Source organism: uncultured Schumannella sp. (assembly GCF_905479755.1).
Classification (GTDB): domain Bacteria; phylum Actinomycetota; class Actinomycetes; order Actinomycetales; family Microbacteriaceae; genus DCRR01.
The window spans coordinates 1-57,671 of record NZ_CAJQNT010000027.1 but is presented as its reverse complement, the minus strand read 5'-3'; the positions used below and the strand labels follow the sequence as shown (position 1 = coordinate 57,671).

46 protein-coding genes (1 of these 46 running past the window's edge) are annotated in these 57,671 nt (G+C 69.4%); 39 read left to right on the top strand and 7 right to left on the bottom strand.

The annotated features are described in order from the left end of the window. The 10 genes from QZ258_RS07900 to QZ258_RS07855 form a co-directional block, all read left to right on the top strand. A protein-coding gene (locus QZ258_RS07900; RefSeq protein WP_294180300.1) for a gamma-aminobutyraldehyde dehydrogenase crosses the window boundary here: on the top strand, positions 1-1,082 show its 3' portion. Its footprint begins 355 nt before the window's first position; only the last 1,082 of its 1,437 coding nucleotides appear in the window; its start codon lies off the left edge, out of view; it ends in the stop codon at positions 1,080-1,082. Positions 1,083-1,137: 55 nt separating this feature from the next. Next, positions 1,138-1,713, top strand: coding sequence for an FHA domain-containing protein (locus tag QZ258_RS07895; protein WP_294180299.1), 576 nt, complete (start codon positions 1,138-1,140; stop codon positions 1,711-1,713). After that, positions 1,710-2,564: a PP2C family serine/threonine-protein phosphatase gene (locus QZ258_RS07890; RefSeq protein WP_294180298.1), complete on the top strand. Its 855-nt coding sequence runs from the start codon at positions 1,710-1,712 to the stop codon at positions 2,562-2,564. Before QZ258_RS07895 ends, QZ258_RS07890 begins: the two co-directional genes overlap by 4 nt. A 56-nt stretch (positions 2,565-2,620) precedes the next feature. Beyond that, positions 2,621-4,036 (top strand): serine/threonine-protein kinase, encoded by a 1,416-nt coding sequence (locus QZ258_RS07885; RefSeq protein WP_294180296.1) that lies wholly within the window; start codon positions 2,621-2,623, stop codon positions 4,034-4,036. A gap of 5 nt (positions 4,037-4,041) precedes the next feature. Further along, positions 4,042-9,945, top strand: a complete 5,904-nt coding sequence (locus QZ258_RS07880) for an Ig-like domain-containing protein (RefSeq protein ID WP_294180294.1) — start codon at positions 4,042-4,044, stop codon at positions 9,943-9,945. A 33-nt stretch (positions 9,946-9,978) separates the two neighbouring features. Beyond that, entirely contained in the window at positions 9,979-10,950 is a 972-nt protein-coding gene (locus QZ258_RS07875) for a MoxR family ATPase (protein ID WP_294180292.1), read from the top strand. Further along, on the top strand, positions 10,947-12,314 hold the full coding sequence (locus QZ258_RS07870; RefSeq protein WP_294180290.1) for a DUF58 domain-containing protein: 1,368 nt from the start codon (positions 10,947-10,949) through the stop codon (positions 12,312-12,314). The genes QZ258_RS07875 and QZ258_RS07870 overlap by 4 nt, the downstream gene beginning before the upstream one ends. Continuing rightward, positions 12,311-14,626 carry a transglutaminase-like domain-containing protein gene (locus QZ258_RS07865; protein WP_294180287.1) on the top strand — a complete coding sequence of 772 codons (2,316 nt, stop codon included), beginning with the start codon at positions 12,311-12,313 and terminating at the stop codon, positions 14,624-14,626. The genes QZ258_RS07870 and QZ258_RS07865 overlap by 4 nt, the downstream gene beginning before the upstream one ends. After that, the gene (locus tag QZ258_RS07860) at positions 14,596-15,624 is read left to right on the top strand and encodes a zinc ribbon domain-containing protein (protein ID WP_363182233.1); all 1,029 of its coding nucleotides are present in this window, start codon (positions 14,596-14,598) and stop codon (positions 15,622-15,624) included. The genes QZ258_RS07865 and QZ258_RS07860 overlap by 31 nt, the downstream gene beginning before the upstream one ends. 98 nt (positions 15,625-15,722) lie before the next feature. Continuing rightward, complete coding sequence (locus QZ258_RS07855; protein WP_294180265.1) at positions 15,723-18,614, top strand: FtsK/SpoIIIE domain-containing protein; 2,892 nt, start codon at positions 15,723-15,725, stop codon at positions 18,612-18,614. Here the strand turns inward: QZ258_RS07855 and ald are convergent. Continuing rightward, positions 18,600-19,715 carry an alanine dehydrogenase gene (gene ald / locus QZ258_RS07850; protein WP_294180257.1) on the bottom strand — a complete coding sequence of 372 codons (1,116 nt, stop codon included), beginning with the start codon at positions 19,713-19,715 and terminating at the stop codon, positions 18,600-18,602. The two genes, QZ258_RS07855 and ald, sit on opposite strands and share 15 nt — an antisense overlap. 191 nt (positions 19,716-19,906) lie before the next feature. Between ald and QZ258_RS07845 the strand changes: the two genes are divergently transcribed. Genes QZ258_RS07845 through QZ258_RS07825 form a run of 5 tightly spaced genes read left to right on the top strand, consistent with a single transcriptional unit; the run spans position 19,907 to position 25,474 of the window. Beyond that, positions 19,907-21,115 carry a PotD/PotF family extracellular solute-binding protein gene (locus QZ258_RS07845; RefSeq protein WP_294180256.1) on the top strand — a complete coding sequence of 403 codons (1,209 nt, stop codon included), beginning with the start codon at positions 19,907-19,909 and terminating at the stop codon, positions 21,113-21,115. A 25-nt stretch (positions 21,116-21,140) separates the two neighbouring features. Continuing rightward, positions 21,141-22,337, top strand: coding sequence for an ABC transporter ATP-binding protein (locus QZ258_RS07840; RefSeq protein WP_294180254.1), 1,197 nt, complete (start codon positions 21,141-21,143; stop codon positions 22,335-22,337). 2 nt (positions 22,338-22,339) lie between these two features. Further along, a complete protein-coding gene (locus QZ258_RS07835; protein WP_294180252.1) occupies positions 22,340-23,257 on the top strand; it encodes an ABC transporter permease in 918 nt (305 codons plus the stop codon). 56 nt (positions 23,258-23,313) lie between these two features. Further along, entirely contained in the window at positions 23,314-24,102 is a 789-nt protein-coding gene (locus tag QZ258_RS07830; protein WP_294180351.1) for an ABC transporter permease, read from the top strand. A 4-nt stretch (positions 24,103-24,106) separates the two neighbouring features. Further along, a complete protein-coding gene (locus QZ258_RS07825; protein WP_294180250.1) occupies positions 24,107-25,474 on the top strand; it encodes a transaminase in 1,368 nt (455 codons plus the stop codon). 382 nt (positions 25,475-25,856) lie between these two features. Here the strand turns inward: QZ258_RS07825 and gabT are convergent, their stop codons facing one another. Then, positions 25,857-27,203, bottom strand: coding sequence for a 4-aminobutyrate--2-oxoglutarate transaminase (gene gabT, locus QZ258_RS07820; protein ID WP_294180248.1), 1,347 nt, complete (start codon positions 27,201-27,203; stop codon positions 25,857-25,859). Positions 27,204-27,280: 77 nt separating this feature from the next. Between gabT and QZ258_RS07815 the strand changes: the two genes are divergently transcribed. Next, a complete protein-coding gene (locus tag QZ258_RS07815; protein ID WP_294180246.1) occupies positions 27,281-27,751 on the top strand; it encodes an OsmC family protein in 471 nt (156 codons plus the stop codon). On the opposite strand, the gene QZ258_RS07810 is transcribed toward QZ258_RS07815, so the two are convergent. The 3 genes from QZ258_RS07810 to QZ258_RS07800 are packed head-to-tail and all read right to left on the bottom strand — an operon-like array spanning position 27,748 to position 30,388. Further along, positions 27,748-27,984 (bottom strand): response regulator, encoded by a 237-nt coding sequence (locus QZ258_RS07810; protein WP_294180244.1) that lies wholly within the window; start codon positions 27,982-27,984, stop codon positions 27,748-27,750. The two genes, QZ258_RS07815 and QZ258_RS07810, sit on opposite strands and share 4 nt — an antisense overlap. A 47-nt stretch (positions 27,985-28,031) precedes the next feature. Next, positions 28,032-29,051, bottom strand: a complete 1,020-nt coding sequence (locus QZ258_RS07805) for a hypothetical protein (protein WP_294180242.1) — start codon at positions 29,049-29,051, stop codon at positions 28,032-28,034. An 11-nt stretch (positions 29,052-29,062) separates the two neighbouring features. After that, positions 29,063-30,388 (bottom strand): aminotransferase class III-fold pyridoxal phosphate-dependent enzyme, encoded by a 1,326-nt coding sequence (locus tag QZ258_RS07800; protein ID WP_294180241.1) that lies wholly within the window; start codon positions 30,386-30,388, stop codon positions 29,063-29,065. A gap of 91 nt (positions 30,389-30,479) precedes the next feature. On the opposite strand from QZ258_RS07800, the gene QZ258_RS07795 reads away from it, so the two are divergent. After that, positions 30,480-31,457: an FKBP-type peptidyl-prolyl cis-trans isomerase gene (locus QZ258_RS07795; RefSeq protein ID WP_294180239.1), complete on the top strand. Its 978-nt coding sequence runs from the start codon at positions 30,480-30,482 to the stop codon at positions 31,455-31,457. Positions 31,458-31,514: 57 nt separating this feature from the next. Continuing rightward, positions 31,515-32,594, top strand: coding sequence for a 1-deoxy-D-xylulose-5-phosphate reductoisomerase (dxr, locus tag QZ258_RS07790; protein ID WP_294180237.1), 1,080 nt, complete (start codon positions 31,515-31,517; stop codon positions 32,592-32,594). 9 nt (positions 32,595-32,603) lie between these two features. Here the strand turns inward: dxr and QZ258_RS07785 are convergent, their stop codons facing one another. Next, entirely contained in the window at positions 32,604-33,986 is a 1,383-nt protein-coding gene (locus QZ258_RS07785; RefSeq protein WP_294180236.1) for a permease prefix domain 1-containing protein, read from the bottom strand. Next, complete coding sequence (locus QZ258_RS07780) at positions 33,983-34,342, bottom strand: PadR family transcriptional regulator (RefSeq protein ID WP_294180234.1); 360 nt, start codon at positions 34,340-34,342, stop codon at positions 33,983-33,985. Before QZ258_RS07780 ends, QZ258_RS07785 begins: the two co-directional genes overlap by 4 nt. A gap of 96 nt (positions 34,343-34,438) precedes the next feature. On the opposite strand from QZ258_RS07780, the gene QZ258_RS07775 reads away from it, so the two are divergent. The 21 genes from QZ258_RS07775 (at position 34,439) to QZ258_RS07675 (ending at position 56,906) form a co-directional block, all read left to right on the top strand. Continuing rightward, positions 34,439-35,806, top strand: a complete 1,368-nt coding sequence (locus QZ258_RS07775) for an RIP metalloprotease (RefSeq protein WP_294180233.1) — start codon at positions 34,439-34,441, stop codon at positions 35,804-35,806. A 155-nt stretch (positions 35,807-35,961) separates the two neighbouring features. Next, positions 35,962-37,149 carry a substrate-binding domain-containing protein gene (locus QZ258_RS07770; protein WP_294180231.1) on the top strand — a complete coding sequence of 396 codons (1,188 nt, stop codon included), beginning with the start codon at positions 35,962-35,964 and terminating at the stop codon, positions 37,147-37,149. 3 nt (positions 37,150-37,152) lie between these two features. Then, entirely contained in the window at positions 37,153-37,908 is a 756-nt protein-coding gene (locus tag QZ258_RS07765) for an ABC transporter ATP-binding protein (protein WP_294180229.1), read from the top strand. Continuing rightward, positions 37,905-38,618 carry an ABC transporter ATP-binding protein gene (locus tag QZ258_RS07760; RefSeq protein WP_294180227.1) on the top strand — a complete coding sequence of 238 codons (714 nt, stop codon included), beginning with the start codon at positions 37,905-37,907 and terminating at the stop codon, positions 38,616-38,618. The genes QZ258_RS07765 and QZ258_RS07760 overlap by 4 nt, the downstream gene beginning before the upstream one ends. Then, complete coding sequence (locus QZ258_RS07755; RefSeq protein ID WP_294180225.1) at positions 38,615-39,490, top strand: branched-chain amino acid ABC transporter permease; 876 nt, start codon at positions 38,615-38,617, stop codon at positions 39,488-39,490. The genes QZ258_RS07760 and QZ258_RS07755 overlap by 4 nt, the downstream gene beginning before the upstream one ends. Beyond that, a complete protein-coding gene (locus QZ258_RS07750) occupies positions 39,487-40,578 on the top strand; it encodes a branched-chain amino acid ABC transporter permease (protein WP_294180222.1) in 1,092 nt (363 codons plus the stop codon). The genes QZ258_RS07755 and QZ258_RS07750 overlap by 4 nt, the downstream gene beginning before the upstream one ends. Next, the gene (locus QZ258_RS07745) at positions 40,575-42,173 is read left to right on the top strand and encodes an AMP-binding protein (RefSeq protein WP_294180221.1); all 1,599 of its coding nucleotides are present in this window, start codon (positions 40,575-40,577) and stop codon (positions 42,171-42,173) included. Before QZ258_RS07750 ends, QZ258_RS07745 begins: the two co-directional genes overlap by 4 nt. Continuing rightward, positions 42,170-42,829 carry a TetR/AcrR family transcriptional regulator gene (locus tag QZ258_RS07740; RefSeq protein ID WP_294180219.1) on the top strand — a complete coding sequence of 220 codons (660 nt, stop codon included), beginning with the start codon at positions 42,170-42,172 and terminating at the stop codon, positions 42,827-42,829. Before QZ258_RS07745 ends, QZ258_RS07740 begins: the two co-directional genes overlap by 4 nt. After that, a complete protein-coding gene (locus QZ258_RS07735) occupies positions 42,826-43,584 on the top strand; it encodes a 3-hydroxybutyrate dehydrogenase (protein WP_294180218.1) in 759 nt (252 codons plus the stop codon). Before QZ258_RS07740 ends, QZ258_RS07735 begins: the two co-directional genes overlap by 4 nt. Continuing rightward, the gene (locus QZ258_RS07730; RefSeq protein ID WP_294180217.1) at positions 43,581-44,486 is read left to right on the top strand and encodes an alpha/beta hydrolase; all 906 of its coding nucleotides are present in this window, start codon (positions 43,581-43,583) and stop codon (positions 44,484-44,486) included. The genes QZ258_RS07735 and QZ258_RS07730 overlap by 4 nt, the downstream gene beginning before the upstream one ends. Then, positions 44,483-45,262: a CoA transferase subunit A gene (locus tag QZ258_RS07725; protein ID WP_294180214.1), complete on the top strand. Its 780-nt coding sequence runs from the start codon at positions 44,483-44,485 to the stop codon at positions 45,260-45,262. Before QZ258_RS07730 ends, QZ258_RS07725 begins: the two co-directional genes overlap by 4 nt. Before the next feature lies 1 nt (position 45,263). Next, the gene (locus QZ258_RS07720; protein ID WP_294180211.1) at positions 45,264-45,905 is read left to right on the top strand and encodes a CoA transferase subunit B; all 642 of its coding nucleotides are present in this window, start codon (positions 45,264-45,266) and stop codon (positions 45,903-45,905) included. Between the two features lie 37 nt (positions 45,906-45,942). After that, complete coding sequence (locus QZ258_RS07715) at positions 45,943-47,004, top strand: alpha/beta fold hydrolase (protein WP_294180209.1); 1,062 nt, start codon at positions 45,943-45,945, stop codon at positions 47,002-47,004. A 78-nt stretch (positions 47,005-47,082) separates the two neighbouring features. Next, positions 47,083-48,234 carry a flavodoxin-dependent (E)-4-hydroxy-3-methylbut-2-enyl-diphosphate synthase gene (gene ispG / locus QZ258_RS07710; protein WP_294180207.1) on the top strand — a complete coding sequence of 384 codons (1,152 nt, stop codon included), beginning with the start codon at positions 47,083-47,085 and terminating at the stop codon, positions 48,232-48,234. Positions 48,235-48,378: 144 nt separating this feature from the next. Beyond that, a complete protein-coding gene (locus tag QZ258_RS07705; protein WP_294180205.1) occupies positions 48,379-50,142 on the top strand; it encodes a proline--tRNA ligase in 1,764 nt (587 codons plus the stop codon). A 482-nt stretch (positions 50,143-50,624) separates the two neighbouring features. Beyond that, the gene (locus tag QZ258_RS07700; RefSeq protein ID WP_294180203.1) at positions 50,625-51,527 is read left to right on the top strand and encodes an endonuclease domain-containing protein; all 903 of its coding nucleotides are present in this window, start codon (positions 50,625-50,627) and stop codon (positions 51,525-51,527) included. A gap of 228 nt (positions 51,528-51,755) precedes the next feature. Next, a complete protein-coding gene (gene nusA, locus QZ258_RS07695) occupies positions 51,756-52,736 on the top strand; it encodes a transcription termination factor NusA (protein WP_294180201.1) in 981 nt (326 codons plus the stop codon). Between the two features lie 11 nt (positions 52,737-52,747). Further along, positions 52,748-53,026: a YlxR family protein gene (locus QZ258_RS07690; RefSeq protein ID WP_294180199.1), complete on the top strand. Its 279-nt coding sequence runs from the start codon at positions 52,748-52,750 to the stop codon at positions 53,024-53,026. 97 nt (positions 53,027-53,123) lie between these two features. Further along, positions 53,124-55,826: a translation initiation factor IF-2 gene (gene infB / locus QZ258_RS07685; protein ID WP_294180197.1), complete on the top strand. Its 2,703-nt coding sequence runs from the start codon at positions 53,124-53,126 to the stop codon at positions 55,824-55,826. A gap of 152 nt (positions 55,827-55,978) precedes the next feature. Further along, entirely contained in the window at positions 55,979-56,419 is a 441-nt protein-coding gene (rbfA, locus tag QZ258_RS07680) for a 30S ribosome-binding factor RbfA (protein WP_294180195.1), read from the top strand. 4 nt (positions 56,420-56,423) lie between these two features. Further along, positions 56,424-56,906, top strand: coding sequence for a GNAT family N-acetyltransferase (locus QZ258_RS07675; RefSeq protein ID WP_294180192.1), 483 nt, complete (start codon positions 56,424-56,426; stop codon positions 56,904-56,906). The last annotated feature ends 765 nt before the right edge of the window (positions 56,907-57,671 follow it).

Below are 57,671 nucleotides of genomic sequence, written 5' to 3'. Positions count from 1 at the left end.
CGCGCAACCTCGAGGGCCGCGCGAGCGCCGAGTACATGAAGGACCACACCAGCTGGATTCGCCGCGAGCCGATCGGGGTGATCGGCCAGGTCACGCCGTGGAACTACCCGCTCAACATGGCCGTCTGGAAGGTCGCGCCCGCGATCGCCGCCGGCAACACCACCGTGTTGAAGCCCTCCGACACCACCCCGCAGTCGACCCTCCTGTTCGCCGAGGTCGCGGCCGAGTTCCTCCCGGCTGGTGTCTTCAACGTCATCACCGGCGACCGCACGACCGGCGCGCGCATGATCGAGCACCCGACACCGCAGATGGTGTCGATCACCGGCTCCGTGCGAGCGGGCATGGAGGTGGCCAAGGCCGCGTCCTCCGACCTCAAGCGCGTTCACCTGGAACTCGGCGGCAAGGCCCCCGTGATCGTCTTCGACGACGCCGACATCGACAAGGCGGTCGAGGGAATCGCGATCGCCGGCTACTTCAACGCGGGCCAGGACTGCACGGCGGCCACCCGCGTCCTCGTTCACGAGAAGGTGCACGACGCCTTCGTCGCGGCGATGGTCGCCTACGTCAAGGAGAACGTCGCGACCGGGATGCCGTCGGACGCCTCCACCTTCTACGGGCCGGTCAACAATGCGACGCAGTTGGAGCGCGTCATGGGGATGATCTCGGCTCTGCCCTCGCACGCGCAGGTGGAGACCGGCGGAACGCGCCAGGACTCGGCGGGGTACTTCATCGAGCCGACCGTGGTCTCGAACCTCCGCCAGAAGGACGACGTGATCCAGACGGAGATCTTCGGCCCGGTCATCACGGTGCAGAAGTTCACCGACGAGGCGCAGGCGCTCGGCTGGGCCAACGACGTGCAGTACGGGCTCGCCTCGAGCGTGTGGACGCGCGACCACGCGCGCGCGATGCGCTTCGCGAAGCACCTCGACTTCGGTTGCGTGTGGATCAACACCCACATTCCGCTGGTCGCCGAGATGCCGCACGGAGGGTTCAAGCACTCCGGATATGGCAAGGATCTCTCGATGTATGGCTTCGAGGACTACACCCGCATCAAGCACGTGATGTCGTTTATCGGCGAGTAACGCCGACGCGCCGCGCGGCGTCGGCGAGCGGGTCGGAACGCGAGACAATGGGGGAGTGACCTCCGACTCGATCGACGACACCGTTGCCGTGCCGCCGCGCGAGTTGAGTCCCGCTGAACTCACCGAGCGCGAGCGGCTCGACGACACGGTGGCGGTCTCCGGGCCGGTGGCATCGTGGGCGGGCGCGTCGCCGGGAGGGTTGAGCGCCGATCTCGCGCGCGAGGTCAGCCGTGACCGCGAGCCGCATCCCGCGGTGTTGCAGCTGGTGCTTCCCACCGGGGCCGAGGTCGCGCTGGATACGACGGTCATCCTCGGTCGGCGCCCGAGCACGCCGCGAATCTACGTGGGCCCGGTCCCGCGGCTGGTCCCGCTTCATTCGCCGACGCGCGAAGTCTCGTCGACGCACCTGGAGTTCCGTCGGATCGGCAACACGGTCGTGGTGAGTGATCTGCGCTCGACCAACGGCACGACGGTCGTTCCGCCGGGGGCCGCTCCGCAGGTGCTCCTCGGTGGCGACTCGGCGGTCGTGGTGCCGGGCACGATCATCGATGTCGGCGACGGCAACCTGTTGCGCGTCGTGGCGGGGCCGCACGCCGGCACTCCGGCCGCGTCGAACGGAGCGGGCTCATGATCCAGCGCGGATCGGATGCGGTCGAGCGCCGCTTCACCGTTCCCGGTCGGTCGGGATCGCCGTTCGTGCTGTCCTGGGCCGCGCGCACCGACATCGGCCACCGCCGCCAGCTCAACGAGGACTCGGTGCTCGCCGAACCGCCGGTGTTCGCCGTCGCGGACGGAATGGGCGGACACTCGGCCGGGGACCGCGCGAGCGCGGCAGCCGTGTCGCGCCTGGCCGAAGCGACGTCGAACACCTTCCTCGAGGTCAGTGAACTGGATGCCGCGCTTCGGCTCGCCGTCTCCGACATCGATGTGATCGCCGAGGAGTACACCGCGGGCGCGGGCACGACCGTGACGGGCGTCGCGCTCGCGCTGTTCGAGGAGACCCCGGGACTGCTGGTGTTCAACATCGGAGACAGCCGGGTTTACGCCTTCGCGGAGGACCGGATGGAGCGCATCACGGTCGACCACAGCGTCGTGCAAGAGCTCGTCGACGCGGGGATGATCGACGCCGCGTCCGCCGAGAGCCACCCCGAAAGCAACGTCATCACGCGCGCGCTCGGCTTTCACGAAACCCCGCGTCCCGACCTCTGGGGCGTACCGCTGCGAAACGGCTTGCGCATCCTGATCTGCTCCGACGGACTCACCCGCGAGGTCGACGATGAGCGGCTCGCGCAGGTCCTGGCTGAGCGGGCGGCACCCGCCGAAACGGCGGAGACGCTCGTTGCTCTCGCCCTTCAGGCGGGGGGTCGCGACAACGTCACCGTGATCGTGCTCGATGTGGTGAAGAGCCCCGCGCGGGGTCGCCGGCAGGCGCGGAAGCCCAGTACCACTTCGCGCCCCAGTTCGGGGGCTGAACAGGGGTGACGCGCGACGAGCGACCCTAGAATGAACCGACCATTCGACAGCCGAGGGGGGTGACCGTGGCACGACGACTGCCTTCACCGCCTCCGATCCTGCCCGGATTCTCCTACCTTCACGTGCTCGGGTCGGGCGGCTTCGCCGATGTGTTCCTGTATGAGCAGAATATGCCGCGTCGGCAAGTCGCCGTCAAGGTCATGCTGCGCGAAATCGTCAACGACCAGGTCCGACAGATGTTCCAGGCCGAGGCGAACCTGATGGCGCGGCTGAGCGCGCATCCGGCGATCCTGACCGTGTACGAGGCGAGCGTGTCGGCGGATGGGCGACCGTACCTCGTGATGGAGCTGTGTTCGCCGAGTCTGGCGACCCGCTACCGCAGCGAGAGCATCCCGGTCGCCGAGGTGCTTCGCGTCGCGATCAAGATCGGCAGTGCGATCGAGACCGCCCACCGGGCGGGTGTCCTGCATCGCGACATCAAGCCCTCCAACATCCTGACGACCGCGTACGGGCATCCGGTGCTGTCGGACTTCGGGATCGCCTCGACGCTCGCCGGCGCGCGACAGGAGGAGTCCGTCGGTCTGTCGATTCCCTGGTCGGCGCCCGAGGTGCTGCTCGACGAGGTGCCCGGTTCGGTCGCCTCCGAGGTGTGGTCGCTCGGCGCCACCGTGTACTCGCTGCTCGCGGGGCGCTCGCCGTTCGAGGTTGAGGGCGCCGATAACAGCGCGAGCGAACTCATGTCGCGCATCACGCGCGCGAAGCCGCAGCCGATCGGACGCCCGGACGTTCCCGCATCGCTGGAGCGCGTCCTGCGACGATCGATGTCGCGCGACCCCGCCCTCCGGCAGGCGAGCGTACTCGAGTTGGCGCGTGAACTCCAAGTGATCGAGAGCGAACTCGGCGTCGCGCAGACGACGGTCGAGTTGGCTCGCGATGACTGGGCGCTCGGCACCATCTCCGATTTCGAGGAGCGCACCCAGTTGCGGCCCGTCGCGAGCGCGCTTCCGATGACCCGGAGTCAGCGGCGGCGTCGGGGACAGGGCACCGCGGTGAGCGAGGCGCCACCGTCGTCGCGGCCCGCGTCCTCGGGTGCCTCCGATGTGCGAAATGCCGCACCGCCGCAGCCCAAGTCGCTGACCTGGTTGCTCGTCACGAGCGCGGGACTCGCGATCGCGCTCGGCGTCGCGGCGCTCGCGGTGCTGCTCAGCGCGCTCGGCGACAGCGACATCCCCACGGTGCGCGACGTGCAGGCGAGCCAGTCCGCGGGAACGGTGGAGTTCAGCTGGGCCGATCCGGGACTCGAGCCGCAGGACCGCTATCAGATCCAGGTTCGTGACGGGAGCGAGAGCTTCCAGACCTCGACCCAATTCGTTGTCGCCGCATCGCCCGGGGAGACGGTGTGCATCACCGTGCGCGTCTACCGCCAGGGAACGACGGGACCGTCGAGCGCCGAAAAGTGCGTCGACGTCGTGGACGGGTGAGTCGGGTGCTGGGCGAGTGGATCCGGAAGAACCGCGCGGCGTTCGCCGCCGGCATCAGCGGCGTGGTGATCGCGGCCGTCGTGGTGACCGTCGCCATCGTCTCGCCCGGATACGCGACTCAGCGCGTGTCGCTCAATGACGGCACCGTGTGGGTGACGAACCTCGAGTCTCAGGCGATCGGTCGCGCGAACCCCGGCGTTCTGGAATTGAACACCGTCATCGAGACCGACGTGGCCTCGGGCGAGATCATCCAGTCGGGTGAGTCGGTCTTTCTCGTCGACTCGGTCAACGCGACCCTCGACATCGTCGACCCGAGCACGGCGCAGATCGCCGAGCGGGTGGCGCTGCCATCCGAGGACCCGCGGGTGCTCATCGCGGGGGACCGGGTGATCATTCATGCCGTCGGCACCGGTGAGGTCTGGCTCACTCCGCTCAGCGAGATCGGCAGCTTCGATCCCGCGAGCCCCTCGGTCTTGACGCTCGGCGAGCAGTCTCTGGTGACGGTCGACGACGCCGGCGAGGTCTTCGCCGCCTCGCCCGAGCTCGGCGAGGTCTACCGTCTCGATCTGGCTCAAGGCGCCCGGGCGAGCGAGAGCTGGACCTTCGAGTCGGAGGCGACCGCGACGAACTACCAGCTGACCTCGGTCTCCGGGCGCTGGGTGGTGTTCGATCCGACCGGCGCTCGCCTGATCTCGGAGTCCGGCGTCATCGCGCTCGGGGGTGCTCTCGAGCTGGGTTCGGCTCCCGTCGTTCAGACACCGAGCGTCTCCGGGGATGCGGTGTACCTTGCGACGGCGACCGGGCTCGCCCGCATCGTGTTGGCGACGGGGACGATCGAGTCGATCGTCGAGGGCGCCGTCGGCAGCGCCGCGGCTCCGCTCGTCAGCGACGGGTGCGTCTTCGCGGCGTGGGCCGGGGGGCTCGGATGGCGCGACTGCGCCGGCGCGGAGCCGGTCGAGCTGGCGCTCGCCGAGATGCCGAGCGAGGCGGCGCTCGCGTTCGCGCGCAACGCCGATCACGTCGTCCTGAACGACGCTCGCGGCGGCGCGAGCTGGGCGATCGACGACCTCGGGCAACTGATCAACAACTGGGATGTCCTCATCGCGGCCGACCAGCAGCAGGAGCAGGTGGTCAACGACCTGGACACCCCGCCGGAGATCGATCCGCAGCAGCAGCCGCCCGTGGCCCTGGACGACGAGTTCGGGGCGCGGCCGGGTCGCGCCACCGTGATGTCGGTCCTGCTGAACGACTACGACGCGAACGGCGATGTGCTCGTGATCAGCGAGGTCGAGCAGATCGATGAGTCGATCGGGCGCGTCGATCTGGTTTCGCGCAATCAGCAGCTCCAGCTGACGCTCGACTCGAGTGCGCGCGGCAGTTTTGACCTGCGCTACACGATCACCGACGGCCGGGGCGGGACGGCGAGCGCGACCCTGACCGTCGAGGTGCGCAGCGATCAGGAGAACTCGCCACCGCAGCAGGTGCGGTTCTCCACTGCCACCGTCGCCTCCGGCTCGCGAGTCTCGACCTCGATCCTCGGCGACTGGTACGACCCGGACGGGGACCCGTTCTATCTGACGGACGCGAGCACCGCCGAGCCGAACGCGGTGAGCTCGAAGCCGGACGGTGTCGTCGTCTTCACGGACGCCGGCGAATCGACCGGACGCGCCGTCGTCGGGGTCACGATGACCGACGGGCGGGAATCCTCCAGCGGCACGCTCGAGGTCGACGTGCAGGCGCGCGGCGATGTGCCGATCGTGATCGAGTCGTGGGTCGTGGTGGCGACCGCGGGCGAACAGGTGACGGTGCGTCCGCTCAACCACGTCCGCGGCGGAACCGGCACGATCCGTCTGACCGCGGTGGCCGAGAAGGCCGATGTCACGGTCATCCCGAATTTTGAGGCCGGCACGTTCACGGTGGCGACCACTCGCGTGGGGACGCAATATCTGAGCTTCACCGTGACGGACGGCGACGAGACTTCGACCGGGCTGGTCCGCGTCGACGTCTCGGCACCGCCGGACGCGGGCACCAAGCCCATCACCGTTCCGCAGACCGTTTTCGTGCGCACCCTGGCGAGCGCCACGGTCGACCCCACGCTGACCGACATCGACCCGGCCGGCGGCGTGCTCGTCGTCACCGGCGTCACCGACGTCCCCGAGGACGCTGGCGTGGCCGCGGAGATCCTCGACCAGCGCGAGGTGCGCATCACCTTGCGCTCGCCCCTCGACGACGGCCCGATCACGCTGCACTACCGCATCAGCAACGGCGTCGCGGATGCCGAGGGAACGATCACCGTGGTCGAGATTCCCGAGCCCAGCCGCGTTCAGGCGCCGATCGCGAATGATGACGCGGTCACGGTCCGGGTCGGCGATGTCGTCGACATTCCGGTGCTCGACAACGATGAGCAACCAGACGGCCAAGAGTTCGAACTCATGTCGGCGCTCGCGCAGGACCTTCCCGAGGACTCCGGCCTGTTGTTCGCCTCAGGCGACGAACTCCGCTACCTCGCACCGGAGAACGCCGGCAACTACTCGGCCGTCTACGCGATCCGCGGGGAGGACGGGCAGATCGCGCAGGCGACCGTCCGGCTGTCGGTGCGCGAGGTCGACGAGGAGACGAACAGCGCCCCGGTTCCACGCACCGTCACCGCGCGGGTGATCGCCGGCGAGAGCGTTCAGATCGACATCCCGCTCAGCGCCGTCGACCCCGACGGCGATGCCGTGCAGTTGATCGGCGTCGCCACCAACCCCGAGAAGGGCGCCGTGCTCTCGACCGTGGGCGGGGCGATCGTCTACGAGGCGGGGGAATACTCCAGCGGGACGGATGAGTTCAGCTACACCGTCGTGGACGGTCTCGGGGCGCGCGCCGAAGGTCTCATCCGGATCGGCATCAGCCCCCGGCTCGAGGGAGCGCGGAACCCCGTCGCGAACGAGGACGTCGTGTCGATCCGGCCGGGGCGCACCGTGTCGGTGCAGGTGCTCAACAACGACTCCGATCCGGATGGGTCGCCGCTGCGCGTCGTCGCCGCGCTCCCCAACGCCCAGGACTCCGAGGTCGCGGTCGAGGTGATCGACGAGTCGATCGTGCGCATCACCCCGCCCGCGGAGGCGGGCCGATACTCGGTCGTCTACACGATCGAGAACCAGTACGGCGGCACGAGCACCAACTTCGTGACGGTGACCGTCGATCCGGATGCCCCGCTCGCTGTGCCGGTCGCCTCTGACACGGTGCTGACGGTCGCCGAGGTGCTGGACCGCTCGACGCTCGATGTCGATGTGCTCAGCAACGTGTTCTTCGCCGACGGGGCCGTGAGCGAGCTCGAACTCAGTCTCGTCCCGGGCTACTCGAGCTCCGCCGAGGTGCTTCCGGGCGGCAGCGTGCGGGTGTCGATCGAGGGCGCGTCGCAGATCATCCCGTTCTCGGTGGCGCATCCGGAGGACGCCGACGTGCGCGCCTTCGCGTTCCTCTGGGTGCCCGGCTACGACGATGCGCTGCCGCAGCTCGACCCGACCGCCCCCGAACTCGTGATCGAGAGCGAGCAGACGCTGCAGATCGCGCTCAACGACTACATCGTGGCGCTCGGCGGCCAGAGCGTGCGCCTCGTGGACGCGAGCACGGTGCGCGCGACCCACAGCGATGGGAGTGAGATCGTCGTCGACGATCAGAACCTCGCCTTCACGTCCGCCGACCGCTACTTCGGCCCCGCCTCGATCACGGTGGAGGTGACCGATGGCACGAGCCCCGACGACCCGGACGGCCGCCGAGCGGTGCTGACGCTGGCGATCACGGTCGAACCCCGTGAGAACCAGCCCCCGATCTTCGTCGGCGCCGACGTCAACTTCGAGCCGGGGCAGTCGCGGGAGTTCGACCTGATTCGGCTCACGAACTACCCCTACGACGACATCGACGAACTCGCGTACACGCCGCTCGATCCGCTCCCCGAGGGGTTCAGCGTCGAGGTCAACGGTCAGCGCATGGTGATCACGGCCGCCCTGTCGACTCCGGCCGGCACGAGCGCCGTGGCCCGCATCGGCGTCCGCGACGCGATCAACGAAGGTGAACCCGGCACGATTCGTCTCTCGGTCGTCCAATCGACGGCGCCGCTGGCGCAGCCGGTCGCGGACAGCGCGGTCGCGCTGCGCGGGGAGACGACGGTGGTCGACGTCCTCGCCAACGACCAGGTCAACAACCCCTTCCCGACCAGCCCGCTGACCGTCGTGGCGATTCGCGGCCTCGGCGGCGCGGAGCTCCCCGCGGGGCTCACCATCACGCCGAGTGCGGATCGATCACGCGTCACCGTTCAGGTGTCCGAGACCGCCGACCCGGTCGAGGTGAACTTCCAGTACCAGGTGGCGGACGCGACCGGCAACCCCAGCCGCTACGTGTGGGGGAATGTCACGGTCTCGGTGCAGGACGTCCCCGATCCGGTGACCAACTTCCGCGTCACCGAGTTCGCCGATCGCGTGCTGAAGCTCTCCTGGACGCCCGGCGCCGCCAATAACTCGCCGATCACCGCGTACGAGATCCGCACCACGCTGGCGTCGAGCGGTGCCGCGTACTCGACCACCACGTGCACGACGAACGTGAACTGCGCGATCGCGACGCCCGGCAACGGGCCCAGCAACTCGGTCAAGTTCTCGATCGTCGCGATCAACGAGGTCGGCTCCTCGACCGCGGTCGCGAACTCCGCCGGGGCGATCTGGAGTGACATCATCCCGCCGCCGCCCGTGTCACTGAGCTCATCTTCCCTCGACAAGGGTTTGAGCGTGTCCTGGCGCAAGCCCGAGAGCTCCGGAACCGCCAGCCCGATCGAGCGTTATATCGTCACGGTCGCGGATGTTTCTCGCGAGGTCACGGTGAACTCGAGCGACGCGGTCGGCACGCTCTACAGCCTCGATGTCGCGCCGATCGCCGGTGTCGTCAACGGGAGCTCGGTGCAGTACAGCGTGAGTGCGCGCAACAGCGCCCCGAACAGCCTGGCCACCTGGAATCAGGCCTCGTCGACCGGGACTCCCGCCTGGACGCCGCTCGTCGTGGGAACTCCCACCGCATCCGGGGTTTCGTCATCCTCGGGGACGACGGTGTCGGCGCAATGGGCCGACGTGTTCAACAGCAACGGGCGCGCGATCACCGAGTATCTTGTCGCGATCACGCAGGGCAGCAATGCCCCCAGCTGCTCGTCGGCGTCCTCCGTGGGAACCGCGACGAGCACCGAGTTCACGGGCCTATCGCCCAACCGCGACTACATGGTCGTCGTGTACGCGAAGAACGGGCTCGGCGGGTGCAGCGAGGCCGCGACGAGCGCTCGGGTGATCACGCGGGCGACGCCGGGTGTCGTCACGTCGATCACCACGAGCGATGCCACCTCGCCGGGAGACAACGGCCGCTGGGACTTCCGGCTCACCAGAATCACCAACGAGTCCGCCTCGGCCGACTACGTGAAGTACCGTTTGATCGGCGCCGGCGTGGACGGCACCGTGAGCGAACTCGTCCCGGTCGGGTCGGCGTATCTCACGACGCAGAACGGCAGCCACTACGGCACCGCGATCAGCGCCGAATTCCTCGCCTGCAAGGTGTGGCCCGAAGTGACGCTGTGCGCGAGCGAGTGGTCGGCGGCCTTCGCCATCGGAACCCCCGTCGCCAACGTCGCTCCTCCGGGCCTCAGCGCGACGGTGACCTCGACCGGAGTCGGCGTCGAGGGGGAGTGGCGCTGGAGCGCGCCCCCGGCCGGCACCTACGAACTGATCCAGTACCGCTGCGGCACGTCGACCTGGACGACGATGCCCACGAGCGGCGGTGGCGTCTGCACCGCGAGCGGCGCGCTCCACCCCGACGATCTCGAGATCCGCATCACCGCCAACGGCGGATCGAGATACGACCGAACCTACAACTGGGAAGACTTCGACTGACGTCGAGCAACTCCACCCGAGAGGACCCGAACCATGAGTATCACCCCGGAACAGGCGACCATGTTCCAAGACGCCTTCGGGCGGCTCGTCGCCAATGTCGAGAACGTTCTCGTCGGCAAGACCTTCGTGATTCGGCTCGGCTTCGTCGCGCTGCTCAGCGAGGGGCACCTGCTGCTGGAGGACTACCCGGGAACCGGGAAGACCTCGTTCGCGCGCGCGATCGCCCAGAGCGTGCAGGGTTCGGTCTCCCGAATCCAGTTCACACCGGACCTGCTGCCCGGCGACATCACCGGGGTGAGCGTGTTCGATCAGCGCCGCGGCGAGTTCTCGTTCCACGGCGGGCCGGTGTTCTCGAACATCGTCCTCGCCGATGAGATCAACCGCGCGAGCCCGAAGACCCAGGCGGCGCTTCTCGAGGTCATGGAGGAGCACCGCGTCACGGTGGACGGCGTCCCGCATCCGGTTCCGTCGCCGTTCATGGTGGTCGCCACGCAAAACCCGATCGAACAGGCCGGGACGTACCGTCTGCCCGAGGCTCAGCTCGACCGGTTCATGTTGAAGGCCTCGATCGGCTACCCCGACCGCGCGGCGACGCTGCGGATTCTGGACGGCGCCGGTGTCAGCGCCCACGACACCGTGCTGTCGCCCGTGCTGACCGAGGAGGCGGTGCGCGAGCTCATCGGCTACGCGCGCGAAGTCCACGTTGACCCGAGCGTCAACGACTATGTGTCGCGGCTCGTTGAAGCGACGCGCGCCGCGCGCGAGGTCCGCCTGGGCGTCAGCGTGCGCGGGGCGCTCTCGCTCGTGCGCGCCGCCAAGACGCTCGCCGCGGCGAGCGGGCGGCACTACGTGATCCCGGACGACGTCAAGTCGCTCGCCGAGCCGGTGCTGGCGCACCGTCTCGTGCTCGACCCCGAGTCCGAGTTCGACGGGGTCACGGCGACGAGCGTCATCTCGCAGCTGCTGCTCGAGATCGCCCCGCCGAGCGATCGGCTTGCCGTGTGACTATTCCCCAAGAGTCCCGGGGGTCGCCGCACACGAGCGACACGAACACCCTGCACAACACCCGAGCGCGGATCGTCGGAACCCGCACGGGTGTCCTTGCCGACTCCGTGGTGTTCGTGGTGCGGGTGTTCGGCACCGTGCGGGGGGCGGCGGGGCGCTGGTTCGGCCACGCAGCCGCCGTCGTCACGCCGCTGGGCTGGGGGCTGCTGCTCGCCGCGCCCGTTGTCCTCGTGCTCGGCTACACCCTCGGCTGGGTCGAATTCGTCGCCGTCGGCTGGGCCACGATCGCGCTCGCGGTGGTGGCGGTCATCTACCTGATCGGTCGACCGCGCATTCAGATCGAGCTCACCCTGCCGCATCACCGCGTCGTCGCCGGCCAGCCCGCGGCGCTCCAGGTCGTCGCGCGCAACCCGCGCGGGCAGCGCAGCCTGCCGACCTCGGTCGAGGTGCCCGTCGCGCAGGGACTCGTCGAGTTGGCGATCCCGGGACTTCGCGGCGACGCCGAGTACTCGCACGAGGTTCCCCTCCCGACGAGCCGGCGCGGCGTGATCCCGCTCGGCCCGGTCCGGACGGTGCGCGCGGACCCGGTCGGGATGGTGCGACGCGAGCTCGTCTGGAGCGACGAGGAGACCCTCATCGTGCATCCGGTGACGATCGCCGCGCCGAGCACGAGCACGGGACTCATTCACGATCTGGAGGGCGTGACGACACGCGACCTCTCGTCGAACGACCTCGCCTTCCATGCGCTACGCGAATACCAGCCGGGCGATGAACGCCGCTACATCCATTGGAAGTCGACGGCGAAGACCGGCACCTACATGGTGCGCCAGTTCGAGCAGACGCGGCGCAGCCACCTCGCGGTCGCCCTCAGTCTCGCCCCGAGCGACTTCGCGAACGACGACGAGTTCGAGCTCGCGGTCAGCGTCGCCGGGAGCCTCGGGGTGCGCGCCATCCGCGACGGTCGCAGCCTCTCCGTCGTGGTCTCGACGATCACCCCGGCGTTCGCAAAACGACCCAGCTACGGCGTGCGGGCGCTCGCCACCCATCGTGCCGAACGCCTCCTCGACGATCTCGCCGTCGTCGACCTCGCCGAGGGCGCCATCGGGTTGCGCGACGTCGCGCATGCGGTCGCCGATCAGGTCGGTCAAGTGTCGCTCGCGTTCCTGATCAGCGGATCGATGACGACCCCCGCGCAGTTGCGTTCCGCCGCCGCGGCGTTTCCCGCCGACGTCGCGGTCATCGCGGTCGTCTGCGATCCCGAGGCGCTCCCGGGGCTGCGTCGCGTCGCGGGCATCGACATCCTCTCGGTCGGGCTTCTCGACGACCTGAAGCACGCCCTCGCCCGAACGGCGGCCACACGATGACGCCGCGCACCTCGGCGCCCACGCTGTTGCTGACGGTGGTCTTCGCGAGCCTCGCCACCGCGATCGCCGCCGCGGTGTGGTGGCCGATCTACGAGCACCCGCAGTTCATCGCGGTGGTCGTGCAGGGCATCCTGATCGCCGCGATCCTCTCGGCCACGGCCGTGACTCTGCGCTGGCCCGGCTGGGTCTTCGCGCTCGTCGCCTTCGTGGTGTTCGTGTTCGCCGGTGTCCCGCTCGCGGTGCCGTCGCGGGCGATCGACGGCGTGCTGCCGAGCGTCGAAGGCATCGTCGATCTGGTCAGCGGTGTCGCGCTCGGCTGGAAGCAGCTGCTCACGATCACGCTCCCGGTGGGGGACTACCAGGCGCTGCTCGTGCCGATCTACCTCCTGGTCATGCTGTCGATGTTCACCGGGGTGTGGATCGGCGCGCGCGAGCGCGGCGGTGAGTGGGGCATGCTCGGCCCGATCGCCACCGCGATCGCGGGCATCGCCTTCGGACCGGCCAATCCGGTGTGGCCGGTGCCGATCGCGTTGTCGCTCCTGGCAGTGGGACTGGCCTGGCATGTCTGGCGGCGAATTCGTCGGCGTCGCGCGGCCCTGCGCGCCCTGAGCGGCCCGATGCAGTCGCGCCGGGCGCGATCCGCCGTGAAGTCGGGAGGGGCCCGCGCCTTCGTCGCGGCCGGGGCCGTTCTCGCCATTGCGGCGGGTGTCGCCGTCGTGGCGACCGAGGCCCTGCCCCCGGCGACCGAACGCGAGGTGCTGCGGCAGACCGTCGAGCGACCCTTCGACCCGCGGGAGTACGCCAGCCCGCTGGCGTCGTTCCGTCGCTACCTCCAGGAGGACACGGTCGACTCGGTGCAGTTCCAGGTGACCGGCCTGGATGCCGGGGAACGCATCCGCATCGCCACGCTCGACCAGTACGACGGTGTTGTGTACTCGGTGGGCAGCGCGGCAGACGGCGGCAGCTCGGCCGACTTCGTGCGCGTCCCCGCAACGATCGATCGAAGCGCGCTCGGACTCCCGAGCAGGCAGCTCGAGGTCGAGATCGTCGACTACGAGGGGGTCTGGCTTCCGAGCCTCGGCCGGCTCGAGACCGTGGAGTTCGCGGGCGACGACGCGGCAGCGTTGAGCGACGAACTCGTCATCAACCTCGACACCGACACCGCCGCCGTGATCGGCGGGATCACCTCCGGCGACAGCTATCGCATCACCTCGGTTGCGACGACCACGCTCGGCCTCAGCGCGTTGGTGACGCTCACCCCGGGTTCGAGCGACCTTCCGCGCATCGACACCGTTCCCGATGGGCTCTCCGCACTGCTGGACTCCTGGGTGCGCGGCGTCACCCAGCCCGGCGAGCAGTTGACCCGCACCCTCGACCAGCTCGCCGAGGTGGGCTACATCAGCCACGGTCTCAGCGTCGACGAGCCGCCGAGCCGCTCGGGCCACGGGGCCGACCGGATCAGCGAACTGCTGACGGCGCCCCAGATGATCGGCGATGCCGAGCAGTACGCGGTCACGGCCGCGCTCATGGCGCGCCAGCTCGGGTTCCCGGCGCGCGTGGTGTTCGGCTTCGCCCCCGAATCCGACGGCGCCACCGAGACGATCTCGGTTCGCGGCTCCGACGTGTCGGCCTGGATCGAGATCGAGACGGCCGAGTTCGGCTGGGTCGCCGTCGATCCGGTGCCGGCGGAGCGGCCGATCCCGGAGGAGGATCTCGACCAGGTGGAGGAGATCGCGCGGCCGCAGTCGCTGGTTCCCCCGCCCACGGACGCGGTGAACGACCACGAGGAGCAGACTCCTCCCGAGAGCACCCGGGAAGACCCCGAGTCGATCGACCCCGTGCTGGCGGCGCTGCTTGCCGTCCTGCAGGGTCTCGGCGTTCTCCTCGTGGTGGCGGCGATCCTGCTCGCGCCATTCATGCTGGTGATTGCCGCGAAGCTGCGCCGTCGACGCCTGCGGCGAAAGGCCGCGGAGCCTCTTGACCGGATCCAGGGCGGCTGGGATGAGTTCGCCGATACCGCGCTCGACCATGGCATCTCTCCGCCCGCCGCCGCGACCCGCACCGAGTTCGCGAACCAGGTCGGTTCGTTGCCGTCGCGCGTACTCGCTGCCGTCGTCGACCGATCGATCTTCGCCCCGGAGAGCGCCGACGCCGAGGACGCCGATCACGTCTGGAGCGCCGTCGACGAGTTGCGTGCGAGCCTCGATCAGTCGACGACGCGCTGGGGGCGCATCCGCGCCAAGGTGTCAGTGCGCTCGTTGGGCGCTGCGCGCTGGCGCGAGTGGCGCCCCGGAAAGGAGACGGACTCGTGAACTGCCGATATTGCGGCTCATCGCTTCGGGTCGGAGCGCTGTTCTGCGGGGAGTGCGGACGTTCCGTGAACGGCGAACGCAGCCTGCGCGGCCCGTCCGAGCCGGTCGGCTCGACCGAGGAGATCATGCCACTCCCGAGTGAGGAGCACGGACTCGACCTCTCCGTCGCGCGTTCCACGTCGCTTCCGCGTTGCCCGCAGTGCAGCGCAGTCGCCCTGACGACGGATGTGTTCTGCCGGGAGTGCGGATTCGTCGTCGGCTCGGCGGAGCTGTCGTCGGCGCGCGACACGGTCGCCGTCGAGGGGGATTTGATGCCGCCGACCACCGGTCCCTCGGCCGAGGTGGACGAGCTCGTCGAGCCGCCCGCCACCGCGGCGGCGCGTGACGCGGAGCCGGAGCCGGAGGTTCAGGAAGAACCGGAACCGGAACCGGAACCGGAACCGGAGCCGGAACCGGAGCCGGAGGTCATGCCGGATGCTGAGGCGGACGCCGAAGCGGACGCCGAACCGGTCGCTGTGCCGGACGCCGTGCCGGACGTGGTGCCGGACGCCGTGCCGGACGTGGTGCCGGCGGCGGCTGGCTCCGAGTCCGAGTCCGAGTCCGTCGACCGTCCCGCCGTGCGGGCGCAGCTGGATCTGGTGCCGCGTCGCGAGGATTCGGCCGGCGGCGCGGGCGAGCGTTTCGTGCTGCACTTCAGCACCGGCGAATCGGCGACCGTCTCGGGGTCAGGGCTGATCGGCCGCAACCCGGTCGTGCAACCCGGCGAGTTCGTCGATCAGTTGATCTCTGTCGCCGACCCCGCGAAGACCGTGTCGAAGACGCACCTCGAATTCGGGCAGGAGGCGGGGGTGCTCTGGGTGAGCGATCGGTACGCGACCAACGGATCCGTGGTGCGGCCGCAGGACGCGGATCCGTGGCGTTGCGAGCCGGGCCGCCGCTACCGGATCGAGCGCGGCTGCCGCGTCGACATCGGCGATCAGTTCTTCGTCGTGAGCTGAGCGCGGGTCGCGTCCTCCGCCGCGCGCCACGCCGCGCGGTGTCCACCGCTCGTGCCAACCGCCGCGGACGTTGACGGTCGCGGGTGTCGAATGGCCGCATGCCCGTCGAACCGAACCCCGAGACTCCGACGCGCCGCCCGCTTCCGACGCTACCGAGCGCGCCGCCGCGGGCGCCGTTCCCCGTCGCGATGGCGGTCATCCCGGTGGTGCTGTCGCTGACGATGTGGCTGGTGACCGGGTCGGCGCTGGTGCTCGTCTTCGCCGCGCTCGGACCGCTCGCGGCGCTCGCCAACGTGGCCGACGGGTGGCGGCAGCGCCGTCGCGCGACGCGGCGCGACGCCGCCGCGTTCCAGCGCGAACTCGCGGCGTGGCGCGCCGAGGTCGATGCGCTGCACGCGGCGACGCGGGCACGGCTCGCCCGGGCGCGCCCGAGCGTCGAGGGGGCGCACGACGCGCTCTCCGTCGTGACCGACTGGCACGGCGAGCCGGCCGAGCTCCCCATCGTCATCGGGTTGGCGGAGGTGCGAGCTGCCGACATCGCGGGCGAGGTGCCGACCGCAGCGGCCGAGGACGCGCTCGGCGTCGAGTTGGCGGCCGACCGTGAGCGCGCGCGGCGCATCGTCGACGCGAGCGTGGTGCTCGACGCGCGCGGCGGAGTCGGCATCGCCGGGCCGGAGGCGCTCGCGCGCGCCCACGCTCGCGAGGTGGCCACCCAGATCGCCGCGCGGCTCTCGCCCCGGCACTGGGCTGTCCTCGCGCCGGCCGATGAGCGCTGGACCGGCGAATTGCCGCACGCGTGGCGGGTTGCCGACGAGACGGCGTTCGTCTTCGAGCCCGCGGGCAGCGCCCCGCCGGGAGCGCCGATCGTGGTGCGCTGGGTCGGGGAGTCCGCATCCGAGAGTCGCGTCGCTCTGCTGGGCGATGTGGCGAGTGTCGTGCGCATCGACGGAGGCGGCGGCGCGGAGCTGCTGCGAGGTGGGCCCGAGTCGCGGCAACTGCGCGTCGACGCGCTCACACAGCCCGAGGCCCGAGCTCGGGCGCGGGCGCTGACGGCACTCGCCGAGAGGCATGACCTGATGCCCCAGTCGGCGCGCCTGCCCGAGGCCCTGGCGTTCGACGAACTGCCGCTCGCGACACACGAGACGGCGGCTCACGGACTAGCTGCGGTGTTCGCGGTCGCCGACTCGGGGCCGATTGAGATCGATCTCGACCGAGACGGTCCGCACGCCCTGATCGCCGGGACCACCGGCGCGGGTAAAAGCGAAGCGCTCGTGTCGTGGGTGCTCGCGTTGTGCGCGAGCCACACGGCCCGCGAGGTGGCGTTCGTGCTGATCGACTTCAAGGGCGGGTCGACCTTCGGCCAGCTCGACGGAGTTCCGCACGTGGCGGGCATCGTGACCGATCTGGATGCGATCCGGGCGCGTCGGGCGATGCGCGGCCTGCGCGCCGAGTTGGAACGGCGCGAGCGGCTGATCGCCGAGTGCGGTGCTCGAAGCATCGCCGAGCTGCCGCCGGGCCGACTGCCGCGGCTCGTCGTCGCGGTCGACGAGTACGCGACCGTGGTGACGGATCACCCCGAACTGCACGCGGTGTTCAGCGATCTCGCGGCGCGCGGGCGATCCCTCGGCGTGCACCTGATCCTCTGCACCCAACGGCCGACCGGGGTCGTGCGCGAGGGCATCCTCGCCAACGTGACGTTGAAAATCGCGCTGCGGGTGACGGATCGCGCCGAGTCGATGGCCGTGCTCGGAACGGACTCCGCCGCGCGACTCGCCGCGGCGGCACACGGCCGCGCCATCCTGAAAGACGCGCGCGGAGAGCGCGAGATCCATCTCGCACTCTCCGACCGGCGCGACGTCGAGGCTCTCCGTCGCGACGCGAGCCCGCGCCCGGGGGAGCTGCAGCCGTGGAGCGATCCTCTTCCCGCCGAGGTCTCGAGGCACGACCTTGACCGCGCGGCGGGTGCGGCGAGCGGCGCGGGAGTATTCGCCTTCGGGCTACTCGATCGCGTCGAACTCGCGAGGCACGAGCGCGCCGCGTATGCTCCCGCCGAGCACGGGGCGCTCCTGGTGACCGGGGCGCCGCGGTCGGGCCGCACCAGCGCGCTCGCGACGCTCGCCGAGGAGGCGGAACGGCTCCATCCGGGGGGCGTCATCGTGGTTCCTCCCGACCCCGTGGAGGCGTGGGCGCGCCTCGAGGCGCTCGGCACCGAGCGGCCACGACCGGGCGGGTTGATCGTGATCGACGATCTCGATGTGCTGCTCGACTCCTTCCCGGTCGACCAGGCCGCCGAGTTCGTGGCGCGCCTCGGCCGCCTGGTCCGCGAGTCGGCGCGCACCGGAACGGGGGTGGTTCTCGCCGCATCGCGCGTGACCGGCGCGACCCACGGCGTGGTGGGTGCGGTGTCGGCGCGACTCATCCTGCGCCAGCCCAGTCGCGAGGAGCACATTCTCGCCGGACTTCCTTCCGAGTTCTTCACCGCCGCCGCACCTCCGGGATCGGGCTGGTGGCACGGAGTCTCGGTGCAGGTCGCCCGGCCGGACGGCGACGCCGATCGGGTGCTCGGCGACCTCGCCCCTCGCGGACGTCGCGTCCCTGAGACGCTCCACCTCCCCGACCAGGGCGGCATCGCGGTGGTCACGGCGCGCGTGCGTGCGCGCGCCGCCGCGTGGCGCGAGCGCGGCTGGGCGGTGCGGGAGCTCTCCGAGCAGTCGGCCGCCGCGGACGCGGGCCTCACGGTGCGCGACGGGGGAGTGGTGCTCATCGGCGACGCCGACGACTGGAACGCATCCTGGGCGCTGCTCGCCGTCGCTCGGCGGGAGTTGCGCTTTCTCGTGGATGCGAGCGTCTCGCTGACGGAACTGCGTCACCTCACCCGCGTGCGGGCGATCCCTCCGCCGCTGGCCGCCCCGGGTGCCGCCGACGAGCCGGAGGAATGGTGGCTCGTCGAGGCCGGCGAGATCCGTCGGGTGCGGCTAGGCGAGAACTGAGGCCAGCGGGGCCGACGGCAGTCCGTGGGCGAGGGCGACGGGTTCGGTGACCAGGGCGCCCGCGTGCACGTTGAGCCCGAGCGCGAGCGCCGGGTCGCGGCGCAGCGCCTCGCGCCACCCCAGATTTGCGAGCGTCGCGGCGTACGGCAACGTCGCATTGGTGAGCGCATAGGTCGAGGTGTGCGCCACCGCCCCGGGCATGTTCGCCACGCAGTAGAACAGCGAGTCGTGAACCCGGAACGTGGGGTCGGCGTGCGTCGTCGGGTGGCTGTCTTCGAAGCAGCCGCCCTGATCCACTGCGATGTCGACGAGCACGCTGCCCGGCTTCATGCGCGACACGAGCTCGTTGCTGACGAGCTTGGGCGCCTTGGCGCCGGGCACGAGCACCGAGCCGACGACGAGGTTGGCTTCGCAGACCGCGAGTTCGATCTCGAAACGGTTGGACACGACCGTGCGCACGCGGCCCGCGTACAGGGCATCGAGTTCACGCAGCCGCGCGATGTTGGTGTCGAGGATGGTGACTCGGGCGCCGAGGCCGACGCTGACGGCCGCCGCGTTGGTTCCGGCGACGCCGCCGCCGAGGATGACCACCTCGGCGGAGCGCGTTCCCGGAACACCGGGAACCAGGATCCCCGGTCCGCCGTTCGGGCTCATCATGGCGTTGGCGCCGACGATCGGTGCCAGCCGACCGGCGACCTCACTCATCGGGGCCAGCAGGGGGAGCGCCCGCGAGGGCAGCTGCACGGTTTCGTAGGCGATCGCGGTGATTCCGCTCGCCATCAGGGCTTCGGTGAGCTCGCGCTCGGCGGCGAGGTGTAGGTAGGCGAAGAGGGTGAGGTCGGGCCGGAAGTAGCGGTACTCGGACTCGATCGGCTCTTTCACCTTGAGGATGAGTTCCGACTCGTTCCACACCGTCGCCGCCTCATCGGCGATGTGTGCGCCGGCGCCGCGGTAGTCATCATCGGTGATGGACGAGCCGAGGCCCGCGCCGCTTTGCACCGTGACCTCGTGGCCGTGACTGCTGAGTTCGTGGACGCCCGCGGGGGTGATGGCCACGCGGAACTCATTGTTCTTGATCTCGCTCGGAACCCCGACCTTCATGCTTTCAGCGTAGCCCGGGCGCTCCACGGATTCCGCAATTATTTTTGGAGTTCAACGCGGATTTCGTGAAATCTATGTTTCGGGATGGAGGTTTTGCGCGATTTCCGTTCCCTCGGGGAACCCGCTGTGCCAGTATCGACACACGGCGCCACAGCCGGAACTATTCGCGTGACCGTGAGGAGATCCCCGTCATGACTCGGCAGCTTCCCGAAGATCCGATCATCCGCCAACTCGTTGCGCAGGCGCGACGCTCCCAACTCAGCCGACGTGCTGTTCTTGCGGGTGCCGGCGCGGGCGCGACGGCCCTCGCACTCGCCGCGTGCACCCCCTCGGGCACCGAAGCGCCGACCGCCGCGACCGACAACTCCGCGAACGACCCGACGCTCAACTGGGCGAACTGGCCCGCGTACCTCGATGAGGACGACGACGGCAACAACCCCACGCTCGATGCGTTCATCGCCGAGACCGGGATCGCCGTCAACTACCTCGTCGACATCGACGACAACAACACCTACTACGCGAAGGTGCGCGACCAGCTGGTGCTGGGTCGTGACATCGGCGCCGACCTGGTCTGCCTCACCGACTGGATGTGCAACCGCTGGATCCGTCTCGGCTACACGCAGCCGCTGAACGACGCCAACATCCCCAATAAGTCCAACCTCAACCCGAGCCTGGTCGACGTGAGCTTCGACCCGGGGCGCACGAACTCCCTCCCGTGGCAGGGCGGCTTCGCCGGGATCGCCTGGAACAAGGAGCGCGTGCCGGAGGGCATCCGCTCGGTGTCGGATCTGTGGAAGCCGGAGTTCAAGGGCCGCGTGGGCGTGCTGAGCGAGATGCGCGACACGATCGGCGTCATCATGAGCGAGCAGGGCGTCGACATCTCGGGCGACTTCACCGAGGACCAGTTCCAGAACGCCCTCGACGTGTTCCGCGAGCAGATCACCAACGGTCAGATCCGCAACGTCGCCGGCAACTCCTACCTCGACGACCTCGTCAACGAGGACACCCTGGTGGCGATCTGCTGGTCGGGCGACATCACGGTCATCAACTACGAGGCCGGCGACAAGTGGGAGTTCATGATTCCCGAGGGTGGCGGCACCCTGTGGAACGACAACTACATGATTCCGATCGGCTCGACGCGCAAGACCAACGCCGAGACGCTCATCAACTACTACTACGAGCCTGAGGTCGCGGCCGAGGTGGCGGCCTGGGTGAACTACATCACGCCCGTCGAGGGAGCCCAGGAGGCGATGCTCGCCATCGACCCCGAACTCGCCGACGACCAGCTGATCTTCCCGAACGCCGAGACGCTCTCGCAGGTCAAGGTCTTCCGCGGTCTCACCTCCGCGGAGGAGCAGTCCTTCGACAGCGCGTTCCAGGCTGTTCTTCTGGGCGCCTAGGCCGAGGGACGGGCGCGAGACGACCATGGCGAGCACCTTCGCCGAATCGGGTGCCGACCTCGAACTGGTCGGCGTGAGCAAGCGGTTCCCCGGATTCACCGCGATCGAAGAGCTCGATCTGATGATCCCGGCCGGGTCGTTCTTCGCCCTGCTGGGGCCCTCAGGCTGCGGCAAGACGACGACCCTGCGTCTCATTGCGGGGCTCGAGGATCCGACATCCGGGCAGATCTTGATCGGCGGCAACGACGTGACCCACGTCAAGACGTACCGCCGTCCAGTCAACACGGTGTTCCAGAGCTACGCCCTGTTCCCGCACATGTCGATCATCGACAACGTCGCCTTCGGGTTGAAGCGTCGCAAGATCGACAACGCGATGGGACTCGCGCACGAGGCACTGCGTCTGGTGGAACTCGATCACCTCGCACAGCGGCGTCCGGCGTCGTTGTCGGGCGGTCAGCAACAGCGCGTCGCTCTCGCCCGCGCCGTCGTCAACCGTCCGGCGCTGCTGCTGCTCGATGAGCCGCTCGGTGCGCTCGACCTGAAGCTGCGTCGGCAGATGCAGATCGAGCTGAAAGACATCCAGGATGATGTCGGGCTGACCTTCTTGCACGTGACGCACGATCAGGAGGAGGCCATGACCATGGCCGACACGATCGCGGTCATGAACAAGGGGCGGATCGAACAGATGGGCGCCCCCGAGGAGCTCTACGAGTTGCCGAAGACCGCGTTCGTCGCGAACTTCCTCGGCCAGTCGAACCTGTTCTCGGGTCCGGTCGTTGCCGGTGCCGGCGACACCATCGTCGTCGACGTCGCCGGACGGAAGATCGCGACGCCGACCGAGCGCGCCCAACGCCACTCCGGCGAGGTGACGATCGGCGTGCGACCGGAGAAGCTCACGGTGCATGCGAAGGAGCCTGCCGCGAAGGCGGGCGTGAACATGCTCGGGCCGGGGCGCGTGAACGACGTCTCGTTCTCGGGCGTCAGCACCCAGTACCAGATCGGCATCCCCGGGGTCGGCAACATCGTCGCCTTCGCCCAGAACATGGGATTCGGCCCCGCCGTGCACGACGGCGCCGAGGTGTGGGTGACCTGGAACGTCGAGCACGGCTTCGGGCTTGCCGACGACCCGGCCGACCTGCGCCGCTTCGACCCGGATGACGACACCCGATCGATCGCGCTGCAGCAACGCCAGCGGCTCGAGGCGGAGCTCGGGAAGGCCTAGCGATGGCCTTCGGAGCCTTCGCCGGAACGCCCGCGACCGTCACGGAACCGGCGGTCCGTCGGCGGAGCCCGGTCGCGCTGTTTCTGCTGCTGCCGGGCGCGTTCTACCTGCTGCTGTTCTTCCTCGTCCCCCTGTTCTCGCTCATCCTGACGAGCCTGCAGGCGCCCCGAGAGTTCGGGGATATCGGGCAGTACGACTACGCGTTCAAGTGGGAGAACTACGTCACGGTCATCGAGACCTACTGGCCGGTGATCATCCGCTCGTTCGGGTATGCGGCGACGGCGACGTTCTTCGCTCTCATCATCGGCTACCCCTTGGCGTACTTCATCGGCGTCAAACTGCGTCGCTTCCCGCTCTGGCAGGCGCTCGCGCTCACCCTGGTGATCGCGCCGTTCTTCATCAGCTTCCTGCTGCGCACGCTCGCCTGGAAGCAGATCTTCTCCGACGAGGGCGTCGTCGTCGGGGCGCTGCAGGCGCTCTCGCTCATGGCCCCCGGCGACTACATCACCGGCACCCCGTTCTCGGTGATCTTCGGTCTGACCTACAACTTCATCCCGTTCATGACGCTGCCGATCTACACCTCGCTGGAGCGGCTGGATCTGCGGTACGTGGAGGCGGGCGGAGACCTGTACGCGAGCCCGACGAGCACCTTCCTGCGGGTGACGGTGCCGCTGTCGCTGCCGGGTGTCATCTCCGGAACGCTGCTGACCTTCATCCCCGCGGCCGGTGACTACATCAACGCGAGCCGCGACTTCCTCGGATCGACCGACACGGTGATGATCGGAAACGTGATCGAGGCGAACTTCCTGGTGCTGCAGAACTTCCCCGCGGCCGCCGCGCTCTCGATCGTGTTGATGGCGGCGATCCTCGTGCTGGTCAGCATCTACGTGCGCCGCAGTGGAACGGAGGACCTGTTGTGAGCAATTCCGTCACGGCGACGCGTCCGGCGCCCAAGCGTGCCCCGTTCCGTCTCGGCGTGGGCAAGTGGGGCCTCGGCGCCTACTCGATCCTCGCGCTCGTGTTCTTGCTGATCCCGATCGCCTACACGATCGTGTTCTCGTTCAACGACGTGCGGCGCACCAATATCGTCTGGCGCGGCTTCACGTTCGACAACTGGCTGAACATCTGCGACCAGCCGGAGGTCTGCGTCGCCTTCGGCAACAGCATCCTCGTTGGGGGCGCCGCGACGATCGCCGCGACAACGCTCGGCACGGCGATGGCGATCGCGCTCGTGCGCTACCGCTTCAAGTTCCGGGCCGCGACCACGCTCTTGCTTTTCCTGCCGATGGCGACGCCCGAGGTCGTGCTCGGCGCCGGGCTTGCCGCTCAGTTCCTCTCGGCGGGCATCCCGAAGGGCCTGCTGACGATCATCATCGCCCACACGATGTTCTGCATCAGCTTCGTCGTGGTGACGGTGCGCGCCCGGGTGGCGAGCCTTGATCCGGCGCTCGAAGAGGCGGGGCGCGACCTGTATGCGAGCCCCGGGCAGGTGTTCTGGCGGATCACCTTCCCGCTGCTGCTTCCCGGCATCATCGCCGCGGCGCTGCTCTCCTTCGCGCTCAGCTTCGATGACTTCATCATCACGAACTTCAACTCGGGGGCGGCGGTGACCTTCCCGAAGTACGTCTACACAGCGGCCGCCCGCGGCATCCCCGCGCAGGCGAACGTGATCGCCTCGGCGGTGTTCTTCGCGGCCATCGTTCTTGTCGTGGTCTCGCAGCTCTCGGCGGCGGCGCGGCGCAAGAAACTCGCGAAGTCCGGCTAGAAGAATGTACGCCGACCGGCAGCGGCTCGCGCGACTGTTCGAGGACGAACTGGCGCGCTACGCCGCGGCGCGCCCCGAATCCCGGCGGCTGTTCGAGGCGGGGCGCGAACACCTGCCCGACGGGGTGCCGATGCTCTGGATGGCGAAGTGGCCGGGCCCGTGGCCTCCCTATGTGGTGGCCGCGGCGGGGGCGCACTTCGAGTGCGCTGACGGGATCGACCACGTCGACCTGTGCCTCGGTGACACCGGCGCGATGGTCGGGCACGCTCCCGAGAAGTCGGTGGCCGCGATCACCGCGCAGTTGCGTCGCGGATCCACTTTCATGCTTCCGACCGCGGATGCGGCGTCCGCCGCCGGTCTGCTGGCCGAGCGCTTCGGGCTGCCGCGCTGGCAGTTCACGCTGAGCGCCACCGACGCCAACCGCCATGTGCTGCGCTACGCGCGGCAGGCGACCGGGCGCGCCAAGGTGCTCGTGATCGACTACTGCTACCACGGCACCGTCGACGAGGCGTACGCCACGCTCGACGAGGAAGGTCGTGTCGTGTCGCGGCGCGGCAACATCGGCCCGCCCGTGGACCCGGCGGAGACGACGGTTGTGGTGCCGTTCAACGACATCCCGGCAATGGAGGCGGCGCTCGCCTCGCACGAGGTCGCCGCGGTGCTCATCGAACCGGCACTCACCAACATCGGGATCGTGCTGCCGGAGCCGGGCTGGCACGAGGCGGTTCGCGCCGCGTGCGATGCGAGCGGCACGCTCCTCGTGATCGACGAGACGCACACCCTGTGCGCGGGCCCTGGCGGAATGACCGCGCGCGACGGGCTTCGACCCGATGTCGTGGTGGTCGGCAAGACGATCGGGGGCGGCATCCCGGCGGCGGCGTGGGGAATGACCGACGCTCTCGCCGAACGGGTGGCCGAGAGCCTGCACTGGCGCGGGGAGGGGCGCGAGGATCTCGACGTCGGGGGAGTCGGCGGCACGCTCGCCGGAAACGCCCTGTCGATGGCGGGAGTGCGAGCAACGCTCGGCGAGGTGCTCACCGCCGAGGCGTATCCGGGCATGATCGAGCGCGCCCGCGAGTGGACCGAGGGCGTTCAGGCCTCCATCGACGAGTTCGACGCGCCGTGGCAGGTCACCCAGCTCGGGTGCCGCGCCGAGTACAGCTTCCGCGCGACGCCGCCGCGCGACGGTCGCGAGGCGGCCGAGGCCGACGATTTCGAGCTGCAACAGTACCTGCACCTGCACGCGCTGAACCGCGGCATTCTGATCACGCCGTTTCACAACATGGCGCTCATGTGTCCGGCCACCACGAGCGAGGATGTGGCGCGTCACACGGTCGCGTTCCGCGACGCGGTCGCCTCGCTGTTCGGCTGAGCGCCGGTTGCCGCGCGGGGGCGCCCCGCGCCGCCGTCCCGCGCCCCGCGCCCGCCCCGCGCCCACCCCGCGCCTCCTCCGCAAAGTCGGAGAATCCGGCGTCTCGTCCACGACTCGTGGACGAGCGTGCCGAATCTCCGAGTTTGCGCGCGGGTGAGATGCGCCTGAGGGAGCCGGGCCTGTTTGGGGGGTTGAGTGGTGTCGGTTGGAGTCGGATGCCTGCGGCGCTTCCTCCGCAAGCTCGGAGAATGCGGCGCTCCCTCCGCAAAGTCGGAGAATCCGGCGTTTCGTCCACGACTCGTGGACGAGCGTGCCGAATCTCCGAGTTTGCGCGCGAGGGTTTCGGCGCGAGGGTGTCGGCGCGGGGGTGTCGGTGTGGGGGTTAGAGCGCGGCGAGGCCCGACTCGAGCACGCCGAGCGCGTCGTGCAGCTGCTCGTCGGTGATCGCGAGCGAGGGCAGCATGCGCAGCACGTTGCCGTACGTGCCGGCCGAAAGCAGCAGCACACCCTGCTGCGCGGCGTACGCGACGAGCGAGCCGACGGCGGCCGCGTTCGGCGCGCCGGTCTCGGGGTCGGCGAGCTCGATCGCGATCATCGCGCCGATGCCGCGCACCTCGCGGATGACGGGGAAGCGCGCCTGCAGCTCGCGGAGCGCGGGCACGAGCACACCCTCGATACGGGTCGCCTCGGCGAGCAGGTCGTCGCTCTCGATGCGCTCGAAGACGGCGATCGCGGCGGCGCAGGCGACCGGGTTGCCGCCGAAGGTGCCGCCAAGGCCGCCGGGCTGGGCGGCATCCATGATCTCGGCCCGGCCGGTGACGCCCGCGAGCGGCAGGCCGCCCGCGATGCCCTTGGCCGAGAGCACGAGGTCGGGCACCAACCCGAAGTGTTCGCTCGCGAAGTAGCGGCCGGTGCGCGCCATGCCGGACTGGATCTCGTCGGCGATGAACACGATCCCGTGGGCGGTGCACCACTCCTGCAGCGCCGGCAGATAGCCCGCGGCGGGCACGATGAAGCCGCCTTCGCCCTGGATCGGCTCCACGACGAGGCAGGCGAGATCGGCCGCGCCGACGGTCTTCTCCAGGTAGGCGATCGTGCGCGCCGCCGCCTGCTCGCCGGTGAGTCCGTCGTGCAGCGGGTAGGAGTTCGGGGCGCGGTAGACGTCGCCGGCGAAGGGACCGAAACCGAGCGAGTAGGGCATGGCCTTGAAGTTCATCGCCATGGTCAGGTTGGTGCGCCCGTGATAGGCGTGTTCCAGCACCGCGACGCCGGAGCGCCCGGTGTACTTGCGGGCGATCTTGACGCCGTTCTCGACGGCTTCGGCGCCCGAGTTGACGAGCACGGTCTTCTTGGCGAAGTCGCCCGGGGTGTGCTCGGCAAGCAGCTCTGCGACGCGGATGTACTCCTCGTACGGCGTGATCGTGAAGAGTGTGTGGGTCACATCGCCGAGCTGTTCGCGCGCCGCAGCGACGACGGCGTCGTCGGTGTGACCGATCGTGGTGACGCCGATGCCGCCGCCCAGGTCGAGCAGAGCATTGTCGTCAACGTCGACGAGGATCGCGCCGTGGGCGCGCGCGATGTAGACGGGGAGCGCGGAGGAGACCCCCGTCGAAACGACCGCGCGTCGGCGCTCCTCCAGCTGCGCCGACTTCGGCCCGGGGATGGCCGTGACGACGCGACGCATCGTCGGGACCGGGGCTAGCGTGGGGGAGGTCAGCGTGTCGCTCATGCTCAGATCCTACGACTCCGGGTGCAACGAATTTGGACGAAAAGCGCAATAAGATCGCGCCGAAAAGAGGGAATCCGGTGAAAAGCACGCATGAGTTTGCGGTTTCCGTCGAGTGGACGGGAAACCGCGGTGAGGGAACCCGCACCGCGCGGGGCTTCGGTCGCGAGCACATCATCTCCGCACCCGGAAAAGAGGCGATCCGCGCGTCGAGCGCGCGCGTCTTTCACGGGGATGCGGCGCTTTGGAACCCGGAGGAGGAACTCATCGCGGCGCTCAGCCAGTGCCACATGCTCAGCTATCTGTATGTGGCGACGGCGGCGGGCGTCGTCGTCGAGGAGTACCGCGATGCCGCCTCGGGCATCCTCGTCGTGGATGCGGACGGCGCGGGCCGCTTTCGCGAGGCCGTGCTGCGCCCCGTCGTCACAATCTCGGCGGGGGACCGGGACCGGGCCCGCGAACTCCACGCCGAGGCGAGAGCGCTCTGCTTCATCGCCAACTCGGTGAACTTCCCCGTGCGGCACGAGCCCGAACTGGTCGTGCGCGCCTAGTCTTCGGGGGCCGAGTTGGCGGAGTGTTCGGCGTCGTAGCGGAACGGCACCATCGTCGGCCCGTCGTGCGGGCCGGTGTTTTCGGCTTCGCCAGCGCGACGGTAGATCAGTTGTCCCTGTTCCCAGGGCAGGATCAGTTCGTCGTCGACCTCGGCGAGCGTGGTCGCCGAGAGCGGCAGCGTCTGGCCGCCGAGCGGTCCGCCGCTGAGTTTGCCCAAGATCGTGTCGCTCATCGCTTCTCCTTCGAAGTTCGTGACCCGATCGTACGACTGTTCGGCGGTTAATCCTCGACGTTCGAGGGGGCTTGTGTGCTGGAGAGTTGCGAGTACAGGTCGGCGTAGCGCGCATCGAGGGCGTTCAGCTCGGCGACCAGTTCGTTGTATCGGGCGGTGTCGGCGTTGAGGTCGATGCGGTCGGCCTCGAGCGCGTCGCTGCGTGCGAGGAGGGCGGCGCGCTCCGAGTTGAACTGTTCGGCGCTGTCGAACTCGTCGGCGTCGGCGCGCCGGTTGAAGTCGGCGATCTCCGTGTTGAGTGTCGCGAGCTGCTGCTCGTAGCGGTTTCCGCGGCTCTCGAGGTCGGCGCCGAGCTCGTCGATCTGCGCGACGAGGGCGGCGATTTCGCTCTCCAGTTCGGTGAGTGCGGCGCGCGATTGGGCGGTGAGTTCGACGACGAGCTGCCGGTTGCCGAAATACTGCGCGAAATACTCTTCGAGTTCGGTGCCGATATCGGAGAACTCGGTCGCGAGCCGTGCGTGCCACTCGTCGGCCTGCTGCGATTCGGGGTAGGTGGCGAGCACGTCGCGCACCGGGTCGTCGTCGGGGATTTCGGCGACCGCTGCGGCGACCAGGGCATCCACGCGTTCCCGCTCCGAACTCGAGAGCCGGTCGTAGAGCGCGTGCATGAGCTCGTGCACGGCGGTGACTTCGACCGTCCCGGCGAGCCGGTCGTCGGTGACGTTGAAGACGTAGATGCGTTCCGCCGCGTAGCAGCCGAGCACGGTCGCGCCCTCGATGGAGCAGTGCTCGTTGAAGGTCTCGGCCTCCTCGATGACGGGCAGGCTCGCGAAGAACACGCGTCGGGCGTCCTCGGTGAGCAGCGTCGCGTCGGCGATCGCTTCGATCTCCGCGCTCGGCGGATTCGTCCAGACGGTGATCTGGTCGGCGATCACCTGGCGGCGCTGCGCGTCCCAGGGCGCGATCACGATCGCGGCGACCGCGATGACGGTCAGCGAGGCGAGGAGCGACACCCACGGGCGCCGCCGCGGTTGTCGGTGCCGCCCCGTCTCCGGCGGCGAAGTCACGCTCATCGCGCCTAGCCGAGCGAGGCGAAGGCCTCTTCGAGCACCGTCGCCGCGTCGTCGATGAGCGCTTCGCTGATCACGACGCTCGGCATGATGCGCAGCACCGAGTCCCAGCTTCCCGCGTCGAGGGGGATGACTCCGCGCTCGAGCGCGAACTTCAGCACCGCGCTGAGCGCCTCCGGGTTCGGATCGCGGGTGCCGGGCTTGACGAGTTCGACGCCGAACATGGCGCCCTTGCCCCGCACTTCGCCGACGATGTCGAACCTTTCGGCCCAGTCGCCGATGCGCGCCTGCAGCGCGCGCTCGACGCGGAGCGCCTCGCCGAGCAGGTTGTCGCGTTCGATGATTTCGAACACCTTGAGGGCGGCCGCGGTCGAGACCGGATTGCCGCCGAAGGTGCCGCCGATGCCGCCGGGTTGGACGGCATCCATGATGTCGGCGCGGCCGGTGACGGCGGCGAGGGGGAATCCGCCCGCGATGCCTTTCGCGGTGGTGACGAGGTCGGGCACGACGCCGTGGTGCTCGATCGAGTACCAGGTGCCGGTGCGGGCGATGCCCGCCTGGATCTCGTCGGCGACGAAGACGATGCCGTTGTCGTCGCAGAATTTTTTGATCGCGGCGAAGTAGCCGGGCGCGGGGATGACGATGCCGCCGTCGCCCTGGATCGGCTCGACGAAGAACGCGGCAACTTCGCTCGCGCCGATGTGGGTGGTGATGTAGTCGATGGTCTTCGCGGCGGCGTCTTCGCCGGAGAGGCCGTCACGGAACGGGTAGCTGACGGGCACCGAGTACAACTCGCCCGGGAACGGGCCCATGCCGGCGCGCTCGGGCCAGGGGCGGTAGGTCATCGCCATCGTCAGGTTGGTGCGGCCGTGGAAGGCATGGTCGAGGGAGACGATCGCCCGGCGGCCCGTGAACTTGCGGGCGATCTTGACCGCGTTCTCGACGGCTTCGGCGCCCGAGTTGACGAGGACGGAGCGCTTCTCGAAGTCGCCGGGGGTGATCTCGGCGAGCTTCTCGGCGACGGCCACGTAGTTCTCGTACGGCGTCACGGTGAACAGTGTGTGGGTGAGCTTCTTGGACTGCTCGTAGGCGGCCTCGGCGACCTCGGGGTTGGCGTGCCCGATGGTGGTCACACCGATGCCGCAGCCGAGGTCGATGAGCTGGTTGCCGTCGACGTCGACGAGGATCGCGCCGGCACCGTGGTCCATGTAGATGTTGGCGAGGGTTCCCGCGCCGCGCGACACGCTCGCGACCCGACGCTCCTGCAAGGCGATCGACTTCGGGCCGGGGAGTTCGCTGACGAGCTTGCGCTCCTGCGGGACGCTGAATTCCATGACTCCAGAGTAGTTCGCACCCGACAGCGGGGCGTACAGCGCGGGCATAGCTTTGTGCACGAGGATGGTCGAAACAACCCCGAGGAGTCCCGTGCGTTCCGCCTTGCCCATTTTGTCTGTGACCGCTGCCGCGCTCATCCTCGCGGGTTGCACCGCGACGAGCACCGAGACTGACACCGCGACCGGCGACGGTTCGTGCGTCGGGATCGCGTCCGGCTCGACGTCGGAGGCCATTTCGGTCGTCGGGGCGTTCGGCGAGGAGCCCACTGTCACGATCGACGCGCCCGTCTCGGTGGAGGAGACGCAGCGCACGATCGTCAGTGAGGGTGACGGCGAGCAGGTGGAGGCCGGCAGCCTCGCGCTGCTCGACTTCACGCTCTACAACGCGGTGACGGGTGAGCTCGCCACCTCGACCGGATTCGGGACCGGCGGGTCGATCCAGCTCACTGTCGATGAGGCGGTCACGCTTCCCGGGATCGTGAAGACCGTGGAGTGCGCGAGCGTCGGCGACCGGATCGCAAGTGTTGTCGCATCCGTCGATGCCTTCGGCGACCTCGGCTACGCGGACTTCGGAATCGAGGCCGGCGATTCGGTGATCTTCGTCGTTGATGTCGTGGATGTCGTGGCGACCGCGGCGGATGGCGAAGAGCAGGACCTGCCGGATGACTTCCCGCTCTCGGTCGAGTTCGACGCGGATGGCCGCCCGACGGTCACCATTCCCGATGAGGACGCCCCCGACGAGCTCACGCTCGCGCTCACGCGTGTCGGCGACGGTGACGTCGTTGCCGCCGGCGACACCGTCACGGTGCAGTACCAGGGCATCAACTGGCGCACCGGCGAGATCTTCGACGAGAGCTGGGGCAGCGGCCCGACGAGCTTCTCGACGGAGGGCGTGATCGAGGGCTTCGGTGACGCGCTCGTCGGCCAGGCCGTCGGCTCGCAGGTTGTCGTGATCATCCCAGCCGACCTCGGCTACGGCCCGAGCGGCGGCAACGAGACTGCCGGCATCGAAGAGGACGACACGATCGTCTTCGTGGTCGACATCCTCGCCACGACGCCCGCGGTCTAGTCCGACGCACTGCCCGGGTTTCGCGCTGCGGAGTTCGCAGCGCGTAACCTGGCGCACATGCGTCGCGTGATCGTCCTCGGGTCCACCGGCTCCATCGGAGTCCAGGCGCTCGAGGTGATCGCCGCGAACCCCGACCGCTTCGAGTTGGTTGGGCTCGCCGCCGGCCGCAACAAGGAGAAGCTCGCCGAACAGGTGCTCGCGACCGGCGTTGAGCGCACCGCGCTCGGGGTCGACGAGGCGGTGCAGCTGGTGCGCGACACCCCCGCCGACGTCGTGCTCAACGGCATCACCGGCTCGGTCGGGCTCGCGCCGACGCTCGCCGCGCTCGAGACCGGGGCGACGCTCGCGCTTGCCAATAAGGAGAGCCTGATCGTCGGCGGTCCGCTCGTGAAGGCGCTCGCGAGGCCCGGGCAGATCGTGCCGGTCGACTCCGAGCACTCCGCGATCGCGCAAGCACTGCGGGCCGGATCGGATGCCGAGGTCGCCCGCCTGGTGCTCACCGCATCCGGGGGGCCCTTTCGCGGTCGCAGCCGCGAGCAGTTGCGCGAGGTGACGCCCGCGGAGGCGCTCGCCCACCCCACCTGGGACATGGGCAAGGTCATCACCACCAACTCGGCGACGCTCGTCAACAAGGGCCTCGAAGTGATCGAGGCGCACCTGCTCTTCGACGTGCCGTACGAGCGGATCGAGGTGACGGTGCACCCGCAGTCGATCGTGCACTCGATGGTCGAGTTCGTCGACGGCTCGACGATCGCCCAGGCCTCGCCGCCCGACATGCGACTGCCGATCTCGCTCGGCCTCGACTGGCCGCACCGGGTGGCGGGCGTCGGGGCTCCGCTCGACTGGACGGCGGCATCCGCCTGGGAGTTCGCGCCCCTTGATGAGGAGGCGTTCCCGGCCGTCGCGCTCGCCAAGCGCGTCGGCGCGGCCGGGGCCACGTTCCCCGCAGTATTCAACGCCGCCAACGAGCAGGCGGTCGAGGCGTTCCATGCGGGCGCCATCGGGTTCCTCGACATCCTCGAGACCGTCGAGCGCGTCGTCGAGGCGCACCAGCCGGAGTCCGAGCTGAGCCTGGAGACGGTGCTCGAGGCGGAGCGGTGGGCGCGCGAGTGCGCCGACGCCCTGCTCGCGGGCTGAGCTGGTTCGCTACGCGTAGCCGAACATCGGCGGGAGCGCGACGACCATGAGCAGCGCCCAGCCGCCGAACACGGGCAGGTAGCGCGTCTGCCAGCTCTCGGGGGCAGCGGGGGTGCCGCGGCCTCGCAGTGCGCGAACTCCAAGGGCCGCCGCGACCGCCAGGTTGGCGAAGAGCAGCACGTTGAGTCCGAGCGCCGCAACTCGGTTGGGCGTGAAGCCGAACTCACCGATGCGCGCGAACATCGACCCCAATACGAGAGCGTCGAGCGCCAGGGCTGCCGCGATCGCGACAAGCCGCAGCACATCCATCACCCTCGAGGCTGTCTCAGGGCGCCGGGCCGAGAGGCCGTAGAGCAGCAGAGCGAGCACCACCACCAACACGACGTCGAAGGTGGCGAGCAGCTCGCGGTCGAAGTCGCGGCCGATCCCGAAGGCGGCGTAAAGCGCCGCCGAGATGGCGAGCATGACCGCGAACAGCGGCGTGAAGATGGCCGTCAGCACGGGCGCGATGTTCTCGATCACGCTCTGCTTCGATTCCACCAGCCAGGCCGCCACCACGAGCGAGGCCGCGCCCCCGGAGGGGAGGATCCACGCCGCCAGCTCGGACACCGCGTCTGGCGCGATCGCCCCGATGATGACACTCGTCAGGCCGAACAACACTCCGCCGCCGAGCACGATGAGGACGACGTAGATCGCGAACTCGCCGGTGAAGCGAACAACATCCATGCGGCGCTCTGACGACCGCCACTCGGTTCCGAGATAGGTCAGCGCGACCGCGAACCAGAGCACGACCGGGGAGTGGAGCGCGGCGACCGGAGCTGTGAGGCCGCCGAGATCGAAGGGCGGGATGAGCAGAGCGAGGGTGGTCACCGTCACGAGCGCCGCGGGCGCCGCAATCTCGGCGAGGCTCAGACGCCGCAGCCAGGCGAGGTATCCGATGACGGGCGTCGCGAGCACCGCGGGCAACAGTCCGCTGAACCATCGGAACCCCTCGGCGCCATACGGGGAGTCCGCGCTCACGGCGCCGGTTCCGAGGCGAAGAAGCTGCACGAGTACCGCCGCGCCAAGGGCGAAAGCCACCACGACGAAAAGCTCGTGTCGCCGCACACGACCGGACTCTGCCGCCTCCGGTCCCACCCCAGAGAGCACGAGCTGCTTCCAGAGCCGGGCGCTGTGCACGCGCGCGAACTCGCGGGAGATCGGGTCGAGCGCGCCGAGGCGCTTCGCGGCGACCAGGAACGCCTCATCGTCGTCGAGCCCGGCCGTGCGAAGTGCATCGATCGAGTCGCGCAGGTGCGACTCGAGCTCGTCGGCATCGACCGCGTCGACGGCGCGGCTGCGGGTGGCGAAGGCGCGCCACTCGGCGATCCGGGCCTCGAGTGCGGCGCTCACGCGGTCACCGCCGACCCGAGGCCGAAGTCGAGGCGGCCGAAGGCACGTTCCAGCGCGCCCGAGGCGGTCGCCCACTGCGAGCGCTGTTCGCCCAGGGCGCGGCGGCCGTCGGGGGTGATCGCGTAGTACTTGCGCCGCCGGCCTTCGTCGGAGCTGCGCCACTCGGTGGTGACGTAGCCCAGCCGGTGCAGGCGATGCAGCAACGGATAGAGCATGCCGTCGGTCCATTCGAGTTCGCCGCCGGAGAGCTCGGTCACCCGGCGGAGAATGGCGTAGCCGTAGTTCTCGCCCTCGCTCAGGATCGCGAGCACGAGCGGGGTGGCGATCGCCGCCACCAGGTCCTTGTCGATTCGCATGACACTCCCTCGATACCTTGGGGAACTATACATTGCACAGCAAGGTATGGGCGCGTTTGCGGGCAATTCGCGGCTCGGGCGCATTAGCCTGAGCGCGTGGAAACGGTCCTGCTTTACGCGCTCGGCGTGCTGATCCTGCTCGTCGGATTGATGCTTTCGATCGGCCTGCACGAGGTCGGCCACCTGGTTCCGGCGAAGAAGTTCGGCGTCAAGGTCGGCCAGTACATGATCGGCTTCGGGCCGACGCTGTGGTCGAAGAAGTTCGGCGAGACCGAGTACGGCGTGAAGGCGATCCCGCTCGGCGGCTACATCTCCATGGCGGGGATGTTCCCGCCGGCCAAGCCCGGAGGCAAGGCGCGCACGGCGAGCACCGGCTTCTTCGACACCGTCATGCAGGAGGCGGATGCCCCCGCACGCCGCGGCAGCACGATGATCGCCGAGGCGCGCGAGGCCTCCCTGGACGGACTCGAAGAGGGGCACAATCGCGCCTTCTACAAGCTGGCGACCTGGAAGCGCATCATCATCATGCTCGGCGGGCCGGCGATGAACCTGCTGCTGGCGATCCTGTTCTTCGGGATCGTCTACAGCGGCTTTGGAATCCCGCAGGTGAGCACCACCGTGGGCAGCGTTTCCGCCTGTGTGCTACCCATCACGAGCGAGCGCCAGGAGTGCCTCGACACCGATCCGGCGGCGCCCGGCGCGGCGGCCGGTCTGCTGCCCGGGGACCAGATCGTCGAAGTCGACGGGGTTGCGGTCGCCGGCTGGACCGAGGCGACCGAGATCATCCGCGCGCACCCCGACGAGACGATCTCGTTCGTCGTGCTGCGCGACGGCGCCGAGACTGAGCTGAGCGTGACGCCGATCCTCACCGAGCGCTACACCTTCGATGACGCGGGTGATATGGTGCTCGATGCGAGCGGAGATCCGGTGCTGGAGCCGGTCGGCTTCGTCGGCATCGCGCCCGCCTACGAACGGGTGACCGAGCCGGTCACCGCCGTCATTCCGGCGGTCTGGGATCGCGCCGTCGCGGTGGGGGAAGTCATCATCACCCTGCCGGGCCGCCTGTACGAGCTGGCGGTGTCGACGTTCTCGGGCACCGAGCGCGACCCGAACGGGCCGGTGGGCATTGTCGGCGTCGGCCGGATCGCGGGGGAGATCGCGAGCCTCGACACGATCCCGGTGGTCGATCGCGCCGCGGGCATGATCGAACTGCTCGGCGGGCTGAACCTGGCGCTCTTCCTGTTCAACCTGATTCCGCTCATGCCGCTCGACGGCGGCCACGTCGCGGGCGCGATCGTCGAATCGATTCGGCGCGGCATCGCCAAGCTCGTCGGGCGCCCCGATCCGGGCCCCGTCGATGCGGCCAAGCTCATCCCGGTGACCCTGACGATCACCACGGTGCTGGCGCTCATGAGCGTGTTCCTGATTTTCGCCGACATCGTCAACCCGGTGAGCATTCTCTAATCGCGGGCTCGACAGCGGCGGCCGCCGGGCGGCGATCCGCCGCTTCTTTTGGCGCGCCGTCTTGACTTAGGTGAGGACGATTCCTAGGCTGACTGATACCTGAACCACCTGTCAGGTTCACGCAATCCTTCTACGGCAGCAGGAAAGGTTCCACCATGCGAGTAACGAAGAAGTTGCTAGCGCCGGCGATCATCAGCATCGCCGCCCTGGCTCTCGCGGGCTGTGCGCCCACGTCCGACACTCCGGACAACTCGGGCGAAGCCCCGATCGACATCGCCATCATCACCTCCGAGACCGGGCCGCTCGCGGCCTACGGTGCGTCGTACCTTGCCGGATTCGAGGCAGGCCTCGACTACGCGAGCGACGGAACCGGCACGGTCGACGGCCGCGAACTCAACATCGAGTACGCGGACGACGCCGCCGACGCCGACAAGGCGGTCAGCGCCGCCAAGGACTTCATCGGTCAAGGCTTCAAGATCATCGCCGGCACGGTCTCCTCGGGTGTCGCGCTCGCGGTCGCCGAGCAGGCCGACCAGAACCAGGTGCTCTACATCTCGGGCCCCGCCGCCGCCGACGCCATCACCGGCGTCAACGACTACACGTTCCGCTCGGGTCGCCAGACCTACCAGGACGTCGCCACCGCGGGAACCTTCATCGGTGACCCGGCCGGCCAGGACATCCTGGTCTTCGCACAGGACACCGCCTTCGGCCAGGGAAACCTCGCCGGTGTCGACGCCGTGCTCGGTGCCGCCGGGGCGAACGTCTCCAGCGTCCTCGTTCCCGAAGACGCCACCGAATTCACGCCGTTCGCGCAGCAGATCGTGGACGCCTCCCCGGACCTCGTGTTCGTCGCGTGGGCCGGTGCCACCTCCGGTGCGATGTGGGAAGCCCTCACCCAGCAGGGCGTCTTCGAGGCAACCACCGTCGTGACCGGTCTCGGTGACGTCTCCACCTACGGTGCCTACGGCGCCGCGAGCGACCAGCTCAACTTCCTGAACCACTACTTCGCCGGAGCCGCAGGCAACGACGTCGAAGCGGCGATGATCGCGAGCATCGAGGCCGCGGGCGAGACGCCGGACCTGTTCAGCCCCGACGGATTCGTTGCGGCGCAGATGATCGTTCAGGCCATCCGCGAAGGCGGCGACGACGTCGACGCCATGATCGCGGCGCTCGAAGGCTGGACCTTCGACGGCCCGAAGGGCAGCACCACCATCCGGGCGGACGACCACGCGGTCATCCAGCCGATGTTCCAGGCCCGCCTCGTCGCCGACGGTGACAGCTGGATCCCGGAGCTGGTCGACGTCGTTGACGCCGACACGGTCGCCCCGCCGGTCGCAGGCTGAGTCATGACAGATCGGCCCGTGCTCACCGTCGAGCACCTCGGCCTCTCGATCGGGGGCGCACGCATCATCGATGACGTGTCGCTCTCGGTCGCCGAGGGAGAGATGCTCGGAGTGATCGGCCCCAACGGGGCCGGCAAGACAACACTGTTCAACCTCATCTCGGGTCTGATGGTCCCCACCGAGGGACGCGTCGAACTCGAAGGGGTCGACGTCACGTCGCACTCCATCCCACGACGAGCACGGGCCGGTCTGGGCCGCACGTTCCAGACCTCGAGCCTCTTCGGCGGCTTGACGGCGCTCGAGAACGCGCGGCTGGCCGCCCAATCAAAACTGGGCGGTGCCCTCTCGGTCGTCCGCTTCCCGCGCTCGCGGGACGCGGCGACCGAGATCGCCCAGCAACGACTCGCCGAAGTCGGACTCGCCGACTACGCCGACACCGACGCGGGAGTGCTCTCGCACGGTGACAAGCGCAAACTCGAAATCGCGATGCTGCTGGCCCAAGAACCGCGCGTCATCCTGCTGGACGAGCCGATGGCCGGGGTGAGCTCGGGCGACGTCGCCGGTCTCGTCGAAGTCATCCGCACCGTTCACAAGAGCGGCCGCACCGTCCTCATGGTCGAACACCACATGGATGTCGTGCTCGGCCTCGTCGACCGCGTCGCGGTCATGCACCACGGCAGCGTCCTCGCCTGTGATACCCCCGACAAGGTCATGGCCGACGCCACCGTCCAATCTGCCTACCTGGGGGAGTCACTGTGAGCGAGCCCATCCTGCGCGTGGCCGGTCTGCGCGCGCAGATCGCCGGACAGCAGGTCGTCGAAGACGTCAGCCTCGAGGTTCCCGCCACCGGAGTTACGGCGCTCCTCGGTCGCAACGGCGTCGGCAAGACGAGCACCGTCAAAGGCATCCTCGGGCTGATCGAGCGCAGCGGTGAGGTCGAATTCGCGGGCGACCGCATCGACCGCGAGCCCACGCACCGCATCGTGCAGCGCGGCATCGGCTACGTGCCCGAAGACCGTGAGGTCTTCGCGAGCCTCAGCGTCGCCGAGAACCTGCGCCTCGCCGAGCGCGACCGCGCCCCGCGGCGCGAACTGGTCGCCGAACTCTTCCCCGACATCCACGCCCGTTCGGCGCAACAAGCCGGCACCCTCTCGGGCGGCCAACAGCAGATGGTCTCGCTCGCGCGCGCCCTGCTCAACGACAACCGCCTGCTGCTCGTCGACGAACCCACCAAGGGGCTCGCGCCGCGCATCGTGAGCGAGGTCGCGGTCGCACTCGAAAAGATGGCCGAAGCCACGCCCATCCTGCTGGTGGAACAAAATCTGCAGGTCGTGCGCCGTCTCGCCTCGACCGTGGTCGTGCTCGAAGCGGGACGCGTCGTCTTCGCCGGGAGGGCGGCCGACCTGCTCGACGACGAGGAGAAGACGATGTCGTTGCTGGGCGTTCACTCGGCGGAGGATGCCGCATGAGCACCGTCGTCCTGCTGCTCATCACCGGGCTCGGCCTAGGGGCGCTGTACTTCCTCATCGCCTCCGGTCTCTCCCTCATCTACGGACTCATGGGCGTGCTCAACTTCGCCCACGGCAGCTTCCTCACCCTGGGGGCCTTCGCCGGCTTCGAACTCGCGCGGCGACTCGACGGCGCGAGCTGGGGCACCTTCTTCCTCACCGTGATCCTCGGAGCGCTCGTCGGCGCCGCGGTCGCGGCGCTCACCGAACTGCTGCTCATCAGACGGCTGTACAACCGGCACATCGAACAAGTGCTCGTCACGGTCGGTCTTGCGCTCGCGAGCGTCGCCCTCTTCGAAGGCATCTGGGGCACCGACCCGATCTACGTCTCGGCACCCGAATGGTTCTCGCAGACCACCGAGATCCTCGGGGCGCGCATCCCCAACGACCGCTTCATCCTGATCGCGGCGGCTGTGATCGTGCTGCTCGGCATCGTGTTCTTCCTGCGCTACACGCGCTTCGGCCTCGTCATCCGCGCCGGGGTCGAAAACCGCTCGATGGTCACCGCGCTCGGCATCGACGTGCGCAAGGCCTTCACCGTCGTCTTCGCGATCGGCGGGGCCGCGGCCGGGCTCGGCGGGGTGCTCGCCTCGCACTACTTCGGGTACGTCTCGCCCCACCTGGGCGGATCGCTGCTGATCTTCGCCTTCATCGTCACGGTGATCGGGGGGCTCGGCTCACTCGCGGGCGCCGCCATCGCGTCGGTCATCGTCGCCGTGCTGCAGCAGTTCGCCAACTTCTATCTCGGTGGCACGGGCGACCTCGTCGTCGTGCTGCTGCTCGCGGGCGTCCTGCTCGTGCGACCGTCGGGACTGCTCGGGAGGAAGGCATGAACCGCGTGCGCGCATTCATCACCGCGAACCGTTCGTGGCTGCCCTGGGCCGTCGGTGGGGCGTTCCTCGCCTTCGCCGCGATCCTGCCGCTGCTCGCGATCGAGATCCCGGGCGTCTTCCCGGGGGCCAGCTACACGCCGGGAACCCTGCAACTGCTGGCCTTGTGTCTGCTCTTCGCCTCGCTCGCGCTCAGCTACCACCTGCTGTTCGGCACGGTCGGGCTGCTGTCGTTCGGCCACGCGCTCTACTTCGCGGTTGGTGCCTACGGGCTCGGGATCATTCTCGAGAACACCGAGCTGGAGCTGCTTCCCGCCGTCGGGCTGGCGCTCGCGGCCGCGATCGTGGCGGCGTCGCTGATCGGTGCCGTCAGCCTCCGAGTGACCGGCATCTCGTTCGCCATGGTCACGCTCGCCTTCGCGCAGGCCGGCAACGTGATCGTGCGGCGCAACCCGGCGATCACCGGCGGCGAGGAGGGCATCCGTCTCGACATCGAGCACGTGCCCGACTTCCTCGTCGGCGTGCTCAACACGCGGAACCTCTACTGGCTCACCCTCGTGCTGCTCGTGATCGTCTACCTCGCGGTGCTGTGGTTCGAGAAGTCGCGCGGGGGCCGGGTGGCCGCGGCGACGCGCGAGAACGAGCTGCGTGTGCGCGTCATCGGATTGCGCCCGATCGTCATCAAGCTCGCCGCCTTCGTGCTCGCCTCGGCGCTCGCCGCGCTCGTCGGCATGGCCTACCTGCTGCTGCAAAGCGGTGCCACCCCGAGGGCAACCTCGGCCGACTTCACCCTCACGCTGCTGGTCATCGTCGTGCTCGGCGGTGTCGGCTCGCGCTGGGGGGCCATCGTCGGCGGGGTCGTCTACACACTGCTCGATCAGCGGCTGACCTCGCTCGCGGGCTCCGACGCGATCGCGGGGCTGCCCGACATCCTGCGCATTCCGCTCTCCGAACCGCTCTTCATCCTCGGCACCCTGTTTATCCTGGTCGTGCTGTTCCTGCCCGGGGGCATCGCCGGAATCGCGCGCAGCGCGGTCACCGGTCGAGGCTCGCTCCGCAAGGACCGCGACGAGCTCGAGGAGGTCTCGTGAACCAGGGCGATGGACTGCACACGCTCGGGCGGTGGACAGCGGATCGCGCGCTGGCGACCCCGGATCGCGTGGCGATCGACGATCGCGGTGTCGTGCTCAGCTACCGCGCCCTCGACGAGCGCGCCGCCGCGCTCGCTCAGGCGCTGCTCGACGGCGGCTACGGGGTCGGCGACCGCATCGCCACGATCACCGGCAACAGCGCCGATCACGTCGTGCTGTTCTTCGCCTGCGCCAAGGCCGGGCTCGTACTCGTGCCGCTGTCGTGGCGGCTCTCGCCGCGCGAACTCGCCGAGCAACTCGAACTCGCCGATCCCGCGCTCCTGCTCGTGGAGGAGGAGTTCGCCTCGGTCGCCGACGCGGCCCGGGAGCGACTGGCCGCCCCGATCGCCGTGGGCGCGCTCGGCATGACGGGCATCGAACGCACCGTCATCCCGCCCGTGCGACGCAACTCGGATCCGGTTGCGCGCCGAGCCGTGCGCGACGACGACGCCCTCCTGCTGATCTTCACCTCGGGAACCCTCGACCGTGCGCGCGCCGCGATCCTGACGCACGCCAACTGCTTCTGGACCAACCTGTCGCTCTCGCGCACCGCCGAACTCACGAGCTCCGACGTCGTGCTCGCGGTGATGCCGCAGTACCACGTGGGCGGGTGGAACATCCAGCCGCTCTTGGCCTGGTGGATGGGCGCGACGGTCGTCCTCGAGCGCACCTTCGACGCCGGACGCGTGCTGCACCTCATCGAGGATCGCCAGATCACCTCGATGATGGGCGTGCCCGCGAACTACCTGTTTCTCGCGCAGCACCCGGCCTTCGCCTCGACCGATCTGACGAGCCTGCGACACGCCATCGTCGGCGGGGCGCCCATGCCCGAGCCCTTGCTGCGCGTGTGGCACGGCCGCGGCGTCGCGCTCACCCAGGGCTACGGACTCACCGAGGCGGCGCCCAACGTACTGTGCCTGCCCGACGAGGATGCGCGGCGCAAGGTCGGCTCCGCCGGCAAACCCTACCCGCACGTCGAGGTCGCGCTCGCCGACCCCGTGACCGGCGAACACGTCACCGGGCCCGGCTCCGGGGAACTGCTCGTGCGCGGACCGGGCGTCTTCGCCGGCTACTTCCGCGACCCGGCGCAGACCGCCGCGACGATGCGCGGGGGCTGGCTCGCGACGGGCGACCTCGCGCGCCGTGACTCCGAGGGCTACTACCGCGTCATCGACCGGCTCAAAGACATCTTCATCACCGGAGGCGAGGGGGTTGCTCCCGCCGAGATCGAGAGCGTGCTGTTCCAGCATCCGGCCGTCGCGGACGTCGCCGTCGCGGGGGTGCCCGACGACACCTGGGGCGAGGTCGCCGTGGCCTGGGTGGTGGCACGGCCCGGTGTCGCGACCGATGAGCACGACCTGCTGCAGCACTGCGAAGGCGCGCTCGCGCGATTCAAAGTGCCCAAGCATGTGCGTTTCGTTGCGGCCGTCCCGCGGTCCGCCGCGGGCAAGTCTTTGCGCCGCGCGCTCGTCGCCGAGTGGCTTGCCGAGAGCGCTCTCAACGTGGTCGACGGGGCCGAGGCGCCCGCCGACACCGCCCCGGAGCGACGGTCATGACGATCACGCCGCCGCGCACCCCGCGCGGAACGCGCACCCGGGCCAAACTCATCGAGGCCGCCGAGCACGTCTTCTCCGAGTTCGGCTACGCCGACGCCTCCGTGGTGCGCATCACCGAGCGCGCGGGCGTCGCCCAGGGCACGTTCTACCTGTACTTCGAGAGCAAACTGCAGATCTTCGAAGAACTCGTCGAAGACCTCAACCACCGCGTCCGACTCGCTATGAGCGAGGGGGCCCGTGGAGCCGCCGGGCGCATCGAAGCGGAACGCGCCGGATTCCGGGCCTTCTTCCGATTCACCGCCGAACACCCCGCCCTCTACCGGATCATCCGCGAGGCGGAATTCGTCTCGCCCCGCTCGCTGCGTCTGCACTACACGCGCATCGTCGAGGGCTACATCGATGGGCTCACCCAGGCGCAGGCCGACGACGAGATCAGCGACATCGACCCGGTCGTCGCCGCCTGGGCCCTGATGGGTGTCGGCGAAATGATCGGGATGCGCTGGGTGCTCTGGGGCGACGGCGATGCGGCGGGCGACGACGCCGACCCGACCGCGAGCGGCACCTCCGAGGTGCCCGACCATGTCTTCGACGAGATGATGCGCTTCATTCGGGGCGCCCTGACGGCGCCCAAGACCGAGGGGACGGCGACACCATGACCGAGCACACCGCGCCACTGAGCGGACGCCACGCGATCGTCACCGGGGGCGGAAGCGGAATCGGTGAGGCGTGTGCGCGGGCCCTCGCCGCCGCCGGCGCGCGCGTCACCGTTGCCGACATCGACCTCGCCGCCGCGGAGCGCGTTGCCAGCGACCTCGGCGGAGCGGCCTGGCAGGTCGACCTCGCCGACACCGCCGCGCTCGCCGACCTGAGCCTCGATGCCGACATCCTCGTCAACAACGCCGGCATCCAACGGGTGAGCCCGATCCAAGACTTCGACCCCGAATTCTTCGCGCGCATGCTGCGCATCATGCTCGAGGCGCCGTTCCTGCTCATCCGCGCGAGCCTGCCGCACATGTACGCGCAGAACTTCGGGCGCATCGTCAACATCAGTTCCGTGCACGGGCTGCGCGCCTCGCCGTTCAAATCCGCCTACGTCGCCGCCAAGCACGGCCTCGAAGGGCTCTCGAAGGTCGCGGCGCTCGAAGGCGCCGAGCATGGGGTCACGAGCAACTGCGTGAACCCCGGCTACGTGCGCACGCCGCTCGTCGAGAAGCAGATCGCCGACCAGGCGCGGGTGCACGGCATCCCCGAATCCGAGGTCGTCGAAAAGGTGATGCTCACCGAATCCGCAATCAAACGTCTGCTCGAACCGTCCGAAGTGGCCGACCTCGTCGTCTGGCTGTGCGGTGACTCGGCGGGCATGGTGACCGGCACGAGCCACACGATGGACGGCGGGTGGTCGGCGCGATGACCGAGTACCGACCTCTCACCGCGCCCGTGCGCGGCGGGGAGCTGGCGGCGGGGGAGTGGCGCACCGGCGCCGAACCCCTCGCCCCCGTGCTTGCGGTGCACGGCATCACGGCCTCCCACCGGGCCTGGCCGCTCGTCGCCGAGCGACTTCCCGGGACGCGCATCCTCGCCCCCGACCTGCGCGGGCGCGGTCGCAGTCGCGACCTCCCCGGGCCCTGGGGCATGCCGCAGCACGCCGACGACCTCGCGGCGCTGCTGGATGCCGCCGAAATCGACCGGTGCCTCGTGCTCGGGCACTCCATGGGAGCCTTCGTCGCCGTCGAACTCGCCCGGCGCCACCCCGACCGCGTGACGGGCCTCGTGCTCGTCGACGGCGGGCTGCCGATCCCGCGCCCCATCGGCATCAGCGACGACGAGCTCGCCGCGGCCCTCATCGGCCCCGCGGCGGCGCGGCTCTCAATGACGTTCCCCGATCACGCCGCCTACCGCGACTACTGGCGCGACCACCCCGCCTTCGCCGCGGAGTGGAGCCCCACGATCGAGCAATACATCGACTACGACCTCGTCGGGGAGGTGCCCGCCCTGCACCCCGCGACGCGTCTGGAAGCGGTGCAACAGGACTCCCTGCAACTGGACGGCGACACCGAATACGCCGCGGCGCTCGCCGCGCTGCCCGTCGGCGTCGACTTCCTCCGGGCCCCGCGCGGGCTGCTGAATCAGGTTCCGCCGCTCTACCCCGACACCGAAATCGCGCGCTGGAGCGCGGCGTTGCCGAAGCTCGCCACTCACGAAATCGCCGACGTCAACCACTACACGATCGTCATGGGCGAGCGCGGCGCCGATGCCGTCGCCGACCTCGTCGCGCGACGGCTCGTCGAGACACACACAAGGAGCACCGGATGAGCATCGACAAGACGGTGGCGACCGCCGCCGACGCGGTCGCCGATATTCCCTCCGGGGCATCCATTGCCGTCGGCGGGTTCGGCCTGAGCGGAGCGCCGATGGCTCTCATCGAAGCACTGCTCGCCCAGGGGGCCGACGAACTCGACATCGTCAGCAACAATTGCGGCGTCGACGACTGGGGCTTGGGGCTCCTGCTCGCGGCTGGACGCATCCGCAAAATGACCTCGTCCTACGTCGGCGAGAACAAGGAATTCGAGCGCCGGTACCTGAGCGGCGAACTGGAGCTGGAGCTCACCCCGCAGGGAACACTTGCCGAAAAGCTCCGCGCGGGCGGCTCCGGCATCGCCGCGTTCTTCACCCAGACCGGCGTCGGCACGCAGGTGGCGGAGGGCGGACTACCGCGCCGCTACGCGCCCGACGGCACCATCGCCGTCGCCTCGCCTCCCAAAGAGGTGCGGCGGATGACCTACGCCGGCCGCGAGCGCGACTTCGTGCTCGAAGAATCGATCACCACCGACTTCGCGCTGCTGCACGCCTGGCGCGGCGACCGGCACGGCAACCTCGTCTTCCGCAAGGCGACCCGCAACTTCTCCCCCCTCGCCGCCATGGCCGGCCGCACCTGCATCGTGCAGGTCGAAGAACTCGTCGAACCGGGCACCATCGACCCGGACTCGGTGCACCTGCCGGGCGTCTACGTCTCGCGCATCCTCGAGGTCGGCGGCGACATCGAAAAACGCATCGAAAAGCGCACCGTCAGCTCGGCGAAGGAGTCCTGAGATGCCCCTGGATCGCATTGGAATGGCCGCGCGGGCGGCGCTCGAACTCCCCGACGGCGCCTACGTCAACCTCGGCATCGGGCTGCCGACGCTCGTGCCGAACTACCTGCCCGAAGGGCGCACCGTCGTGCTGCAGTCCGAGAACGGCATCCTCGGCGTCGGCCCCTACCCGAACGAGGACGCGGTGGACGCCGATCTCATCAACGCGGGCAAGGAGACCGTCACAACCCTGCCCGGCTCGGCATTCTTCGACTCCGCCACGAGCTTCGGCATGATCCGCGGCGGCAAGATCGACGCCGCGATCCTCGGCGCCATGCAGGTTTCCGAACACGGCGACCTCGCCAACTGGATGATCCCCGGAAAGATGGTCAAAGGCCCCGGCGGGGCGATGGACCTCGTGCACGGGGTGCAGCGCGTCATCGTGCTGATGGAACACGTCGCCAAAGACGGCTCGGCCAAGATCGTGCGCCAGTGCTCGCTTCCGCTCACCGGGCGCGCCGTCGTGCACCGGATCATCACCGACCTCGCCGTGATCGACGTCGAGCCGGACGGACTCGTGCTGCGCGAACTCGCCCCCGGCGTCACCGTCGACGAGGTGCGCGCCGCCACCGAACCGGAGCTGCGCGTCGCACTCACCGAGTAGATCCCCGCACCACCCTCGAGAACAAAGGAGTTCCTTGATGTCGCAGTCCCTCTTCGCCGGAATCGTCGCCCACGACGTGACGACGCCGCGCCTGACCGCTCGCGTGCTGGAGCGCGCCGCGACCGGCGCGGCCGCCGGAACGGTCGTGCTGATCCACGGCAACGTCTCCTCCTCGCTGTTCTTCCAGCCGACGATGCTCGACCTGCCCGCCGAATACCGGGCGCTCGCCATCGACCTGCGCGGATTCGGGGAGAGCCAGACCCTCCCCGTGGACGCGACGCGCGGCGTGCGCGACTTCTCCGACGACGTGGCCAGCGTGCTCGACGCGCTCGACGTCACCCGCGCGCACCTGCTCGGCTGGAGCATGGGCGCGGGCGTCGTCATGCAGCTCGTGCTCGACCGACCCGAACTGGTGCAGAGCCTGACGCTCGAATCGCCGATCTCGCCCTACGGCTTCGGCGGCACCGGCGCAGGCGGAAAGCGCCTCGACCCCGACGCCGCCGGCACCGGCGGCGGGGGAGCGAACCCCGACTTCGTCGGACGCCTCGACGCGGGCGACACCAGCGCCGACGAGCAGACCTCGCCGCGATCGGTGTACCGCACGGCGTACGTCGCGCACCCGGAGAAGATCGACAACGAAGACCTCTGGGTCGCCTCGATGCTCACCACCAAGACCGGCGTCGACAACTACCCGGGCGATGCTCGCGTCGTCGAGGCCTGGCCCGGCTTCGCCCCCGGCGGGCGCGGCGTGCTCAACACGATGTCGCCCGAGCACTTCGACACCACCGGAATCGTCGACCTGGCGAATAAGCCCCCCGTGCTCTGGGTGCGCGGCACCGCCGACGCGATCGTCTCCGACGGCTCCTTCTTCGACCTCAACATGCTCGGACAGGTCGGCGCGATCCCCGGCTGGCCGGGCTCCGACGTTGCGCCGCCGCAGCCGATGGTGAGCCAGATGCGCGAGGTGATGGACCGCTACGCCGCCGCCGGCGGCTCGTATCAAGAACTCGTCTTCGACGACTGCGGGCACTCGCCGCACCTCGAACAGCCCGCCGAGTTCGCATCCGCTTTCGCGGCCCACCTCGCGGCGGCGAACTAGCGGCAGGTGTCGTGGTGGGGCCGAGACGCGCGGCCCCGCCACAGCGACACCCACGCTTCGACCCGTAGGCTGGGGTCTGTGCCTGCACTGAACATTGGGATGCCGAAATCCGCCCCTGAGACCCTTGCTCCGCGACGCAAATCGCGTCAGATCAAGGTCGGCAAGGTGCTCGTCGGCGGTGACGCACCCGTCAGCGTGCAGTCGATGACGACCACGCCGACGACGAACATCAACGCCACCCTGCAGCAGATCGCCGAACTCACCGCCTCCGGCTGCGACATCGTGCGCGTCGCCGTGCCGAGCCAGGACGACGCGGATGTGCTGCACATCATCGCCAAGAAGAGCCAGATCCCGGTCATCGCCGACATCCACTTCCAGCCGAAGTACGTGTTCCAGGCGATCGACGCCGGCTGCGCGGCCGTGCGCGTCAACCCCGGCAACATCCGCAAATTCGACGACCAGGTCGGCGCCATCGCCAAAGCCGCCAAGGATGCGGGCGTCAGCCTGCGCATCGGCGTCAACGCCGGCAGCCTCGACCCGCGATTGCTTGAAAAGTACGGCAAGGCCACCCCGGAGGCGCTCGTCGAAAGCGCCGTGTGGGAAGCGTCGCTCTTCGAAGAGCACGACTTCCACGACTTCAAGATCTCGGTCAAGCACAACGACCCGATCGTGATGGTCAAGGCCTACCGTCAGCTCGCCGAACGCGGTGACTGGCCCCTGCACCTCGGTGTGACCGAGGCGGGCCCCGAGTTCCAGGGCACCATCAAGAGCGCGACCGCCTTCGGCATCCTGCTCTCCGAAGGAATCGGCGACACCATCCGCGTCTCGCTGTCCGCGCCGCCCGCCCAGGAAGTCAAGGTGGGCCTGCAGATCCTGCAGTCGCTCAACCTGCGCGAACGCAAGCTCGAAATCGTGTCGTGCCCCTCCTGCGGCCGCGCCCAGGTCGACGTCTACACGCTCGCCGACGACGTCACCGCGGGCCTCGAAGGCATGAGCGTGCCACTGCGCGTGGCCGTCATGGGATGTGTCGTCAACGGGCCCGGCGAGGCGCGTGAGGCCGACCTCGGCGTCGCCTCCGGCAACGGCAAAGGCCAGATCTTCGTCAAGGGCGAGGTCATCAAGACCGTGCCCGAGTCCGAGATTGTCGCCACGCTCATCGAAGAGGCCAACCGCATCGCGGCCGAGATGCCGCCGGGTGAGAGCGGCACGCCCGAGGTCGTCACGGTCTAACTCGACGCGGTCGCGGTCGCGGCCGTGACGCGCCGCACGGTCAACGTCGAGGTTCTTGCGGTCGCGGGCGAGGCGCCCATCCGCGGTGCTGCCGACGCGTGAGCGCGGCGCGACGAGCACGGGCGCGGGTTTAGGCTGTTCGCCGTGCCTACGCTCCTGTCTCAGCTGTTTGTCCGAACCCTCCGCGAAGACCCGGTCGATGCCGAGGTCGCGAGCCACCGACTCCTCGTGCGCGCCGGCTACATCCGCCGCCAGGCGCCCGGCATCTTCGCCTGGCTGCCGCTGGGACTGAAGGTCCGCCGCAAGATCGAGACGGTCATCCGCGAAGAGATGGAGCGCGCGGGCGCGCAAGAGGTGCACTTCCCGGCGCTGCTGCCGCGCGAGCCCTACGAGGCCACCGGCCGGTGGGAGGAGTACGGCGACGGCATCTTCCGACTCAAGGACCGCAAGGGCGCCGACTACCTTCTCGCGCCCACGCACGAAGAGGTCTTCACCCTGCTGGTGAAGGACCTCTACTCGAGCTACAAAGACCTGCCGCTGTCGATCTACCAGATCCAGGACAAGTACCGCGACGAGGCCCGGCCGCGTGCCGGCCTGCTGCGCGGGCGCGAGTTCTCGATGAAAGACGCGTACTCCTTCGACTACACGGATGCGGGACTCGACGCCTCCTACCAGGCGCAACGCGACGCCTACGAGCGCATCTTCACCCGCCTCGGACTCGAATACGAGATCGTGCAGGCCGACGCCGGCGCGATGGGCGGATCCCGCTCCGAAGAGTTCCTGCACCCCACCCCGATCGGCGAAGACACCTTCGTGCGCTCGGCGGGCGGGTATGCCGCCAACGTCGAGGCGTACACGACCACCGCGCCGCCCGCCCGCCCGATCGACGGCCTCGCGCCCGCGGTCGTGCACGACACGCCCGACACCCCGACGATCGCCACCCTTGTCGACGTCGCCAACCAGAACCACCCGCGCCCCGATGGACGCGACTGGACCGCCGCCGACACGCTCAAGAACGTCGTGCTCGCCCTCACCCACGTGGACGGCTCGCGCGAACTCGTCATCGTCGCGGTGCCCGGCGACCGGGACGTCGACATGAAGCGCGCCGAGGCGGCGTTCTCGCCCGCCGAAGTGGAAGCCGCCACGCCCGACGACTTCGAGAAGCAGCCGCTCCTCGTCAAGGGCTACATCGGACCGTGGAGCCCCACCGGGGCGGTGCTCGGCGCCGAATCGGCCACCGAGATCCGATACCTGCTCGACCCGCGCATCGTCGACGGCACCGAATGGATCACCGGGGCCAACGCCGACGGAAAGCACGTCTTCGGCCTCGTCGCCGGGCGCGACTTCGTCGGCGACGGCACTGTCGAGGTCGCCGACGTGCGCGAAGGTGACCCCGCCCCCGACGGCTCCGGGCCCGTCGAGTTGCTGCGCGGCATGGAGATCGGGCACGTCTTCCAGCTCGGGCGCAAGTACGCGGAATCCCTCGGGCTCAAGGTGCTCGACGAGAACGGCAAGCTCGTCACCGTCACCATGGGCTCCTACGGCATCGGCGTGACCCGCATCCTCGCCGCCATCGCCGAGACCACCGCCGACGACCGCGGACTGCTCTGGCCGGCGGAGGTGGCGCCCTTCGACGTGCACGTCGTTGCCACGGGCCGCGACGCCGCCGCGTTCGAACTGGCCGCCTCGGTCGCGGGGGAGTTGGAGGCATCCGGCCGGGACGTGCTCTACGACGACCGCCCGAAGGTCTCGCCCGGGGTCAAGTTCGGCGACGCCGAGCTGCTGGGTGTGCCGACGATCGTGATCGTGGGACGCGGTGCCGCCGACGGGCTCGTCGAGCTCTGGGATCGCCGCAGCAACGAGCGCACCGAGGTGCCCGCCGCCGAGTTGCTCGCGCGTCTCGGCTAGCGCGCCGCGCTGCGCTGCGCGCTGCACGCCGCCCTGCCGCGCGCCCCCGCCGCACGCTGCACGCTCGCGCGCTCCCTCTCTCCCGCCGAGCGGTGCCAAACGTGGGGTGTGAGAGCCTGCAATCGCACGTTTCGCACCGCTCGCGGGTGTGCGGAGGGCTCGCCCGCACTCCCGCCGACCTGCCGCACGCTGCACGCTCGCTCCCTCCCGCGCACGCTGCGCTCCCGCCCGCTCCCGCCCGCTCCCGCCGAGCGGTGCCAAACGTGGGGTGTGAGAGCCTGCAATCGCACGTTTCGCACCGCTCGCGGGGTGGGCGGAGGCTCGCGGGGGTGCGAAGCGCCCGCCCGCGACCGCCGAGCGTGCGAGACGTTCGATGTGCAACCCAGCGTTCGCACGTTCTCCACCGCTCGCGGCGAGCGGGATTCCTCCCCAACCGCACGCGCGGACAGCCGCAGCGACACACGGTTCGCGAGCATGGAGGAATGCGCCGCGCTGCGATCCCCACTGAACTGAGGCTCGGCCCCGCCACGACGGGAGAGGCGCTCGCCGCCGGCGTCACGGCCGGACGGCTCCGGTGTGCGGATGTCGCGCATCCCTTCCATGGCGTGGTGATCTTCGGCGCCGCGCCGAGCGACCTTCTCGAGCGGTGTCGTGCCTATGCGACGCGGCTCGCGCCGGGCCAATTCTTCGCACATCGCACCGCGTTGAGGCTCATCGGGGCGTCGCTGCCGGGCGAGAGCGCCGACGAGCCGCTGCACCTCGCGGTCCTCGACCCGCGCACGCCGCCGCGCGCTCGCGGGGTGCACGGGCACCGGGTTTCGCAGGTCGGCGTCGGTTTCGTGCACGGTCTCCCGGTGCTCGATCCGGCGGATGCGTGGTGCCACGCGGCTGCGACCCTGGGTCGGCGGGACGCCGTCGCGGTCGGGGACTCCCTCGTTTCGCGTCGGCGGAGCACCCCGCGCATCCCTCCCGCGTGCACCCTCGACGAGCTCGCTGCGGCCGCGGCCCGTCACGCCGGCAAGCGCGGCGCGCAGACCGTGCAGTGGGCGCTCCCGCGCGTGCGCGAAGGTGTCGACTCGCGCCCCGAAACGCACATGCGGCTGCTCCTGGTCGCCGCGCGACTGCCGGAACCATCCCTCGGTGTCGAGATCGTGGATGCCGAGGGAGTCATGCATCCTGACCTCGCCTATCCGGATGCGCGAGTCGCCTTCGAATACGAGGGCGATGTCCATCGCATCGATCGAGCGACGTGGATGCGCGACATCTCCCGCCGCGAACGAATGGAAGCCGCCGGGTGGCGGGTGATTCGCGTGACGGCGGCGGATGTGTACGCGCACCCGGAGCTCTTCGTTGCGCGTGTGCGGCGCATCCTTGCGTCGCGCTGACGCGCGCGCCGCGCCGCGCGCGCGCCGGAGCCTGCGAGCGGTGCCAAACGCGCGAGCGGTGCCAAAAGCGCGATGCTGGCCGCGCGCATCCGACTTTTCGCACCGCTCGCGGGGGATGGCGCGGGGTCCAGCGCGTCCACAGCGCGTCCACGCCGCGGCGACGCTCGGTTAGACTGCATCGATGCGGCCGCAGCTGGGCCGCCCACAATCTGAATAGCGGAGGCCTAGATGGACATCGACCTCGGAATGCTGCGGCTCATGGAGCGCGAGCGAGAGATTCCGTTTGACGAACTGGTCGGAATCATCGAGCAGGCCATCCTGACCGCCTACCTCAAGCACACCGACCAGGGCCCCGAACTGGGCGCGCGCGTCGAACTCGATCGCAAGACCGGCCACATCACCGTGTACGTCCCGGAGCGCGACGAAAACGACGAGATCATCGGCGAGGCCGTCGACAACCCCGCCGACTTCGGGCGCATCTCGGCCTTCGCCGCCAAACAGGTCATCTCGCAGCGCCTGCGCGACATCGGCGACGACAAGGTTCTCGGCGAATTCAAGGGTCGCGAGGGCGACATCGTCGCCGGCGTCATCCAGCAGGGCCCCAACCCGCGCATGATCCACGTCGACCTCGGCGCGGTCGAGGCGATTCTGCCGCCCGAGGAGCAGGTGCCGGGCGAGGACTACGCGCACGGCTCGCGCATCCGCGTCTACGTCACGAGCGTCAGCAAGGGCCCGAAGGGTCCCGCGATCACGGTCAGCCGCACCCACCCGGGGCTCGTGCGCAAGTTGTTCGCGCTCGAGGTTCCCGAGATAGCCAGCGGCATCGTCGAGATCGCGAGCCTCGCCCGCGAGGCCGGCCACCGCAGCAAGATCGCGGTGCGCGCCCTCGAGCCGGGGATCAACGCCAAGGGCGCCTGCATCGGCGAACTCGGCCAGCGCGTGCGTGCGGTCACCGCGGAACTCGGCAACGAGAAGATCGACATCGTTGACTACTCGGATGACCTGGCGACGTTCGTCGCGAGCGCCCTCAGCCCGGCGAAGGTCACGAGCGCGTTCGTCGTCGACGAGTCGCTCAAGGCGGTCCGCGCGCTGGTGCCCGACTACCAGCTCTCACTCGCCATCGGCAAGGAGGGCCAGAACGCCCGACTGGCCGCCAAATTGACGGGTGCACGCATCGACATCCAGCCTGATTCGGTGATGGAGTCCTGAGCCGGGGTAGGATGGAAGCCGTCAGAACCTGCCTGGGTTGCCGACAGCGCGCTCCCCGCTCCTCGTTATTGAGGGTGGTCGCGCGCGACGGACGGGTCGTCGCGGATGCGGCGGCACGACTTCCGGGCCGGGGCGCCTGGGTGCATGACAGCCCCGAGTGCATTGACACCGCGATCCGTCGCCGGGCCTTCGGGCGGGCGCTGCGGGTCACAACCGGACTCGACACCTCGAGTCTGAACATGCTGGAATCCGGCGCGAATGACCGCCCCGGAACCGAACGGACTGAATAGGCCGAAAAGCACATGGACAAGTAATGAGCAACTCGAAATGAGTTCCCTCACCCTTTGATGTCCGCTCCTGCCTGGAGTGGACCCAGACAGGAGAATTGTGGCTAACCCCCGCGTGCACGAGATCGCGAACGAACTCGGCATCGACAGCAAGATCGCTCTCGCGAAACTCACCGAAATGGGTGAGTTCGTCAAGAGCGCCTCATCCTCGATCGCCCCGCCGGTCGCTCGACGCCTGAAGCAGGCGCTCGAAGCCGAAGGCGTCGCCAAGCCCGCTGCCGCGCCCGCGGCGAAGCCGGCTGCCAAGCCCGCGCCGAAGCCCGGCCCGAAGCCGGCTCCCGCCGCGCCGGAAGCCGCGGCACCCGCCCCGGCTCCGGAGGCGGAGAAGCCCGCTCCCGCGCCGGCGCCCGCCGCCGACGCCGAGAAGCCGGCCGCCGAGCCGACCGCAGCGAAGCCTTCGGGCGACGCGCCGCGCCCCGGCACCCCGCGTCCGGGCAACAACCCGTACTCCAGCTCGCAGGGCATGGCGCGCCCCGGCGCCCCGCGCCCCGGCAACAACCCGTACTCCAGCTCGCAGGGGATGCCTCGGCCCGGTGGCGGTGGCGGCAACATTCCGCGCCCCGCGGCGCCGCGTCCCGGTGCTCCGCGCCCGGGTGCCCCGCGCCCCGGAGCGCCCCGTCCGGGTGCCCCGCGCCCCGGTGGTAGCGCCCCGTTCCAGCAGCGCCCCGGCGGTGGCGGTCGTCCCGGCGGTGCCGGTGGCGGCTTCCAGCGCCCCGGCGGCGGCCCCGGTGGTGGCGGCTTCGCCGGTCGTCCCGGTGGCGGCGGCGGTCGTGGCCGTGGTCCCGGCGGTGGCACCGCGGGTGCCTTCGGTCGCGGTGGCGGCAAGAGCAAAGCCCGCAAGTCGAAGCGCACGAAGCGCGCCGAATTCGAGATGCGGGAGGCCCCGACGCTCGGTGGCGTCGCGATCCCGCGCGGCGATGGCAGCAAGGTCATTCGCCTGCGCCGCGGCGCATCCATCTCGGATCTGGCCGACAAGCTCGAGACGCTGACGAAGTACTCGGTGCAGCCGGGCGCGCTCGTCACGGCGCTGTTCCACCTCGGTGAGATGGCGACGGCGACCGAGTCGCTCGACGAGGCCACCTTCCAGATCCTCGGTGAAGAGCTGGGCTACAAGATCCAGATCGTCAGCCCCGAAGACGAAGACAAGGAACTCCTCGCCGCCTTCGATCTCGACCTCGAGCAGGAGCTCGAAGACGAGTCGGACGACGAGCTCGAGATCCGGCCCCCGGTCGTCACCGTCATGGGTCACGTCGACCACGGTAAGACCAAGCTGCTCGACGCGATCCGCGAGGCGAACGTCGTCGCGGGCGAGGCCGGTGGCATCACGCAGCACATCGGTGCGTACCAGGTCTGGACCGAGCACGAAGGCAACGAGCGTGCCATCACCTTCATCGACACCCCGGGTCACGAGGCGTTCACCGCCATGCGTGCTCGTGGTGCGCAGGTGACCGACATCGCGATCCTCGTGGTTGCCGCCGACGACGGCATCATGCCGCAGACGGTGGAAGCCTTGAACCACGCGCAGGCGGCCAACGTGCCGATCGTGGTCGCGGTCAACAAGGTCGATAAGGAAGGCGCCAACCCCTCGAAGGTGCGTCAGCAGCTCACCGAGTTCGGCCTGGTGGCCGAAGAGTTCGGTGGCGACACGCTCTTCGTCGACGTCAGCGCGCTCAAGCAGAAGGGCATCAACGAACTTCTCGATGCCGTGCTGTTGACGGCGGATGCCGGACTCGACCTGCGCGCGAACCCCAACAAGGACGCGCGCGGCGTCGCGATCGAAGCGAAGCTCGACAAGGGACGCGGTGCCGTCGCGACGGTGCTCATCCAGTCGGGAACGCTGCGCGTCGGTGATGCGATCGTCGCGGGTACGGCCTACGGCCGCGTCCGTGCGATGCACGACGAGAACGGCGACCCGGTGGAGGAGGCCTACCCGGCCCGCCCCGTGCAGGTGCAGGGTCTGTCGACCGTGCCCCGCGCCGGTGACACCTTCCTCGTCACCGAGGAAGACCGCACCGCCCGTCAGATCGCCGAAAAGCGTGAAGCGGCCGAGCGCAACGCCCTGCTGGCCAAGGCCCGCAAGCGCATCTCGCTCGAAGACTTCACGAAGGCCCTCGAAGACGGCAAGGTCGAAAGCCTCAACCTCATCATCAAGGGTGACGTTTCCGGTGCCGTTGAGGCGCTCGAGGAGGCCCTGCTCAAGATCGAGGTCGACGACAGCGTCCAGCTGCGCATCCTGCACCGCGGTGTGGGTGCCGTCACCGAGTCGGACATCGACCTGGCGACGATCGACAACGCGATCGTCATCGGCTTCAACGTGCGACCGGATGTCAAGGCGCGCGAGCGTGCCGCCCGCGAGGGAATCGACGTGCGGTTCTACTCGGTCATCTACGCGGCGCTCGACGACATCGAGGGCTCGCTCAAGGGCATGCTCAAGCCGGAATACGAAGAGGTTCAGTCGGGTGTCGCGGAAATCCGCGAAATCTTCCGCTCCTCCAAGGCCGGCAACATCGCGGGTGTCATCGTCCGCTCCGGCACGATCACGCGCAACGCCAAGGCGCGGGTCATCCGTGACGGTGTGGTCGTCGGCGACAACCTCGCCATCGACTCGCTGCGTCGTTTCAAGGACGACGTCACCGAGGTGCGGACGGACTTCGAGGCCGGTATCGGTCTCGGCAAGTTCAACGACATCCAGATCGGTGACGAGATCGAGACGATTGAAATGAAGGAAAAGGTCCGGGCGTAGGTCTGGTGCCGGATGCGGCCGGGGCATTCCTCCGAGCCGCATCCGGCGACCACCCCTTCGAGGTGGTCGCTGCCAGGCCCAACCAGCGGCCCGGAGAAATACCCCGACCGCTCCCAAGCTGACGGCCGGCGAAGAAGACAGGTGAGGGAGAGATGGCTGCTGGAGATCGCGCCGCCAAGATGGCGGACCGCATCAAGGAGATCATCGCGCGTCGGCTCGAAAAGGGGCTGCGCGATCCGCGTCTCGGATTCGTGACGATCACCGACGTGCGCGTCACCGGTGACCTGCAGCACGCGAGCGTGTTCTTCACCGTGTACGGCTCCGACGAGGAGCGCGCCGACTCGTGGGCCGCCCTCAAGTCGGCGACCGGGTTGCTGCGCACCGAGGTGGGCAAGAACATCACGGCGCGTCTGACGCCGAGCCTGGAATTCATTCCGGATGCCCTCCCCGAGAACGCGGCCGCCCTCGACTCGCTGCTGAAGACGGCGCACGAGCGCGACGAGGTGGCGCGGCAGTCCTCGGTCGGCGCGGCGTATGCCGGCGACGAGGACCCGTACGTCAAGCCGCGCGAGCTCGACGACGACGAGGACTGAATCCGTGCCTCCGCTGATTCGCCGCGCGACGGCAGCGGATGCGGACGGAGTTGCGCACGTCCACGTGCGCTCGTGGCAGGAGACCTACCGCCATCTGGTGGCGCCCGAGCAACTCGACGCGCTGCAGGCCGAGGATCGTGTCGAACGCTGGCGCGAGATCATCACCGGTTCCGAGGAAGAGGTGTGGGTCGCGACCGACGGCGACGAGGTCGTCGGGTGGGCCGCCGCATCCGGTCGGGATGCCTCGCGGCATCCGCGTGGCCGTGAGCTGAACGGGCTGTACCTGCTGGCGGCGCATCACGGCACGGGCGCAGGAGCCGCGCTGTTCGAGGCCGCGCTCGCGGATTCCCCCGCATTCTTGTGGATCGCGCAGAACAACCCACGCGCGGCCGCGTTCTATCGCAAGCATGGCTTCGCGCCCGACGGTGCGACGAGCGAGTACGCGACGCTCGGCACGACGATGCTCATCGAGCGCTGGGCGCGCTGAGCGCGGCTGCACGGTCTCGCCGGCGCGCTCTTCCGAACACGCCGCATGCCCCACGAACCCCCGCGAGCGGTGCGAAACGTGGGGTGTGGGGCGTGTGGATCGTGCTTTTGGCACCGCTCGCGTTGCACCCCCGCACCGGCCCGCGAGCTGCGCGCACACCCGCGCCCGCTTCCGCCCCCACATCTCCGCGAGCGGTGCGAAACGTATGGTGCGCGGCTGCGGGATCGCACTTTTCGCACCGCTCGCGTGGGTGTGCGGGCGACGTGGGTGCGAGATCACGGGGATGCGCGGGTCGCGCGGTGTCGCGCAGCCGTGCGCAGTGCTCGTCACTTCGAACCCCGCGAGCGGTGCGAAACGTGCGATGTAGGGCGCCGGGATTGCACTTTTGGCACCGCTCGCGGCGCGGGGTGCGCGGGGTGCGTTCCCTCGTGCCCCGCGAGCGGTGCAAAACGTGGGGTGCGCGGCTGCGGGATCGCACTTTTGGCACCGCTCGCGTGGGTGTGTGGGCGACGTGGGCGCGGGATCACGGGGATGCGCGGGTCGCGCGGTGTCGCGCAGTCGTGCGCAGTGCTCGTCACCCCGAACCCCGTGAGCGGTGCGAAACGTGCGATGTAGGGCGCCGGGATTGCACTTTTGGCACCGCTCGCGGGGAGGGGGGCGGGGGTACGCGCGGGGTGCGCGGGGCGCGCAGGGTGCGGGGGTACGCGCGGGGCGCGCAGGGGCGCGCAGGGTGCGCGCGGGGCGCGCAGGACGCGCAGGGCGCGC

Coding starts and splice junctions, on each gene's coding strand:
- QZ258_RS07890 (WP_294180298.1), top strand. CDS start 1,710: ATGATCCAGCGCGGATCGGATGCGGTCGAGCGCCGCTTCACCGTTCCC.
- QZ258_RS07875 (WP_294180292.1), top strand. CDS start 9,979: ATGAGTATCACCCCGGAACAGGCGACCATGTTCCAAGACGCCTTCGGG.
- QZ258_RS07865 (WP_294180287.1), top strand. CDS start 12,311: ATGACGCCGCGCACCTCGGCGCCCACGCTGTTGCTGACGGTGGTCTTC.
- QZ258_RS07855 (WP_294180265.1), top strand. CDS start 15,723: ATGCCCGTCGAACCGAACCCCGAGACTCCGACGCGCCGCCCGCTTCCG.
- ald (WP_294180257.1), bottom strand. CDS start 19,715: ATGAAGGTCGGGGTTCCGAGCGAGATCAAGAACAATGAGTTCCGCGTG.
- QZ258_RS07845 (WP_294180256.1), top strand. CDS start 19,907: ATGACTCGGCAGCTTCCCGAAGATCCGATCATCCGCCAACTCGTTGCG.
- QZ258_RS07840 (WP_294180254.1), top strand. CDS start 21,141: ATGGCGAGCACCTTCGCCGAATCGGGTGCCGACCTCGAACTGGTCGGC.
- QZ258_RS07835 (WP_294180252.1), top strand. CDS start 22,340: ATGGCCTTCGGAGCCTTCGCCGGAACGCCCGCGACCGTCACGGAACCG.
- QZ258_RS07825 (WP_294180250.1), top strand. CDS start 24,107: ATGTACGCCGACCGGCAGCGGCTCGCGCGACTGTTCGAGGACGAACTG.
- gabT (WP_294180248.1), bottom strand. CDS start 27,203: ATGAGCGACACGCTGACCTCCCCCACGCTAGCCCCGGTCCCGACGATG.
- QZ258_RS07810 (WP_294180244.1), bottom strand. CDS start 27,984: ATGAGCGACACGATCTTGGGCAAACTCAGCGGCGGACCGCTCGGCGGC.
- QZ258_RS07800 (WP_294180241.1), bottom strand. CDS start 30,388: ATGGAATTCAGCGTCCCGCAGGAGCGCAAGCTCGTCAGCGAACTCCCC.
- dxr (WP_294180237.1), top strand. CDS start 31,515: ATGCGTCGCGTGATCGTCCTCGGGTCCACCGGCTCCATCGGAGTCCAG.
- QZ258_RS07780 (WP_294180234.1), bottom strand. CDS start 34,342: ATGCGAATCGACAAGGACCTGGTGGCGGCGATCGCCACCCCGCTCGTG.
- QZ258_RS07770 (WP_294180231.1), top strand. CDS start 35,962: ATGCGAGTAACGAAGAAGTTGCTAGCGCCGGCGATCATCAGCATCGCC.
- QZ258_RS07765 (WP_294180229.1), top strand. CDS start 37,153: ATGACAGATCGGCCCGTGCTCACCGTCGAGCACCTCGGCCTCTCGATC.
- QZ258_RS07755 (WP_294180225.1), top strand. CDS start 38,615: ATGAGCACCGTCGTCCTGCTGCTCATCACCGGGCTCGGCCTAGGGGCG.
- QZ258_RS07750 (WP_294180222.1), top strand. CDS start 39,487: ATGAACCGCGTGCGCGCATTCATCACCGCGAACCGTTCGTGGCTGCCC.
- QZ258_RS07740 (WP_294180219.1), top strand. CDS start 42,170: ATGACGATCACGCCGCCGCGCACCCCGCGCGGAACGCGCACCCGGGCC.
- QZ258_RS07735 (WP_294180218.1), top strand. CDS start 42,826: ATGACCGAGCACACCGCGCCACTGAGCGGACGCCACGCGATCGTCACC.
- QZ258_RS07730 (WP_294180217.1), top strand. CDS start 43,581: ATGACCGAGTACCGACCTCTCACCGCGCCCGTGCGCGGCGGGGAGCTG.
- QZ258_RS07725 (WP_294180214.1), top strand. CDS start 44,483: ATGAGCATCGACAAGACGGTGGCGACCGCCGCCGACGCGGTCGCCGAT.
- QZ258_RS07720 (WP_294180211.1), top strand. CDS start 45,264: ATGCCCCTGGATCGCATTGGAATGGCCGCGCGGGCGGCGCTCGAACTC.
- QZ258_RS07715 (WP_294180209.1), top strand. CDS start 45,943: ATGTCGCAGTCCCTCTTCGCCGGAATCGTCGCCCACGACGTGACGACG.
- QZ258_RS07700 (WP_294180203.1), top strand. CDS start 50,625: ATGCGCCGCGCTGCGATCCCCACTGAACTGAGGCTCGGCCCCGCCACG.
- nusA (WP_294180201.1), top strand. CDS start 51,756: ATGGACATCGACCTCGGAATGCTGCGGCTCATGGAGCGCGAGCGAGAG.
- QZ258_RS07690 (WP_294180199.1), top strand. CDS start 52,748: ATGGAAGCCGTCAGAACCTGCCTGGGTTGCCGACAGCGCGCTCCCCGC.
- rbfA (WP_294180195.1), top strand. CDS start 55,979: ATGGCTGCTGGAGATCGCGCCGCCAAGATGGCGGACCGCATCAAGGAG.